36 protein-coding genes (1 of these 36 running past the window's edge) are annotated in these 57,671 nt (G+C 69.8%); 5 read left to right on the forward strand and 31 right to left on the reverse strand.

Annotated features, from left to right (window positions below; genetic code table 11):
* Nucleotides 1-73 precede the first annotated feature (73 nt).
* The 10 genes from BHU15_RS09135 to BHU15_RS09180 form a co-directional block, all read right to left on the reverse strand.
* A complete protein-coding gene (locus BHU15_RS09135) occupies nucleotides 74-601 on the reverse strand; it encodes a DUF8830 family protein (RefSeq protein WP_079128026.1) in 528 nt (175 codons plus the stop codon).
* Between the two features lie 145 nt (nucleotides 602-746).
* On the reverse strand, nucleotides 747-1,874 hold the full coding sequence (gene proB, locus BHU15_RS09140; protein ID WP_078494355.1) for a glutamate 5-kinase: 1,128 nt from the start codon (nucleotides 1,872-1,874) through the stop codon (nucleotides 747-749).
* A gap of 230 nt (nucleotides 1,875-2,104) precedes the next feature.
* Complete coding sequence (locus BHU15_RS09145; protein WP_255293071.1) at nucleotides 2,105-4,246, reverse strand: CDP-glycerol glycerophosphotransferase family protein; 2,142 nt, start codon at nucleotides 4,244-4,246, stop codon at nucleotides 2,105-2,107.
* Between the two features lie 141 nt (nucleotides 4,247-4,387).
* A complete protein-coding gene (locus BHU15_RS09150; protein WP_069626731.1) occupies nucleotides 4,388-5,890 on the reverse strand; it encodes a bifunctional cytidylyltransferase/SDR family oxidoreductase in 1,503 nt (500 codons plus the stop codon).
* A gap of 306 nt (nucleotides 5,891-6,196) precedes the next feature.
* Nucleotides 6,197-8,233 carry a glycosyltransferase family 4 protein gene (locus BHU15_RS09155; protein ID WP_069626732.1) on the reverse strand — a complete coding sequence of 679 codons (2,037 nt, stop codon included), beginning with the start codon at nucleotides 8,231-8,233 and terminating at the stop codon, nucleotides 6,197-6,199.
* Between the two features lie 416 nt (nucleotides 8,234-8,649).
* Nucleotides 8,650-10,086, reverse strand: a complete 1,437-nt coding sequence (obgE, locus tag BHU15_RS09160; protein WP_023541795.1) for a GTPase ObgE — start codon at nucleotides 10,084-10,086, stop codon at nucleotides 8,650-8,652.
* A gap of 135 nt (nucleotides 10,087-10,221) precedes the next feature.
* Nucleotides 10,222-10,479 (reverse strand): 50S ribosomal protein L27, encoded by a 258-nt coding sequence (gene rpmA, locus BHU15_RS09165; protein WP_023541794.1) that lies wholly within the window; start codon nucleotides 10,477-10,479, stop codon nucleotides 10,222-10,224.
* Nucleotides 10,480-10,493: 14 nt separating this feature from the next.
* Nucleotides 10,494-10,817 carry a 50S ribosomal protein L21 gene (gene rplU, locus BHU15_RS09170; protein WP_069626733.1) on the reverse strand — a complete coding sequence of 108 codons (324 nt, stop codon included), beginning with the start codon at nucleotides 10,815-10,817 and terminating at the stop codon, nucleotides 10,494-10,496.
* A 237-nt stretch (nucleotides 10,818-11,054) separates the two neighbouring features.
* Entirely contained in the window at nucleotides 11,055-11,537 is a 483-nt protein-coding gene (locus tag BHU15_RS39695; RefSeq protein ID WP_141726791.1) for a hypothetical protein, read from the reverse strand.
* A gap of 639 nt (nucleotides 11,538-12,176) precedes the next feature.
* Complete coding sequence (locus BHU15_RS09180) at nucleotides 12,177-18,518, reverse strand: RHS repeat domain-containing protein (RefSeq protein ID WP_303741184.1); 6,342 nt, start codon at nucleotides 18,516-18,518, stop codon at nucleotides 12,177-12,179.
* A 400-nt stretch (nucleotides 18,519-18,918) separates the two neighbouring features.
* On the opposite strand from BHU15_RS09180, the gene BHU15_RS41195 reads away from it, so the two are divergent.
* The 4 genes from BHU15_RS41195 to wecB all read left to right on the forward strand — a co-directional run bounded on the left by BHU15_RS41195 (nucleotide 18,919) and on the right by wecB (nucleotide 26,276).
* The gene (locus BHU15_RS41195; RefSeq protein ID WP_069626736.1) at nucleotides 18,919-23,214 is read left to right on the forward strand and encodes an FG-GAP-like repeat-containing protein; all 4,296 of its coding nucleotides are present in this window, start codon (nucleotides 18,919-18,921) and stop codon (nucleotides 23,212-23,214) included.
* A gap of 123 nt (nucleotides 23,215-23,337) precedes the next feature.
* The gene (locus tag BHU15_RS09190) at nucleotides 23,338-24,447 is read left to right on the forward strand and encodes an acyltransferase family protein (protein ID WP_069626737.1); all 1,110 of its coding nucleotides are present in this window, start codon (nucleotides 23,338-23,340) and stop codon (nucleotides 24,445-24,447) included.
* A 22-nt stretch (nucleotides 24,448-24,469) separates the two neighbouring features.
* A complete protein-coding gene (locus tag BHU15_RS09195; RefSeq protein WP_069626738.1) occupies nucleotides 24,470-25,084 on the forward strand; it encodes an acyltransferase in 615 nt (204 codons plus the stop codon).
* Nucleotides 25,085-25,154: 70 nt separating this feature from the next.
* Nucleotides 25,155-26,276 carry a non-hydrolyzing UDP-N-acetylglucosamine 2-epimerase gene (wecB, locus tag BHU15_RS09200; RefSeq protein WP_069626739.1) on the forward strand — a complete coding sequence of 374 codons (1,122 nt, stop codon included), beginning with the start codon at nucleotides 25,155-25,157 and terminating at the stop codon, nucleotides 26,274-26,276.
* 69 nt (nucleotides 26,277-26,345) lie between these two features.
* On the opposite strand, the gene BHU15_RS09205 is transcribed toward wecB, so the two are convergent.
* From BHU15_RS09205 to BHU15_RS09245, 9 genes are all read right to left on the reverse strand, one after another.
* Complete coding sequence (locus BHU15_RS09205) at nucleotides 26,346-27,899, reverse strand: glycosyltransferase family 4 protein (protein ID WP_079128027.1); 1,554 nt, start codon at nucleotides 27,897-27,899, stop codon at nucleotides 26,346-26,348.
* 24 nt (nucleotides 27,900-27,923) lie between these two features.
* Nucleotides 27,924-29,207: a nucleotide sugar dehydrogenase gene (locus BHU15_RS09210; protein ID WP_069626741.1), complete on the reverse strand. Its 1,284-nt coding sequence runs from the start codon at nucleotides 29,205-29,207 to the stop codon at nucleotides 27,924-27,926.
* Nucleotides 29,204-30,841: a glycosyltransferase family 2 protein gene (locus BHU15_RS09215; RefSeq protein ID WP_069626742.1), complete on the reverse strand. Its 1,638-nt coding sequence runs from the start codon at nucleotides 30,839-30,841 to the stop codon at nucleotides 29,204-29,206. Before BHU15_RS09215 ends, BHU15_RS09210 begins: the two co-directional genes overlap by 4 nt.
* Nucleotides 30,838-32,442 (reverse strand): glycosyltransferase family 4 protein, encoded by a 1,605-nt coding sequence (locus BHU15_RS09220; RefSeq protein ID WP_069626743.1) that lies wholly within the window; start codon nucleotides 32,440-32,442, stop codon nucleotides 30,838-30,840. The genes BHU15_RS09215 and BHU15_RS09220 overlap by 4 nt, the downstream gene beginning before the upstream one ends.
* Nucleotides 32,443-32,492: 50 nt before the next feature.
* Nucleotides 32,493-33,461, reverse strand: a complete 969-nt coding sequence (locus tag BHU15_RS09225; RefSeq protein ID WP_069626757.1) for a Gfo/Idh/MocA family protein — start codon at nucleotides 33,459-33,461, stop codon at nucleotides 32,493-32,495.
* 44 nt (nucleotides 33,462-33,505) lie between these two features.
* A complete protein-coding gene (locus BHU15_RS09230) occupies nucleotides 33,506-34,624 on the reverse strand; it encodes a DegT/DnrJ/EryC1/StrS family aminotransferase (protein WP_069626744.1) in 1,119 nt (372 codons plus the stop codon).
* A gap of 360 nt (nucleotides 34,625-34,984) precedes the next feature.
* The gene (locus tag BHU15_RS09235) at nucleotides 34,985-39,055 is read right to left on the reverse strand and encodes an Rne/Rng family ribonuclease (RefSeq protein WP_069626745.1); all 4,071 of its coding nucleotides are present in this window, start codon (nucleotides 39,053-39,055) and stop codon (nucleotides 34,985-34,987) included.
* Between the two features lie 232 nt (nucleotides 39,056-39,287).
* Nucleotides 39,288-40,070 (reverse strand): TIGR03936 family radical SAM-associated protein, encoded by a 783-nt coding sequence (locus BHU15_RS09240; RefSeq protein WP_069626746.1) that lies wholly within the window; start codon nucleotides 40,068-40,070, stop codon nucleotides 39,288-39,290.
* Nucleotides 40,071-40,201: 131 nt separating this feature from the next.
* Complete coding sequence (locus BHU15_RS09245) at nucleotides 40,202-41,347, reverse strand: hypothetical protein (protein WP_069626747.1); 1,146 nt, start codon at nucleotides 41,345-41,347, stop codon at nucleotides 40,202-40,204.
* Between the two features lie 350 nt (nucleotides 41,348-41,697).
* Here BHU15_RS09245 and BHU15_RS09250 point away from each other — a divergent pair, with 350 nt between their 5' ends.
* Nucleotides 41,698-42,672 carry an SGNH/GDSL hydrolase family protein gene (locus tag BHU15_RS09250; protein WP_171908341.1) on the forward strand — a complete coding sequence of 325 codons (975 nt, stop codon included), beginning with the start codon at nucleotides 41,698-41,700 and terminating at the stop codon, nucleotides 42,670-42,672.
* A gap of 306 nt (nucleotides 42,673-42,978) precedes the next feature.
* On the opposite strand, the gene BHU15_RS40045 is transcribed toward BHU15_RS09250, so the two are convergent.
* From BHU15_RS40045 to BHU15_RS09305, 12 genes are all read right to left on the reverse strand, one after another.
* Nucleotides 42,979-43,134, reverse strand: coding sequence for a hypothetical protein (locus tag BHU15_RS40045; protein ID WP_167756277.1), 156 nt, complete (start codon nucleotides 43,132-43,134; stop codon nucleotides 42,979-42,981).
* Between the two features lie 67 nt (nucleotides 43,135-43,201).
* Nucleotides 43,202-45,136 (reverse strand): TIGR03960 family B12-binding radical SAM protein, encoded by a 1,935-nt coding sequence (locus BHU15_RS09255; RefSeq protein WP_069626748.1) that lies wholly within the window; start codon nucleotides 45,134-45,136, stop codon nucleotides 43,202-43,204.
* A gap of 81 nt (nucleotides 45,137-45,217) precedes the next feature.
* Nucleotides 45,218-46,810 carry a CYTH and CHAD domain-containing protein gene (locus BHU15_RS09260; RefSeq protein WP_079128031.1) on the reverse strand — a complete coding sequence of 531 codons (1,593 nt, stop codon included), beginning with the start codon at nucleotides 46,808-46,810 and terminating at the stop codon, nucleotides 45,218-45,220.
* Between the two features lie 61 nt (nucleotides 46,811-46,871).
* On the reverse strand, nucleotides 46,872-48,071 hold the full coding sequence (gene rodA, locus BHU15_RS09265) for a rod shape-determining protein RodA (RefSeq protein ID WP_069626749.1): 1,200 nt from the start codon (nucleotides 48,069-48,071) through the stop codon (nucleotides 46,872-46,874).
* A 3-nt stretch (nucleotides 48,072-48,074) separates the two neighbouring features.
* A complete protein-coding gene (mrdA, locus tag BHU15_RS09270) occupies nucleotides 48,075-50,360 on the reverse strand; it encodes a penicillin-binding protein 2 (RefSeq protein ID WP_069626750.1) in 2,286 nt (761 codons plus the stop codon).
* Complete coding sequence (gene mreD / locus BHU15_RS09275; protein ID WP_069626751.1) at nucleotides 50,357-51,022, reverse strand: rod shape-determining protein MreD; 666 nt, start codon at nucleotides 51,020-51,022, stop codon at nucleotides 50,357-50,359. Before mreD ends, mrdA begins: the two co-directional genes overlap by 4 nt.
* An 11-nt stretch (nucleotides 51,023-51,033) precedes the next feature.
* Nucleotides 51,034-52,005 (reverse strand): rod shape-determining protein MreC, encoded by a 972-nt coding sequence (mreC, locus tag BHU15_RS09280; protein ID WP_069626752.1) that lies wholly within the window; start codon nucleotides 52,003-52,005, stop codon nucleotides 51,034-51,036.
* 249 nt (nucleotides 52,006-52,254) lie between these two features.
* Nucleotides 52,255-53,274, reverse strand: coding sequence for a rod shape-determining protein (locus tag BHU15_RS09285; RefSeq protein ID WP_031231655.1), 1,020 nt, complete (start codon nucleotides 53,272-53,274; stop codon nucleotides 52,255-52,257).
* A gap of 285 nt (nucleotides 53,275-53,559) precedes the next feature.
* Nucleotides 53,560-53,970, reverse strand: a complete 411-nt coding sequence (ndk, locus tag BHU15_RS09290; protein WP_023541729.1) for a nucleoside-diphosphate kinase — start codon at nucleotides 53,968-53,970, stop codon at nucleotides 53,560-53,562.
* 129 nt (nucleotides 53,971-54,099) lie between these two features.
* Complete coding sequence (locus BHU15_RS09295; RefSeq protein ID WP_023541728.1) at nucleotides 54,100-54,462, reverse strand: DUF4233 domain-containing protein; 363 nt, start codon at nucleotides 54,460-54,462, stop codon at nucleotides 54,100-54,102.
* Between the two features lie 5 nt (nucleotides 54,463-54,467).
* A complete protein-coding gene (folC, locus tag BHU15_RS09300; protein WP_069626753.1) occupies nucleotides 54,468-55,982 on the reverse strand; it encodes a bifunctional tetrahydrofolate synthase/dihydrofolate synthase in 1,515 nt (504 codons plus the stop codon).
* Nucleotides 55,983-56,039: 57 nt separating this feature from the next.
* A protein-coding gene (locus BHU15_RS09305; protein WP_069626754.1) for a valine--tRNA ligase crosses the window boundary here: on the reverse strand, nucleotides 56,040-57,671 show its 3' portion. Its footprint extends 990 nt past the window's final position; the window shows 1,632 of its 2,622 coding nt (coding positions 991-2,622); its start codon lies beyond the right edge, outside the window; it ends in the stop codon at nucleotides 56,040-56,042.

Here is a 57,671-nt window from a genome sequence, read left to right on the forward strand (position 1 = left end):
GTACTCCGAGACGGCCACGCCCTTCACCGTGTAAGGCGTGATGCAAGGCGTGGCCCCGGACCCCGTCCGGCCGTCAGAACGGGTGGACGCCCACCGGCGCGGCCGGCGGCGGGCCGTAGCCCTCCGCGATGCGCAGGTGGTAGGTCTCCCTGTCGATGACCTCCAGGCCGACGATCTCCCACGGCGGGAGCTTGGCGCTCGACCGGTGCTCGCCCCAGAGCCGCAGCGCGACGGCCGCCGCGTCGTGCAGGTCCCGGGCCTCTTCCCAGTAGCGGATCTCGGCGTGATCGTTCGCGTACCTGCTGGTCAGCAGGAACGGATGGTCGTGGGCGAGCTGTTCGAGGCCCCGTCTGACCTCGGTGAGCGGCGCCTCGGAACCCGACACGCTGAGCGTGATGTGCCACAGCTTCGACACCGCGCGGTCCCCGCCGCGCGACTGTGTCCTGCGGGACGTGCCCTGATCCGGCACGTCCTCGAAGTCGTCGAAGTCCGGCCCGGCTTCGACGCTGGTCAGCGTCCGCTCTTCCCCCGCGGCCCTCCGGGCGTGCAAGGTGCCTCCTCCTGACCCGAGGGACCCCGCCCCCGGGCGCGTTCGTCTCACCGGCGGCCTCCTGTTGGTGCGTCGTCGTACTGCTACCCCGCCTCGTACCCCTGAGACAAAGTTGACCAGTCCGGGAGGGGGCATGGGGTGCTTTCGGTAAAGGTCCCTTCCAAAAAACCGGACTTTCAGCCGTTTCAGGGGAAGGTCAAGGATGCAGGATGACCAGATCGTCCCTGTGTACGACCTCCCTCTCGTACGCGGGCCCGAGATCCCGCGCCAGATCCCGGGTGGACCGGCCGAGGAGCTGGGGGATCTCCTTGGCGTCGAAGTTGACCAGACCACGGGCCACGGCCCGGCCTTCGGTGTCGCGCAGTTCGACCGGGTCACCGGCACTGAACTCGCCTTCCACAGCGGCGATTCCGGCCGGCAGCAGCGAGGTGCGGCGCTCCACGACGGCCCGTACGGCGCCGTCGTCGAGGGTCAGGGCGCCCTGCGGGGTGGACGCGTGGGCGAGCCAGAGGAGCCGGTCGGCCGAGCGGCGCCCGGTTCGGCCGAAGTACGTACCCGTGTCGCGCCCGGACAGCGCGTCGCCCGCGCGGCCGGCCGACGTCAGTACGACGGGGATGCCGGCGGCGGCGGCGATCCGGGCGGCCTCGACCTTGGTGACCATGCCGCCGGTACCGAGCCCGGCCTTCCCCGCGCTGCCCATGGAGACGCCGACGAGGTCGTCGGGGCCGTCGACGCGGGCGATGCGTGAGCTGCCCGGTTTGGCGGGGTCACCGTCGTACAGGCCGTCGACGTCCGAGAGCAGGACGAGCAGGTCGGCGCGGACGAGATGGGCCACGAGCGCGGCGAGCCGGTCGTTGTCGCCGAAGCGGATCTCCTCGGTGGCGACGGTGTCGTTCTCGTTGACGACGGGGACGGTGCCCATGGTCAGCAACTGGTCGAGCGTGCGGTAGGCGTTGCGGTAGTGGGAGCGGCGGCTGGTGTCGTCGGTGGTGAGCAGGACCTGCCCGACGCGGAGCCCGTACCGCGAGAAGGACGAGGCGTAGCGGGCGACGAGCAGCCCCTGCCCGACGCTGGCCGCCGCCTGCTGGCGGGCGAGGTCGCGGGGCCGGCGGGCGAGTCCGAGCGGCGCGAGACCGGCGGCGATGGCGCCGCTGGAGACGAGCACGATCTCCTTCTCCCCGCCGCCGCGGGCCTTGGCGAGTACGTCGACGAGCGCGTCGACCCGGTCGGCGTCGAGCCCCCCGGCGGCGGTGGTGAGCGAGGACGAGCCCACCTTGACGACGATCCTGCGGGCTTCCGTTACGTACTGCCTTGCCACTGTCACGGCCCGAATGTATGCCAGCGGGCCGTGCCTGCGCGCGTACGTTTCACGCGCTGGACAGGGCGGGAGCGGGCGTTCGGGCGGTGTGGGGCCCCGATCGCCGGGCGAGTGCGCGCGTACGCCCAGGGCCGTCGCGCGGGGCCGCCGGCGACCCGCGCGACGGCCGGACGTGGCGGCGGCCCGGACCGCCCCGGCATGAGGCGGTCCGGGCCGTACGGCCCGGCGTTCGGGGCTCAGCGTGCGACCGGCGCCTCGGCGCCGTTCGGCTCCGACGAGGTCGGACGCGGCTCCGCCTCGGGGTCCGGGGCCGGCTCGCGTTCCGGGTCCGTGCCCGGCTGTTCCTGGGCGCTCAGACGCTGTGCGACCCCCGCGTTGCGGGCCACTGCCTTGGCGCCCAGCGCCGTCACCGCCGCGTTGAACTGCTCGATCGACGTCGGCTCGTCCGGGCCGAGCAGATACGTCTTCAGCTCGCGCCGCGCCGACGCCAGCCGGTCCGTCGCCGGGTCGGCGACCGCCCGCAGCAACTCGTCCAGTTCGGCGGCGCTGTTGGACAGCACGACGGCGGCCCGTACGGCGGTGTTCTGCCGCTTGAACTCCTCGACGCCCAGCTGCGCCGAGTCCGTCACCGCGTACGGCTTGCCGCTCGCGATGAAGTCCGACACCACGCTGGAGATGTCCGAAACCATTCCGTCGGACTGGTTGAAGCAGTCGTACAGCTTGGGCTCCGCGCCCGTCACGACCTTGTGCTCCCACCAGCCGAAGGTGCGCCAGTACGCGTCGTTCCACTCGGCCCGCAGCGCCTTCGCGCGATCCAGGCGCTCCGGGTCGGCGAGCGAGACGCGCGACTCCTCCGACTCGTCGCCGCCGGAGCGGCCGGGGGACGTGAGCGCGGCCAGCCGCTCCTCGATCCGGGTCAACTCGGCGCGCGCGGCGCTCTGTCCGGCCGCCGCCTCGGCGCTCTCCTTCGCCCAGCGGGGCTCCGCGGCGCGTGCCACGTTCGCCGCGGTCACCATCGCCGTGATCCGGTCGTGGACGGCCTTGGCCTTCTTGTCGCGGATCCCGGTGAAGGGGTGCGGCTTGTAGATGACCCGGACCGGCTTCTCGGCCTTCAGCAGCCGCTTGACGATGTTCTCGCCGGCCAGCAGGAGCGAGGTGTTGCCGGGGTTGTCGTCCCAGCCCTCCCAGGTGGGCGCGTACAGGATCGTCGGTACGGGGTGCCCCGGCGCGCCCGAGCCGGTCTTGATCGGCGCGAGCTGCGGGCGGCCCACCTCGACGATGTCGTCGTCGCGTACGCCGACGTCGGCCAGCGCGTAGCGGTCGCGGCCGGCCCGGCCGGCCGTCCACACCTCGTCGTACACCTTCGAGAACGGGTTGACGCTGGCGATCTTGTCGCTGTCGCCGTGGCCGATGAAGACGTGCTTCATGGTCGGTACGCGCAGCAGGTGGATGTTCTTGCCGACGTTCGCCGCGTAGAGCGCGACCTGGACCGACGACAGGTCGAGGTTCATCAGGTGGGTGCCGCCGGGGACGCAGAGCACCGGCAGCCACGTCGGGGCGAGTTGGGTCATGATGGCGCGCTCGCGCAGGATGACCAGCGGCCGGCCCTCGGACTGCTCCAGGGTCTCCAGCCACATGTTGACCTGGTACGCGGACTCCTTGGAGCCGGAGAAGTACAGGACCACCGAAGGCTGGTACTCGCGCAGCCAGTTGTCGACGGCGCCGAGGACGGCGGGCGGCGTCGGTACGCGGCGGCTGCGGCGCAGGTAGGGCACGAGCAGCAGGATGTAGATCACGCCGAGTACGAGGGTGAGGCCGAGTCCCGCGTAGCCGTACCAGTCGGTGCCGGTCTGGGCGGCGGCCAGCAGACCGGCCATCGCGAACACGTCGAGGTGGAGCATCTTCTCGGCGGAGCGGTTGACCAGGTAGTTCGGCGGGGCGTCCGGGATGCGCAGCGCGTGCAGGTCCACGTTGCGGGCGACGACCGGCATGCCGCGGCGCAGCCGGATCAGCGTCGCGAGCGCGCCCTGCGGCGCCTGGATGCCGTAGAAGAGCAGGAAACCGGCGACCGCCGCGTAGAACAGGGGCTGTTCGGCCAGATCCATCCGGGCCAGCAGCAGCACGAGCAGCAACTGGCGTACCAGGAAGCGGATCGACAGACCGGCCCTGACCTTGTTGAGCCGGTTGATCAGATAGCTGCCGCGCTGATGCAGGAATCGGTCGGCGCCGTAGGTCACGGCGCAGGCCGCCGCGAAGAACCAGAGGTTCGGGATCAGCGCTGCGAGCATGACGCAGGGGTATCCCAGCCCCAGCAGGGCTGCGGCGGCCAGCTCGGCTCGGCTGCCCACGCGGGCCAGGCGGATGGCGGTCGAAATCACGAAGAACCTGCTCCAGGAGAGGGTGCCGGTTAATTCACGGTTGGCGGGAATTGTGAAGCCGTGGCTTCACGCACACGGGCCTCTGCAATTCACCGAATAGGTGAACGCAAAGGCCCGTGAATGCAAACTTGTCGAGAATTATTACACATCTTCCTGACGGTCAAGAACCGAGGCGAGTGCCTGCTCGAATCCGGAGCCCGCGGCAGAGGCTTCCCGCGTCGGATCCTGCTGCCTCACGTCGATCACATGACCGGTCAGTTCGGAGAGAAGAACGTCGAGCGAGGTACGGGCCACGGCCTCGGAGGAGAGCAGCGAGCCGGCGGGCTCGACGCCGAAGGCCTTGGTACGCATCGGGGTCGCGGTGCGTTCCGGGTTGACGCAATTCACCCGGATGCCTTCCCCGGCCCATTCGTCGGAGAGGGCCTGGGTGAGATTCACCATGGCCGCCTTGGTCGACGAATAGAGGCTGTATTCGGCGCGACCGCGCGTGTAGCTGCTGGAGGTGTAGAGGAGCAGCTGACCCTTGGTCTCGGCCAGATACTTGTACGAGGCGCGGGCGATCTGGACGGGCGCCAGGTAATTGACGTTCAGTGCTTCCTGAATCGTCGTGTTGTCCGTCTCGGCGAGTTTGCCGATACGCAGGACGCCCGCCGTGTTGATCACGTAGTCGATGCGGCCTGTCGCCGAGTACGCCTTCGACAGCGCGTCGTCCACGTGCTCGGGGTTCTCGACGTGGGTGCCGGTGGTGGAGCGTCCCAGCGCGTACACCTTCGCGCCGTACTGCTCGGCGAGCGCGGCGATGTCGGCGCCGATGCCGTACGAACCGCCGAACACCACCAGCGTCTTGCCGGACAGCAGTTCACGGTAGGCCGCCTCGTCCGCCTGCACGGGGGCGGCGGTGGAGGCGAGTTGGAAGAGCTTGTCGGCGATGAAGACGTCGACGGGCTGCGTCACCTTCATGTTGTACTCGTCGCCCGCCACGACGTAGATCGGCACGTCGGGCAGGTAGCGCAGGACCACCGAACAGTCGTCGGTGGCCTGGAAGTTGGGGTCGCCCGCCGCGATCTCGTACGCCTTGCGGATCGTGGACAGCTTGAACGCCTGGGGCGTCTGGCCGCGCCGCAGCCGGGAGCGGTCCGGGACCTCGGTGATGAACTCGCCGTCACCGCCGTGGGTGCGGGTCACGATGATGGTGTCGGCGGAGGGGATGGCGACGTCGACGGCCTCGTAGCGGTCGAGCGCGTCGACACAGTCCTTGATGACGCGCTGTGACAGAAGCGGACGGACGGCGTCATGGAACAGGACGTTGCGGTCCTCACCGTCGGCCAGTCCCTCGCCCAGTGCAGAAATGGCGCGCTCGGTGGTCTCGTTGCGGGTCTGGCCGCCCTCGATGACCTTGGTCACCTTGGTGAGCCCGGCCTTGGCGACGATCCGCTCGACGTCGGGCACGAAACCCGGTGCCATCAGCACGATCACGTCGTCGATCGAGTCGGACTGCTCGAAGATCGACAGCGTGTGCTCGATGACAGCCTTGCCCGCGATCTTCAGCAGCTGCTTGGGGATCGACAGGCCCACGCGCTGGCCGGTACCACCGGCGAGCACGACTGCCGTGGTACGGGGATGGGCTGCATGCGGCACAGACACAGAACGACCTACCTTGCGACGAGTGGGGGACGCTGTGATGGTCGCACTCTCCGTGACCGTCTCGCAAGGCGGACGCCCGCTGCCCCACACCTACAGGAAACCATCTGTTCACCCTCTGGCCAGCCACATTGGGTCGGCATCCGGCCAAGTGCGGCGTGACCGACTCCACATCGGCACACCGCCCAGGCATATACCTCCACCGGACCTCTACTTCGCGTCCGCTATTTCCCGGCCGCGACATAAGCGCCGCGTAAGGGAAATCCCCTGCTTGTCGGGGGTGTCCGCGCCCACAGAGGCGTTGCGAAGCTATTTCAGCGGTGCGTCCGCCACGTTGACGATCAGGTCGTTGGTGCCCATGTACATGATCCGTACCCGCACCCACTGGGCCGGCCGGCTCCTGAGTTTACGGGCCACTCTGCGCAACGGTCCCCAGGGCCTGGTCTTACGCACCTCCGTGACCGGGTACTCGTAGATCGGCCGCTTCTCGACGACGTCGTCGAGCACCCGTGCGACCTTCACCGGCGCGGCGTCCGGGGCGTACTTGAGCAGCAGGTCCCACGACTCCGACCTGGCGATCTGGCGCCCGGCGGGTCCCGCGGCGGGGAAGGTGAAGCGGAATCCGCGCTCCCCCAGCCGGCTGCCCGCGTACGTCAACTCCTCGGCGGGCTTGCCCCGTCGGCGGACCACCAGCGAGGGCTCCTGGGCCATCGCGGCGGCACCGAACAGCTCGCCCGCGACGGTGATGCGCTTGCCTTCGACGCGGATGTCACCGGCCTCCGCGTGGACGGGCCGGAGCCAGGAGCGGAGCGAGAGGTACTTGTGGGGCCGGGACGCGTACGGCACCAGATTGTGGACGGGCTCGCCGTGGCGCGCGCGTTCGCAAGCGCTCATCGCGCCGCGCTGGTCGATGGAGCGGGCGGCGATCCGTACCCGCCGTCCGGATTCCGGGAGTTCGGCGAAGCACTCCCAGATGCCCTCGGCGAACGCCTCGCGCGCCGAAATCGTGACCGTGCCGTTGCCGGAGAGCGGGAAAACGTGCTCCTCCGTACGGACGTCGGCGCGTACGCACACCAGTTTCAGCCCCTCGTGGACGACCGCCGCGGCCTGCGGGGCGACGAGCGAGAAGGTCAGCGCGCCGTCGGAGTCCACCACACAGTCGGCGACGGGTGCGAAATCACCCACGGCCGCGCGCTGGGCGGCGACCGTCCGCAGCTCGCCGAAGAGTTCCTCGTACCTCTTGGCGACCTGGCCGGGGTCGAAGCGTGAGGCGTTGCGCACGGCCGCCTCGCTCATCCGCCGGCGGCGCGGCTCGTCGTCGATGAGCCCGATCAGCGCGTCGGCGACCGCGTCGGGGTCCGAGACCGGCACCAGCAGGCCGTCCACGCCGTCCTTGAGGATCTCCCGGGGGCCGTAGTCGCAGTCGCTGCTGACGACGGGCAGGCCGCAGCGCATGGCCTCCACGAGGGTCATGCCGAAGGACTCGTGGCGCGAGGTGGACGCGGCGATGGCGCCCTTCGCCCACTCCGGCTCGATCGGCGAGACCGAGCCCATCAGCCGCACGCTGTTGTAGAGGCCGAGCCGGTCGATCTGCCGGCGCAGGTTCTCCTTCTCCGGGCCGCCGCCGTAGATCCGCAGGTCCCATTCCGGGCGCGCGGCGACGACCTTGGCGAAGGCGTCGACGAGCACGCTGTACTGCTTCTCGGCGGACAGCCGGCCGGCGGCGACGATCGTCGTGCCCGAGCCGGTGGACGGCTGGATCGACGGCTCGGGGACGCTGTTGGAGATGGCGAGCACCCGGGTCGCGGGCAGCGGCATGTGCGCGCGGTAGACGGCGGCGTCGCCCTCGGAGACGGTGACGTAGGCGTCGAGCGCGTCGATGTGCTGGTACATCTCGTTGCGCAGCGCGGGCTTGTGGTGGTTGTACGTCATGTGCTCCTGGCCGATGAGCACGGCGCTCGGCGGGGCGAACTGGGCGACGTACGCGGCGAGTCCGGGTCTGGTCCCGATGACGACGTCGGCGTCCGAGTCCGCGTAGTGGTCCCTGACGCGCTCGTCGGTCAGCTTGCTGTACTCGCGGTAGCGGGCCTCGTGCCGGGGGAAGTACTCGGCGGGCTGGAGATGGAGCGGGTGCTCCTTCTCGTACGCCGGGGACTCCTTCCAGGTGTGCATGAGGGGTACGAGCGTGATGCGCGGGTCGATGTCGAAGGCCGCGAGGGGCCGGTGTTTGAAGACGGAGACGATCTCCACCTCGTGCTGATCGGCGAACTCCTCCGCGAGGTTCAAGGTGGTGCGGATGGTGCCGCCGATGCCATAGATGGTGTGGATCAGGAAGGAGATCTTCATCAACGCTCCGTTCGGGGTGCGGGATCCTGGGCGGTCATTCCCAAGTCCTCTTGCGTTCCGGACGGGTTCACGCGGCCGTTGCTGGCCGCCCCCCACATGACGAGACAGGCGAGGGCGGCCGACGGTTGTGCGAGCACTTGAAGAGAAACCGCATGACCCATTATTCCGCCCATATCGCTCAATGCCCGTCGTTGTCTTTCGGCCATGCGGCGCGTCGTGCGAGGCGCGCACGACGAAGGCCGTGGTCCGCTCCCTCTGGAGCGGACCACGGCCTGGTCGACCGACGTCACTACGTCATGTATTCGATTGGTCACCGCTCGAATTCGACGGCTACGACCCCGAACTTGAACCGAACGGAAGTCGGACCCGGCCCGGTCGGGGCCCTGCACAGCCCCGACCGCACCGCGGGCGAATCGCTAGAACGGCTTGAATTCGTCGTACTCCTTGTCCGCGTCGTCCCGCTCCGCGTCCCGGTCCTTGCGCCGGATCGCGGCCGGGCGCGGCGTCTCCAGTCGGTGGTCCTCGCCGCGCCGGCCGAGCATCTCGGCGCCGGCCAGCACCGTCGGCTCCCAGTCGAAGACGACCGCGTCGTCCTCGGGGCCGATCGCGACGCCGTCACCGGCGCGGGCGCCGGCCTTCATGAGTTCGCCCTCGACACCGAGCCTGCTGAGCCGGTCCGCGAGATAGCCGACCGCCTCGTCGTTGTTGAAGTCGGTCTGCCTGACCCAGCGTTCGGGCTTCTCGCCGCGTACGCGGTACAGACCGTCCTCCTCCAGCGTGACGGTGAAGCCGGAGTCGTCGACCGCCTTCGGCCGGATGACGACCCGGGTGGCCTCCTCCACGGGCTTCGCCGCGCGCTGGGCGGCGATGATCTCGGCGAGCGCGAAGGACAGCTCCTTGAGGCCGGTACGGGCCACGGCGGACACCTCGTACACCTTCAGGCCGCGCGCCTCGAGCTCGGGCCGGATCATCTCGGCGAGGTCCAGGCCGTCCGGGATGTCGATCTTGTTGAGGACCGCGATCCGCGGGCGGTCGTCGAGACCCCCGTACTGCTTCAGCTCCTCCTCGATCATGTCGAGGTCGGAGATGGGGTCACGGTCGGACTCCAGCGTGGCGGTGTCCAGGATGTGTACGAGGACCGAGCAGCGCTCCACATGGCGCAGGAACTCCAGGCCCAGGCCACGGCCCTGGCTGGCGCCCGGGATCAGGCCGGGGACGTCCGCGATGGTGTAGACGGTCGAACCCGCGGTGACGACGCCGAGGTTGGGGACGAGCGTGGTGAACGGGTAGTCGGCGATCTTCGGCTTGGCGGCGGAGAGCACGGAGATCAGCGACGACTTGCCGGCGCTCGGGTAGCCGACGAGCGCGACGTCGGCGACGGTCTTGAGCTCCAGGACGATGTCGCCGGAGCGGCCGGGCTCGCCGAGGAGCGCGAAGCCGGGGGCCTTGCGGCGGGCGGAGGCGAGAGCGGCGTTGCCGAGCCCGCCGCGACCGCCGTCGGCGGCGACGTAGGTGGTGCCCTGGCCGACGAGGTCGGCGAGGACGTTGCCCTTCTTGTCGAGGATGACGGTGCCGTCGGGGACGGGCAGGACGAGGTCCTGGCCGTCCTTGCCGGAACGGTTGCCGCCCTCGCCGGGCTTGCCGTTGGTGGCCTTGCGGTGCGGCGAGTGGTGGTATTCGAGCAGCGTCGTCACCGACTGGTCGACGACCAGGACGACGTCTCCGCCACGGCCGCCGGTGCCGCCGTCGGGGCCGCCCAGCGGCTTGAACTTCTCACGGTGGACGGAGGCGCAGCCGTGGCCTCCGTTACCCGCGGCGACATGCAGCTCGACGCGGTCCACGAAGGTGGTCATGGTGGTGCCTCCAGTACATACGGAAAGTCTTGCTTCAGAGGGTTGAACAAGCGAAGGGCGGACCCGCTTCCCGTACGGGAAGTGAGGTCCGCCCTCGCGTGAAACCGATCGGAGATCGCTCTACGGGTACCGAATTTACTCGGCGACCGGAACGATGTTCACGACGTTACGGCCACGGCTCTTGCCGAACTCGACCGCCCCGGGGGCGAGCGCGAACAGCGTGTCGTCGCCACCACGGCCCACACCCGAACCGGGGTGGAAGTGGGTGCCACGCTGGCGGACGAGGATCTCACCGGCGAGCACGACCTGACCGCCGAAGCGCTTCACGCCGAGTCGCTGAGCGTTCGAGTCGCGCCCGTTACGGGTGGACGATGCGCCCTTCTTGTGTGCCATGTCTCCTCAGTCCCTTACTTCTTCGCCGCGGCGGGAATAGCGGTGACCTTGATCGCCGTGTACTGCTGGCGGTGGCCCTGGCGACGGCGGTAGCCGGTCTTGTTCTTGTAGCGAAGGATGTCGATCTTCGCGCCCTTGTGGTGGTCCACGACCTCGGCGACGACCTTGATGCCGTCCAGGACCCACGGGTCGCTGGTCACGGCGTCGCCGTCGACCACGAGCAGGGTCGAGAGCTCGACCGTGTCGCCAACCTTGGCAGTGGGAATCTTGTCAACCTCAACGATGTCGTCAACAGCAACCTTGTGCTGACGACCACCGCTGCGCACGATGGCGTACACGCGGATCTCACTCTCGCTCGGAACGGAAACCCCTGAAGCCAGCCGCCGCATCCGGACGGGACGAACGGCCTCCGCCGACGGCGTCGAGGACAGCCACCGGCAGGTGAGGTGCTCAGGAGTTGGCGCGCACAAAAACACGCCGAGGGTCAACAGTACGGGGCGGCTGTACGGGGGGTCAAACCAGGTCGGCGCCCGCCGCGAGCAGGGCCGAGGGCGCCTCTCGGCCGGCCATGACCTTCAGCCCACCACGACGTTCGGCGGGGGGCCGTCTTTGCGCACCGGGTTGGAGCAGTCGAAGAGAACTCGATTCGATTTCTTGTCGAAATAGAATCGCCCCTCATAAAGGGCACCCGTGGCCTCTTCGTTGAACGCTTGGCTTTCCACCCACTCGGCGCCCTCGGGAAGCAATTCCGAGATCTCGGCGGGGATCTCATCGGGAGCCGTGACGAAAAACTCCCCACGGCGCTCCCGCAGGAGATTCCTGACAACTTGGGCGTCGGCCCCGGCCAGAACACCTACGAGCCGCTCGTCCGTGGGCCCCGGCACTCTTCCATCCACCTCGGGGGGTGCGATGAGACACCACGAGGTGGATGCGATCTCCCCAAAGCTCGTCAGCGTGCGGGCGATGGGATCCGCCGCACGCTCAACTATGCAGACGAATTCCCCTCGTTCGGCGGCGTCCGGCCCTTCCGCTCCGCAAGAAGGCAGAACGACAGCCATGAACAGAGCACCACCCAGTGCCCGTACGGGCAACATACGCAAGCCCCGCCTTCCTCCTCATCGAACATTCCTCGCGTCAGCGGAGCTGCGATACCACCACTGCCAGAGCTCCGGTGACCACCGCCACAAGCAGCGAAATTATTCGAACCGCGACATGCCCGGCCGTCGCCCAGCGAGGCGCTGGGTATTCAGTTGCACTTTTGCCCGCACGTTCAGTCTTTATGGAAGTCCACACTCTTGTCAGCCATGTCGGGGTCACTGAGATGAAGGACAAGATCACCCGAGCCCTTGTACGCGTAGAATCCGCTCTCCGTAGCACCTTCGGCGCCGCAGGATCCGGCCGGAAACGTCAGCGAGACCCACGGACTCCCCCCACCATGGGGAGATCTCACACGCCACGTTCCGGTGAGAGTCGCTTCCCCGACCCCCTCAGTGAAGACTTCCTCACAAGTCACACCGGAGAGTTCCACCGTTCCGTCCTGCGAGAACACGGCAAGACCACCACCGACCCCACGCCATGTCCCGGTGACCGCCCCCTGATCCAGCTTTCTCGAATCATCGTCGCCTTCAGATTCCACGCAACCCGAAAGAGCGAAAAGGAGAGCGCCGAGACCAGTAAGGCAGATCCGGCGACGCATCCTAACGGAGAGCAATCGACTCACTCCATGAAACTCTGATGTCCGTGGGGCGCTGCCCGTTCGGAAATACTCCGAGTATCGAATCAAAGATCAACCGCAATTGACTGTTCGATTTTCCGCTCTTGTATCCTTCCCCGGTAGGGCTCCTCATTCCCGATTCGCGAGTCATTGTATTTTTGACAGTGAATTGCACCTTGCCGCTCTTCCCATCCTTTGCGACAGAGGTCAACTTCGCCGTTAGCGAGTAGGACCCGAGGACGGCAGCGGACTGGTTGAAGCTGCGTCCGCCGTCCCCTTCGCGAGTGAGCTTCCCCCCGGTCGCCATGCCATAGAAATCCTCCACCATCTGGGCGTACTTCCCAATTGCGCCCAGATCGGAAAGCTTGCGATCGTATCTGGTGGATTCGCCGACCTTCATCCCCTTCATATCTTCGCCCAACAACCCTCTCACATGGTCGAGCCATCGCTGCCGTTTCACCTCCTCGGTAAACTCATCACCCTCACTGAATGCCCACGTGTCAGGCGCGTTTCCCATCATCCAAGACGCGAGGACGTTATAGGAATCAATCGTTCCCGCGTAGGTCTGCACTCCCTGCCGGTACGAACTCTTGTGGAGTTGGCAGAGAGCGTTACAGCTGAGCCCTCCGGAACCTCCGGTTCCACCGCTCCCACCTGCGGAGCTACCACCGCTGCACCCACCACACCCACTTGAACTCCCGTGTGAGCCATTTCCATTGGAGTCACTCGGGATCCACGTCTCCCACTCGGGCTCCTCCGGAGTTCCCACATTGCACGGGCCGGATCCACCGCAGGCCCCTTCGGGCCGAAGCCCGGTGGGGTCGCTCAACGACACCGGGTTGTTGTTGGCGTACGTGTAGCCGTGCGTCTGTTGGGGGTCCGACAGGTCGAGGATCGGGTCCACGCTGATGAAGCGGCCGATCGACGGGTCGTACTCGCGGGCGCCCAGGTGCGTCAGGTCCGTCGACTTGTCGATCGTGCCGCCCACGAAGCCCTTGTCGCCCGCCCAGTTCGTGGGCTGCGTGCCGCGTGGGGCGCCGAAGATCGTTGATTTGCGGCGGGTGATCGACTGGGTCGCGTCCGCCGTGATCTGGGTGGTCGCCGTGCCGTGGTGGTCGCTGAGCAGGAACGTCAGCTTGCCCGCCGTGCGCATCGCGATCGTCTCGTCGCCCGCCGTGTAGTAGCGCGTGCCCGTGACCTTGCCGGTCTTGTCCAGGTGGAGTTCGTTGCCGCCGGGGAGGTAGAGCGTGGTGCCCGTGCTGTCGCGGCGGATCAGGCGGGAGCCCGCCGTGTCGTAGACGTACGACGTGGTGTCCGTGACCTTGGTGACCGAGCCCAGGTGGCCCTCGTCGTCCCACACGAACGTCTGCTTGTCCGCGTTGCCGATCTTGCGGGTCTCCGTGTTGCCCGCCGCGTCGTACGTGTACGTCTCCGTGCGCGGCGCCGTGCCCGTCTGGGTCACCGACGGGAGGTTGTGCTTGCCCGTCGGGGGCGCGGCGTAGGTGCGGAGGGTGTCGGTGGTCGGGCCCGAGGCGGTCTTGTGCTGGGTCTCCGTCTTGCGGTTGCCCACCGCGTCGTACACGTACGTGCTCCAGTACGCGTCCGGGCCGCCGACCACCGAGGCGGACGGGGCCGACGCGCACGTCGTGCCCGTGTTCGTCCATGCCTCGGTGATGCGGCGCAGCGCGTCCAGGGCGAAGCACTGCGTGTCCGTCGTGCGCGTCGCGTCCTGGCCGTACGCCGTCGCGATCTGCTTGATGTTGCCCGCCGGGTCGTACTTGTACGCCGTGTCCTCGACGCGCTGCGGCGCCACCTCGCGGTCGATGTAGCTGCGCTTCAGCTCGCTCGTGTGGTCGTCGTACTCGCTCGCGACCGACACAGACTGGGCGAACGCGCCCATCTTCTGGATGGTCGGACGTCCGTAGTGGTCGTACGTACTGTCCGAGACCAGCATGTCCGCCCCCGCGCCCACCGTGTCCAACTGGCCGTGGACCGGCGTATAGGTGTTGGCGACCCGCTCCGCCGGCAGTCCGCCCATCGCGGGCTGCTCGGTGCGCGCGACCTGCCCGCTGATGGGGTTGTAGCCGGTGATCCACTTGTACGTGCCAGCGAGCGCGCCCTCGTTCGCCGGGATCGTCGTCTGCGTGAGGATCGGCTGGTAGAAGGCGTCGTACGAGGTGATCGCGGTCTCGTACGCGTTGACGCCGACGTGGCGCGTGGTCTTCGCGGCCTGGCCCTTGCCCCGGCTCGCGGTGTCGTACGTCCACGTCGCCAGCGTGGTCGTGCCCTTCTTGAGCGCGGTCTGCCGGCCGAGGTCGTCGTAGTCGGTGTGCAGCGTGATGCCGCGCGCGTCGCGGGTGTCCGTCGCGCGGTCGCCCTTGTCGTACGTCGTGGTCGAACTGCCCTTGTCCGGATCGCTGTTGGTGGTCTGGCGGCCCCGGATGTCGTAGCCGTACGTCCACTTGGCGCCGGACGGGTCCGTGACCTCCGCGAGGCGGCCCTTCTTGTCGTGGCTGTAGGCGGTGGTCTGCGAGGTGGTGCGCCCGGCGTCCGTGTACTGCTTCAGCTCCGTCGTACGGCCCAGCGCGTCGACGACCGTCGTGGTCGCGGTGGCGCCCTCCGGCGGCACGACCGTGGTGGTGTCGCCCGTGTACGACGTCGTGGTGCGCTTGGTCTCGTCCGTGAACTTCTTGGAGATGACGGCGGTCGGGCGTCCCGCGCCGTCGAACAGCGTCTCCGTGTGCGCCGGGTACTTCGTCTCCTGGCCGGTGACCAGGACGGGCTCCGCGGGACCGTCCGCGTAGTACGTCCCCGACGAGCGGTCCGCGAGACCGCGCGTGTCGTGGAAGCTCTCGGTGATCAGCCGACCCGAGCGGTCCGGCGACTCCGCCTGCGTCTGTCTCGGGCGCAGCAGTCCGTCGTAGAAGGCGTAGCTGGTCGCGTACTTGGCGTCGTGGGTGAGGTTGGTGGTGGTGACGACGTTGACGTTGTCGCGGCGGATCAGGTACGCGAACGAGTAGCTCGGAGAGTCGGGGTTGGTGGCAGCCGGGCGGTTGGGCAGCCAGGTCTTGGTGACGCGCCCGAGCGGGTCGTAGACGCTGGTGGTGACGCGGTCGTTGGCGTCGGTGACCGTCAGGGCCTGGGCGCGCAGCGGGTCCAGTGTGGTGGTGACGGTGTGGCCGAGCGCGTTCGTGACGGCGACGCCGGTGGGCACCTCACCGGTGGCGGGCGTGTGGACGGTGCTGGTGATCTTGCCGTACGCGTCGGCCTCCGCCAGCTGGCGGCCGTAACTGTCGAAGCACAGCTCGTCCTTCGCCGTCCCGCAGACGCTGGGGGTCGAGGACACGGTGTCGTATCCGTCGCCCTTGCCGTTGATCCGCTCCGTCCTGGTGAGATTGCCCTTCGTGGGGGCGGCGCCCAGCGCGAGGGAGTCGTAGTACGTGCGGACGTCGTCGATCACGTCGTCCGGGCGGCTGACGGCCGCTCCGCAGGCGGCGGCCACGGTCTCCGAGCGCGACACCTTGTCCAGCACCCTGGTGGTGGTGTTGCGCGCGTACGTCGTGGTGGTGCACTGCTCGTCGCCGCTCTTGGCCGTGTCACCGAGCGTCGAGACGCTGGTGACCATGCCGTACGCGTCGAAGTCGCGGGTGGTGCGTGTGGTGCGGGTGCCGCCCGCGACGGTGGTCCGGGTCTCCTCCGCCTCCGTCCCGGAGAGGTACGCCTCCAGGTCCGGCAGCCCGGTGCGGGCACGGGTGGCGGTCTTCGCCGAGCGCCACGGGGTGTAGGACACCGCGCTGACGAGCGCACCGCCGTCGCCGTTGTAGGTGGCGCTCTCGCGCTGCACCCCCGCGAACTGCTCCCGGTCGGTGACAGCGGTGCCCGCGGAGTTCTTCACCTCGGCGCCGTCGATGCCGCGGAAGTAGCGCGTCTCGCTCAGGAGCCGGGTGTCGGCGCCGGCGCCCTTGCGGGTCTGCACCCGCTCGTAACCGCGCGAGAGGGAGTACGTGCGGTCGGCGGCCTTGGTGAACTCGTCGGTGCTCTTAACCCATTCGGCGCCGCCGAGGTAGTCGTACTCGGTGACGGTGTCCGGTGTCGATGCCAGGTTGTCGCCCTCGGAGACCCGCTGCACGACGTAGGAGTTGAACCAGTCCTGCTTGGCGGTGTCGCCTTCGAAGGCCCACTTGACCGGGTAGCAGCGGGTGCTGTTGGAGTCGTCGGTCGGCGGCAGGCTGGTGGCGGTGCAGTCGGGGTCCCGGTAGTCGACGGCGATCGTGCCGCCGGACTCGGTGGTGATCTGGTAGATCCGCAGCCGGATGAACGGGGCGAGGCCGTCGCCGAGCTTGTCGACGCGGTTGGGCTTCTGCTGGCCGGCGAACGTCACCGGGGGCAGCGCGCTGCTGCCGCCCGCCTTGCCGGTACGGGTCAGGGACTCCAGCCACATCGGGGTGGAGATGCCGTCACCGGCGGCGGGGAAACCCTGCTTGAGCGACCAGGAGTCGACGTCCTTGTACGCACCGCCCGTCAGCACCTTGGTGGTGATGGAGGTCAGGCGCTTCTTGGACCAGAAGGTGGGCGAGTACTGGTCCTTGCACTCGGCGTCGTCCTTGCAGTGCTGGTCGAACGGCACGTCGGGCCAGTTCTTGGCGTGCGCCGCGTCGAACGTTCCGCAGTCGGCGAGACACCGCTCCTCCACACCGAAGTGGACCTGGCCCGCGGCCTTCGCCGAGAAGAGGCTGCCGGCGCGCAGTCCGTAGTCGATGCGGTCGAGGTAGCCGGCGCGCAGATAGCTGGTGGCGGTTGACTTGCCGGTGGTCTCGGAGACGTTGCGGCCGTAGTTGTTCTGCTCGGTCTTCCAGTGGTACGTCATCGCGTTGCCGCGTACGTCGACGACGTAGTCGAGCTGCCAGCGGTACGCCTGCTGGCACCAGGCGGACGCGAAGGAGGCGTCGTAGCAGGGCTCGCCGCTCTGGTTGCCGAACACGGGTGTGGTGAGTACGGAGTTGGTGAGCGGGTCGTCGGCGGCGGCGCCGTTGTCGCTCCAGCCGGGCAGCTTGTTCAGACCGAAGAAGTACTGGGTGCCGTCGGTGGTGGTGATCTTCCAGTGCTCGCCGGAGCCGCCCTCGCCCTTGGCGCCGGCGGTGCCCTTGTCGGCGTTGTCGGCGCCGGTGAGCTTCTCGACCTTCTCGCCCGCGTCCTGCGCCGGGTGCCAGCCCTTCTCGCTGTCGTGGACGAGTTCGGTGGACTTGCCGCCGAGGTTGAGGACGGCGTTGTCGTTGTACCAGCAGAGGTCGCCGACCTTGGTGGTGTTGGTGCCGTCGGTCTTGTCGTCGTTGCACGCCTTGTAGCGGCGCTCGATGTAGCCGGGCTCGTACGACCAGCCGTCGCCGATCCACGAGGGCTGGTTGTTCGACGCCGCCGTACGGCCGTCCACCGTCTGGGAGTTGTAGCCGAGGCCGACGGACGGCTGGAGGCCGCCGGGGACGGCGGGTACGCCGATGGGGTACGACCAGTTGAAGGAGCCGGTCGATCCGCCGGCGCTCCAGGTGCCGGACGGCTGGAGCGAGGTGGCCTTGTAGTCGCCGGAGGGGCCCGCGGCTTCGGCGGCGGCGGCGAGAACGGTGGCGCCGGCGCGGGCGACGTCGACGGTGGCCGTGAGGCGGCCGGACGCGGTGTCGTTGTCCGTGGCGAGCGGCTTGCCCGTGCGGCAGGCGGCTCTCTGAGGGGTCGTCAGCGCGCAGGCGGGCAGCTCGGTCAGCCGCAGCCGGGAGGCCCAGTCACCGCCGTACGCGCCGCGGAAGGACGAGTAGTCGACGGCGACGCGCGCCTTGCCGGTCCCGGCTTCGGCACCGTCGGCGCCGTCGGCGCGGGCGACACTGAGCAGCAGGCCGTCGACGCCCGCGGCGTCGGTGGCGGCCCGGCCCGCGACGGCGACCTTCACCTTGGCGAGCTTGGCCGGCTTGGCCGGCTTGCCCGCGGCAGGGGCGACCGATACGGGAAGCGAACCCGCCGCGCGTGCGGCGCCCTTGGCGGACGCCGACGCGGACGCGGCCCCCGACGCCGACGCCCCGCTCAGGTCGACGGTCGCCGACCCGGCCTCGGGCCACTCGACCTTCGGCGACTTCCAGGGGTTCGACGCGGCGGCGTCGGCGCGCTTGGCGCCGCCGATTCCGGCCTTCGTCACGGGGACAGCGGGCGGCTGCTTCGCGGCGGAGAGCGCCGCGCCGGAATTCGGCTCCGCCACCACCGCCGGGGCCGCGGACAGCATTCCGGCCATCACCGAGGTGGCCAGTACGACCACCCATCCCCGCATGCCGAAACGGCTCACGCCCCACCCCTTGCGTATTGTCAGTAAAGCCCGACGGACAGTAACAGTGCGGGTAAAGGTGGTGTCAACAGCTTCTTCACAAGTCGCCTGCGGCGTAAAGCTGTTGTTTTCCTGACATTAACCACTCACTGTTGCCTGCATCACTCTCCGCAGCCCAATCAGGCCGAGGCGGAACGGAGTCACACATCCCCTCTGTCCAATTTGCAGGAAAATCGCGGCACTTGATCATCTTGCAGATGTAAAGGCCGCGTGACGAACGAGGATTACGCCGCGTCGCTATAGAGTCACCGCGCGGAAACGCCAGAACAGAGGGGAAGGTGTCGTGCGTACGACAAGATCCAGCTCAAGAAAGAGATATTGGCCGAAACACGTTCTATCCATACTGCTCGCCGGAGCCGTCGTGGCCCCGGCCGTGACAGCGGTGCCCGCGGCGGCCGCCCCGCCGTCCGCAGCGGCGGCCGCGGCCGCCGACCCCGTCGCCGACGGCTCGACGAGCGAAGAGGACTACGCGCTCCAACAGGCCCAAGCCACCGGCCAGCCCTACGAGTTGATCTCGGCGCGCACCGAGTCGTCCGACACCTGGGCGCAGCCCGACGGCTCGTTCTCGGTGAAGCGCTACGGCACGCCGATACGGATGCTGAGGAACGGCGCCTGGATCGCGACCGATCCGACGCTCGCCCCGGCCTCCGATGGCCGGATCGCACCAAAGGCGTCCACCGTGGCGGTGACGTTCTCGGGCGGTGGATCCGGCGCGCTGCTCACCGGCGTCAAGGACGGCCGCACCCTGTCGCTGACCTGGCCGAAGCCGCTGCCCACGCCCACCCTGGACGGCAATGTCGCCACGTACTCCGAGGTACTGCCCGGCGTCGACCTCCAGCTCAAGGCCGAGGTCGAGGGCTTCTCACAGCTGTTGGTCGTCAAGACGGCAACGGCCGCGACCAACCCCGAACTCGCCTCGCTGAAGTACAAGTTGGACACGGTCGGGCTGAGCGTGTCGACCGACACGGAGACCGGCAGCGTCACCGCGGTCAACCCGGCCGGTGAGACGGTCTTCACCAGCCCGTCACCGCTGATGTGGGACTCCACGTCGATCAGCTCGGACGACCCCCAGGCGGCGGGCCGTACGGCCAAGGCACAGGCCGCGGCCGAAGAGGAGACTCCCGGCGATCTCTTCGAGCCGGCTCCCGGCGCGAAGGACGCGCAGATGCCCACGACCGTCAGCGGCGACACCCTGGAGATCAAGCCCGACCAGGCGCTGCTGACCGGCGCGAACACCGCGTACCCCGTCTACATCGACCCGTCGTGGGCCTGGGGCAAGCGGCAGAACTGGACCCGGGTCTACAAGAAGTATCCGAACACCTCCTTCTGGAACACCAAGGAAGTGGTGCGGGTCGGGTACGAGGCGGAGACCAACGGTCTCTCCCGCTCCTTCTTCCAGCTCGACACCAGCAACATCAAGGGCGCCCAGGTCAAGTCGTCGACCTTCCGGATCAGGAACACCTGGTCGTGGTCGTGCCAGGACCGGCCCGTCGACCTGTACCACGTCGGGCCCATCTCCTCCAAGACCACCTGGAACAAGCAGCCCGCGCAGTACGACAAGCTCTACACCGTCGACGACTCCAAGGGCTGGAGCAAGGACTGCGCGGCCGGGAACCTGGAGTTCGACGCCACGGACAAGGTCCGTGAGGCCGCCTCCAAGAAGTGGTCCAGCGTCAACTTCGGTCTGTACGCCTCGAACGAGAGCGATACGTTCGGCTGGAAGAAGTTCGACGCGAAGACCGCGGTGCTGGAGACGAAGTACAACAACCCGCCCAGGACACCGACGGGGCTGGGCACCAACCCCAAGACCTCCTGCGCGAACGGCGGTCTGATCGGCAACACCCGGGTCAGTCTGTACGCGAAGTACGACGACAAGGACGCCGGCAATCTCACCGCCGAGTTCCAGGTCTTCAAGTCCGGTTCGAGCACCGCGGTGGTGAACAAGTCGATCCCGGCGGCGAAGAACAAGATCTCCACGCTGGTCGTGCCCGACGTCGACCTGCCGACCGGCAGCTACACCTGGAAGACCCGCACCAAGGACCAGGACGGCGCGTACTCCGGCTGGTCGGCCACCTGCAAGTTCACCCTGGACCGTACGCGGCCGAGCAAGCCCCCGGTGATCAGCTCGGTGGGCAATCAGTTCCCGCCCGGTGAGAACGGCTGGCCGGCCGTCACCGGCAAGGCGCGCGAGGCGGGCAAGTTCACCTTCGCGGCCAACGGGGTCACCGACGTGGCCCAGTACAGCTGGTACACGGACTACAACCCCGAGGTGCGCGACGCGAAGCCCGGCGTCCCCGTCACGGTCAAGCCGCCCGGCTACGGACCGCACTTCCTCTACGCGTTCAGCGTCGACAAGGCGGGCAACCGGTCCGACACCGCCACCTACGTCTACTACGCGACGCGCTCCGAGGAGCGCGACGGACCGGGCGACCTGAACGGCGACGCCAACCGCGACATCTGGAGCATCGACTCCAACGGCACGCTGCTGACGTACGCGGGCCAGGGCGACGGCAGCTTCTCCGCCGCCACCAACGGCGGCGGCAAGTCCTTCGCGGGCAGCCAGGTCGACTCGCGCGGCGACTGGGGCCAGGACGGCTACAACGACCTGGTCTCGCTGGAGTACGACGACGTCGACAAGAAGCAGAAGCTCTGGACGTACCCGAACGACGGCGCCGGTGTCATCGGCGAGGACTACAAGGAACTGAGCGTCGCCTGCCCCGTCAAGGACCCCGACCTCGGCTGCGACTACGGCGAGGAGTGGACCGGCGACGACCACTGGCACAACGCGGAGCAGGTCGTGGCCGCCGGTGACATCAACGGCGACACCCAGCCCGATCTGCTGGTCAAGCAGGGCAAGCAGCTGTGGGCGTACTACGGCAACCGCGCCACGTACTCCCTCGACGTCTCCCGCGAGCCGGTCCTGGTCGGCAACGGCGACTGGGACAAGTTCACGGTCATCGCCCCCGGCGACCTCAACGGCGACCAGATCGCCGACCTGTGGCTGCGTGAGAACGCCAACGGCACCATCTGGCGCTCGTACGGCAAGAAGGGCCCGGACGGCCTGCTCGACCCCACGACCTGGGGCAACAGCGCGGGCCGCGTGAAGATCGGCACCGGCTACACCACCGCGGCGTACCCCGCCGTGGGCTCCGTCGGCGATGTCACGGGCGACGGCAAGCCAGACCTGTGGGCCCGCAAGACGGACAACACGATGCTGGGCTGGCCGGGAAAGACCCCGGCGGCCGACAACGTCTCCTTCGGCGCCTCGTTCGTCATCGACGGCATCACGGGCGGCTCCCGCATCCCGGCGGGCACGACCCTGACCGGCGGCCAGTCCTTCACGTCCCGCTCGGCCAAGCTCACGATGGGCGACGACGGCAACCTCGTCATCACCTCCAACGCGGGCAAGACGCTGTGGGAGTCGAAGACGTCGGGCAATGTCGGCGCCAAGGCGATCATGCAGACCGGCGGCAACCTGGTGGTCTACAAGTCGGACGGCAGCACGGTCCTCTGGCAGTCCGGAACGACGGCCCCGGAGGGCTTCGCCCTGCTCCAGGACCGCGGCAACCTGGTGATCTACAACGTGAAGGGCCAGTCGCTGTGGAGCAGCGGCACGGCGATCAGGCACGACTACAACACGGACGGTCGCAGTGACATCGCGTCCTGGTACGACTACGCGGACGGTCATGACGCGATCCATGGCTTCCGGACGAACTCGGACGGCTCGTTCAATGCCCCGGTCACCGCGTGGACGAGAAGCGCCGGCGGCTGGGACTGGAGCCAGATGAAGACGATGACCGGCGACTTCAACGGTGACGGCACAGACGATGTGGCCGCCGCCTATCAGTACGACGACGGGATCAAGCTCTGGACCTGGATCGGCAAGGGCAACGGCACGTTCAACGAGCCGTTCAGCTCCTGGGGCGGCGCGTGGACCCTGGACCGGATGACGCTGCACACCGGGGACTTCAACGGCGACGGGCGCGACGACCTCGGGGTCTGGTACCGGTACACCGACAGCACGAAGCTGTGGACCTTCACCGCGGACTCGGCCGGCAAGTTCAATCATCCTTTCAGCTCGTGGTCCACGACGTCCTGGGCCCTCGGCCGAGCCAAATTCACCACCGGCGATTTCAACGGTGACGGCCGGGACGATCTCGGCGTGCTGTACGACTACGACGACCAGAGCGTCAAACTGTGGACGTTCCTGACCTCGCCCTCCGGCGGCTTCAACCATCCCGTAGAGGCGTGGGGCAGCACCGCCTACGGGGACTGGGCCCGCACGGAACTCTTCTCGGGCGATTTCAACGGCGACGGCCGCGACGATTTCGCGACCTGGTACGACTTCGCCGACGGTCATGACATCGTGCACGCCTTCGCCGGCACCGCCAATGGCACGGTGAAATCCCCCTCGGTCCTCTGGGAAGCGGCGGCGGGCCGTTTCTGGCTCACGGAGATGAAGCTCGTGGCCGGGGATTACGACGGCGACGGGCAGGACGACCTGGCGGCCATGTACCGGTACAACGACGATTCGACCGTCAAATTGTGGACGTGGATCACCGCACCCTCCGGCGCGTTCGCCGAACCGGCGGCGAGCTGGCAGTCGCCACCCGGCAATTGGTACACGCGGTCCGAGATATTCGGCAGATATCTCTGAGCCGTTAAGCCGTTGAATTGACCGGCTGAGACGACGCCTTTCCACGTCTGCCCCGGCGCCCCCGAGCGCCGGGGCAGACGTGCGTCGCCGGCTGATCGACAAGACACCCTCTAGGGTGTCGTGATGGTCTCATCGGTCTCCCAGCAGCGCCCCGAAGCCTCTCCCACCAGTGCCGGCTCGGGCGCCGTGGAGCGGGATCCGTTCTTCGACAACGCGAAGTACCTGGCCATCGTCCTGGTCGCCGTCGGGCACTCCTGGGAGCCGCTGCCGGACAGTGGGCGGGTGGTCGAGGCCCTTTACACCTTCGTCTACGCGTTCCACATGCCGGTCTTCATCGTGATCGCGGGCTACTTCTCGCGCGGCTTCGACCTGAGCCCCAAGCGGGTGTGGCGGCTGTTCACCGGGGTCCTCGTGCCGTACGCGACCTTCGAGGTCGCGTACACGCTCTTCCACCGCGCGGTCGAGGATCCCGGATTCCCGCTGACGCCCACGGACCCGTACTGGATCCTCTGGTTCCTGCCCGCCCTGTTCCTGTGGCGGATCACCACGCCGTTCTGGCAGCTGGTCCGGTGGCCGGTCCCCCTCGCGCTCGCCGTCGCCGCGCTCGCGTCGATGTCGACGGGGGTCGGGGACGACCTCCAGCTGATGCGGGTCCTTCAGTTCCTGCCGTTCTTCGTCCTGGGGCTACGGCTGCGCCCCGAGCACTTCGCTTATCTGCGCCGTGCCTGGGTACGGGTCGCGGCGCTGCCCGTCCTGCTGGCCGCCCTGCTGGTGGCGTACTGGTCGGTCCCGCGCGTGAGCACCTCGTGGCTCTTCAGGAGCTACAGCGCCCGGGAGCTGGAGGAGCCGGTCTGGACCGGCGCGGCGATGACCCTGCTGATGTTCGCCGCCGCGCTGGTCCTCGGGGCGTGTTTCCTGGCGTGGGTGCCGCGCCGCAGGCTGTGGATGACCGCGCTGGGCGCCGGGACGCTCTACGGGTATCTGCTGCACGGCTTCCTCATTCGCGGCGCACGGTATCTCGGTGGCTACGAGGACCCCTTCTTCGAGACCCAGGCGGGCCGGATCGCGGTGACCCTGGCCGCCGCGCTGCTGGTGACGGCGCTGTGCACGCCTCCGGTACGCCGGGCTTTGCGGTACGTGGTGGAGCCCCGGATGGGGTGGGCGCTGCGGGCGGGCGGCGGAACCGGGCCCGGGTCCCCGACGTATGCTCAACCGTCGGAAAAGAACTCGTAAGAGAACTCGGAGAGGCAGCCGCGTGAACTACAGGGTCCAGCCCACCGCCCAGGTCGACGAGACCGCGGTGGTCGGTGACGGCAGCAGCGTCTGGGAGCTCGCGCAGATCCGGGAGAACGCGCGTCTCGGGGAGAACTGCGTCGTCGGGCGGGGTGCCTATGTCGGGACCGGGGTCCGTATCGGGGACAACGTCAAGATCCAGAACTACGCGCTGGTGTACGAGCCCGCCGAGCTGGCCGACGGGGTCTTCATCGGGCCCGCCGTCGTCCTCACCAACGATCTCAATCCCCGCTCCGTGGACCCCGACGGCAAGCTGAAGCGCGGCTCCGACTGGGAGGCCGTCGGCGTGAAGATCGCGGAAGGCGCCTCGCTGGGCGCCCGGTCGGTCTGCGTGGCGCCCGTACGGATCGGCCGCTGGGCGATGGTCGCCGCCGGCGCCGTGGTCACCCAGGACGTACCGGACTTCGGGCTGGTCGTGGGCGTGCCGGCCCGCCGGATCGGCTGGGTCGGGCGCGCGGGTGTGAAGCTCGTCGCGCGGGACGGGGAGCCCGGCGTGTGGGAGTGCCCCAGGACCGGCGCGCTGCACGACGAGAAGGTGGGCGTCCTCACCGAGCGCGACGCGCCCGCCGCCCGCTGAACCGCACGAACCCGCACAGACCGTCACACACCAGACCGCCACCGTCCGTGGCCTTGCAGAAGAGTGTTCGATGAAAGTCATCAGCATCGTCGGTGCCCGTCCACAGCTGGTCAAACTCGCGCCCATCGCCGCGGCGTTCGCGCGGACCGAGCACCAGCACGTCATCGTCCACACCGGACAGCACTACGACGCCGACCTCTCGGACGTCTTCTTCTCCGGCCTCGGGATACCCGACCCCGACGTCCACCTGGGCGTCGGGTCCGGCAGCCACGGTGCCCAGACCGGGGCCGTGCTCTCCGCCCTCGACCCGGTCCTGGAAGCCGAACAGCCCGACTGGGTACTGGTCTACGGCGACACCAACTCCACGATCGCCGGCGCGCTCTCCGCGGTGAAGCAGCACCTGAAGGTCGCCCATCTGGAGGCGGGCCTGCGGTCGTTCAACCGCCGGATGCCCGAGGAGCACAACCGCGTCCTCACCGACCACTGCGCCGATCTGCTGCTGGCCCCCACCGCCGAGGCCATGCGCCATCTCGCCAACGAGGGCCTCGCCGAGCGCTCGCGGCTGGCCGGCGACGTGATGGTCGACATCTGCCTGCGGATCCGCGACGCCGTGCTCGCCGGTGAGCACCCGGCCCCGGCGCTGCCGGAGGGCATCGATCCCGGCGCGCCGTTCCTGCTCGCCACCCTGCACCGCCCGGACAACACCGACGACCCCGACAGGCTCGCCGCGATCATCAAGGCGCTGGGTGAACTGCCGTTGCCCGTCGCGCTGTTGGCGCATCCCCGGCTGGTCGCCAAGGCGCAGCTGCACGGCATCGAGCTGAACCAGGGTTCGGTACGCGTGGGCCGGCCGCTGCCGTACGCGGGTCTCGTCGCCGGCGTCCTCGCCTCGGCCGGTGTGGTCACCGACTCGGGCGGCCTCCAGAAGGAGGCGTACCTCCTGGACCGGGTCTGCACCACGATCCGCCCCGAGACGGAGTGGGTCGAGACCCTGGAGGACGGCTGGAACCACCTGGTCCCGGACCCGCACGAGCTGTCCCCGGAGAAGTGGGCGGAGCTGGCCGTACGGTCGGCCCCGACGGCCCCGCACGGCGCCCCGTACGGCGAGGGAACGGCCGCGCGCCGCGTCGTCGAGCTCATGGAACAGGCCACTGAGCCGACGGCCATTCCTGCCCAGGCCGCGCACGTCTGACGAGTCGTTGTACGAGTGAGGGCCCACCCGCGGCGCGGGTGGGCTTTCACTCGTACAGCATCGGCAGCGTCAGCCGAGATGCTTCAACAGCCGCTCGTACAGCGCCACATACTTCTCCGCCTGCGCTTCCCAGCTCCACTCGTCGAGCATGCCGGGCAGCTCGTACGGCGCGGTGTAGCGGTCCCGGTCGCTCAGCACCGCCCCCACCGCCCGCGCCAGGTCCTTGCCGTCCTCGGACCGGAAGACCTCGCCGTTGCCGACGCGGTTCACCTCGTCCGCCATGGCCTTCACGTCGCTGACCACGACGGGCAGCCGCGCCTGCATGAACTCGAAGAACTTGGTGCTCAGGGCGACTTCGTGGTTCACCGGCCCCTTGCGCAGCGGATGGATGCCCACGTCCGCCGTCGACAGGAACCGCACGAGCACGTCGTACGGCACGTACGGCATGAAGTGCACCCGGTCCGTCGCGCCGATGCTCTCCGCGAGTTCGCGCAGCGAGCGTACGTACTCGCCCTCCAGGTTGTTGATCATGAAGGCGGCGTGCACGTCGTCCGTGTACGCCAGAGACTCCACGATCGTGTGCAGACAGCGCTGCGGCGCCGCCCCGCCGCAGTACACGGCCAGCGGTGTGCCGGGCCCGAGCCCGCACGCCTCGCGTACGTCCCTGGCGCCGCCCTCCGTGGTCCAGTCCGAGGACGTCTCCTCGCCGGGCACCAGCTTCGGCGGCGCGTTGAGCGTGACGACCGGCAGCTCCTTGAGACCGTGCGAGGTCTGGAGCATCTCCGCCAGCGCCGGCGACACGGTGACCACCGCGTCGACGTAGGGGATGTGCTCGCGCTCGTAGGCGACCTGCGAGGCGAGCCACTTCTTCGACGGGTTGGCCTGCGCGAGTCCGGGCACGAACTCGTGCGCGTCGTACACGACCCGTACGTCACGGCCCGCCGCACGGGCCCGTACGCCGGCACGCGCCGCGACACCGATCATGCGGTAGTCGTGGGCGTGTATCAGATCGGGCTGCAGCTCCTCGATCTTGTCGCGGTAGCTCAACTCGTAGCGCAGCGGCAGCGGATCGAGCCGCCGCCAGGCCCTGTCCCCCATCGTGGCGCCCCAGAAGGCCATCTCCAGACCTTCGAGCGTGCCGTTCTTGTCGCCCCAGGCAGCGGCGGCGGCCTTCGTCTGACGGGTCCTGGCCCGGATGGTGGTGCGCCGGACCTTGCCCGCCAACCGAGCGGCGATGAGCGGCAGTTGCTTGCTGCTGGACGGCTGCGCGATTCCGGTGCGGGCCGCGGCGCCCGCGCCCCGCACCTCCAGCTCGGCCCAGTCGACCTTGATACGGCGGTTCTTGAGCACCGCCTTGTCCTGGCTGTCGTACGCCAGCGGGTAGCGGACGCCCGTCACCCGGCGGCGCAGCGACTTGCGCGGCGGCAGCCGGCGCAGCGTCAGCCGGTGGATCTGGGCCTCACCGAGCTGGTAGGTGTCGGGACCGGTCGCCGGCGCGCGGCCTATGAGATGGACCTCCCACCCCGCGTCCGCCATCGACCGGGCGTGCTTCTGGACCCGTGAGTCGCCGTCGATGGTGTTGTCGACGAGCATCACGACTCGTCCGGGGCGACGCTCTGGCATGTCTCTCGTTCCTCTGCTCACCGCTCAGCCGCCGATGACGACGCGGCGTACGCCGCGCCAGGCGTCCGGGTCGGTGGTACGGCGGCCGTCGACGAGCACCGTGACGTCGGGCAGGTCGGCCGGCTTCAGGTCGCGGTACTCGGCGTGGTCCGCCTGGAGCACGGCGGCCGTCACCTGCTGGCCCTCGTGCGGCGGCAGGCCGTGCGCGGTCAGTTCCTCGGCCGTGTACATCGGGTCGGAGACGTACGGCACGGCGCCGCGCGCCCGCAGCGCCTCGACGGTCGGGAAGACGCCGGAGAACGCCGTCTCCTTGACGCCGCCGCGGTAGGCCGCGCCGAGCACGAGCACGCCCACGCCGGTCAGGTCGCCGTAGGCGGCGGCCAGCAGGTCCACCGCGTACTCGGGCATGGCCGCGTTCGCCTCACGCGCCGAGCGCACGACGGTGGCCGCCGGGTCGTTCCACAGATACATCCGCGGGTAGATCGGGATGCAGTGGCCGCCGACGGCGATGCCGGGCTGGTGGATGTGGCTGTACGGCTGGCTGTTGCAGGCCTCGATGACCTTCTTGATGTCGATGTCGTTCTGGTCGGCGAAGCGCGCGAACTGGTTGGCCAGGCCGATGTTGACGTCGCGGTACGTGGTCTCGGCGAGCTTCGCCAGCTCGGAGGCCTCGGCGGTGCCGAGGTCCCACACGCCGTTCGGGCGCGGCAGGTCCTCGCGTACGTCGAAGTCGAGGACGGCCTCGTAGAAGTCGACACCGTGCTTGGCCGACGCCTCGTCGATGCCGCCGACGAGCTTGGGGTAGCGCCGCAGATCGGCGAACACCCGCCCGGTCAGGACGCGTTCGGGCGAGAAGACGAGGTGGAACTCCTCGCCGGGGGTGAGACCCGAGCCCTCCTGGAGCATCGGCGCCCAGCGGGTGCGGGTGGTGCCGACGGGCAGGGTGGTCTCGTAGCTGACCAGGGTGCCGGGCTTCAGGCCCTGGGCGATGGCCTTCGTCGCGGAGTCCATCCAGCCGAAGTCGGGCACGCCTTCGGCGTCCACGAACAGCGGGACGACGACCACGACGGCGTCGGACTGCGCGACGGCGGCGGCGGTGTCGGTGGTGGCCGTGAGCAGCCCGGCGTCGACGCATCGCTTGAGCTTGACGTCGAGGTCGTGCTCGCCGGGGAAGGGCTCCGTACCGGCGTTGACCAGCTCGACGACCTTCTCGTTGACGTCGGCGCCGATGACGCGGTGGCCCTTGGCGGCGAACTGCACGGCGAGCGGCAGACCGATCTTGCCGAGCGCGACTACACAGATATTCATCGGATTACTTTCCTCTTGAACCGGGGCAGCAGGCTTCGTACCCGCGCGCGGAAGGATGCTGTCGGCTCCCACAGCGGGGCCGTGGTGATCACCAGTCGCCCCTTGGGATTCACATTGGCCGAGGCCCGGTGGGGGACGGTGTCGCCCCAGCGCCGGGCGAGCGGCATCGGCAGACCGCGGGTACGGACCGGGATCTCGTAGGTGGAGCCGGCGACGTCCACGTAGACGCGGACACCGGCCTTGATACGGGCCGCCGCGAGCGGGATCCGGGCGGTCAGGATCGTGCCGCCCCCACCGTCGGGCTCCGGTGCGCGGGTGAACTCCCCCACCGGATCCGGGAGTTCGTCACCGGCGGGCAGCCGGCGGGCCGCCGCCTTGTCCGCGCTCTTGGGCATCGCGGTCCGGGCCAGCCGGATCACGGCGGAGCCGGTCTGCCCGCTGACACCGATCCGTACGGTGAACACCGCGAAGAGCGTGTCACCGTGCCGTTCCCAGCCCGCGGAGAGCAGCCGGGTGCCGGCGGCGAGCCGGCCGGGGACCGCTTCCCCCACCAACTCGTAACTGCGGTCGGGCAGTTGACCGGCCGGGTCGCGCAGACCGGGGTACGTCGCGAAGGCCCGCCCGGCTTCGAGCAGGAACGGCGGCGCGCCGTGCTCGGCCTCGTCGGCGATGGCCTTGCTGAGTTCGGCCACGGCGCCACGCTGGGCCAGCAGTATCCGTACCCGGCGTTTGACGTCGAGCGAGTCGCGCAGCTCGTCCGTCAGGTACTCGTCGGCGAGTTCGGCGATGCCCTTGCACAGCTCGCGCTGCGTGACGGGGTCGAGCGGCAGGAAGTCGTCCTGGATGAGCTTGGCCAGCTCCCAGGTGAAGTGACGCTTGAACACGGCGTCGCGGCGCGGGCCCGCCTCGATCAGACCGGCCGTGTGCCGCATGATGCGGGTGGTGCAGTGCAGCCTGGCCAGATGGTCGGCCCGGTAGGTGATGTTGCTCGCGTCGCCGCGCTTGACCGCGTAGTAGTACGTGTAGTCGCCGAGGACGGCGATCCGCTCGGCCCGCACGCAGGCCTCGATGGTGAACGGCTGGTCGCTGCCGACGGGCAGGTCCTCGGGGAAGCGGAGCTTGTACTTCTCGACCAGCTCACGCCGGAAGAGTTTGGTGTTGGCCAGGGCGAACGGCAGGTCGGAGCCGTACAGACTCACGTCGGAGTCGTTCTTCTTGTACATCGCCTGGCGGACGTACCGGCCGTTGGTGCCGACCATCTTGCCGACCACCACGTCCGACCCGTGCTCGTCGGCGTAGGCGACCATGCGCTCCAGCGCCTCTTCGCCGAGGTAGTCGTCGGAGCCGACGAAGTAGACGAAACGGCCGGTGGCGATCTCCAGGGCGCGGTTGCTCGGAGCCGCCGGGCCGCCGCTGTTCTCCTGGTGGATGACCCTGACCGTGTCCGGGTACTCCTTCGCGAACCGGTCGAGTTCGGCGCCGCTGTCGTCGGTCGAGCCGTCGTCGACGGCCACGACCTCGAGCCGCTCCAGGCCGATGGTCTGGTTGACGAGCGAGTTCAGGCACTCGGTCAGATAGGGCATCGTGTTGTACACGGCCACCACGACCGTGACATCGGGAGTGGTCGTCGTCATCGTCTGACCTCCGGCTTCTTCCGGTCCCCGATGAGCGTCGAGTACAGCCCGTCGAGCACTTCGGCCTGCGCCTCCCACGTCCACCCCTCCAGCAGCCCCGGCTTCTCGTACGCCGCCCGGTACGGCTCCGGGTCCGCCAGGACCTGCTTGATCGCGCGGGCCAGGTCGTCGGTGTCCTCGGCCGTGAAGACCTCGCCCTGCCCCGTGGCGCGGGTGACCTCGGACATCGTCCGCACGTCGCTCACCACCAGCGGCAGCCGCGCGTGCGAGTACTCGAAGAACTTCGTGATCAGCGCGATCTCGTGGTTCGGCCAGTGGTGGATCGGGATGCACCCCGCGTCCGCCGCCGACAGGAAGCGCACCACCTGCCGGTGCGGTACGTACGGCACGGTGTGCAGCCGGTCGCCCGCGCCCAGTTCCGCGGCGCGCGCCAGCAGCGTCTCCATGTACGCGGACGTGGGGTTGGGCACCACGAACGCGATGTGGACGCCGTCGAGCTTCGGCAGCGTCTCGACCAGGTCACCGAGGCCGCGCTGGGGGCCCGGTGAGCCGCTGTAGACGATCAGCGGCACGTCGGGGCCCACGCCGCACAGCTCGCGCAGGTCCGGTACGGCCTCCGGCTCGCCGTCGGCGTCCAGCGCGACGCGCGCGTCCGCCTCCCCCGGCCGGTCCGGCGCGTTCAGCACGACCGTCGGCCGCTCGGTCAGCCCGTGCCGCTCGATCAGCAGGTCGGACAGCCCCTCCGAGACCGTGACGACCGCGTCGGCGTACGGCGCGTACTCGCTCTCGTGCGCCGTGTTGCCCGGGATCCAGTGGGCGTTGTCCTCCCACGGGCGCACCCCGGGCAGGAACTCGTGCGCGTCCCAGACCAGTTTCACCGACCGTCCGGCGGCCCTGGCCCGGACCGTGGCCCGCGCGCCGACGCCCAGCATGCGGAAGTCGTTGGCGTGGATGAGATCCGGCTTCAGTGCGTCGATCTCCGGGCCGTACGTCAACTCGTAGTCCCACAGGGCGGGTTCGAGCCTGCGCCAGGCGCGCCTGCCCTTGACCGCCGTCCAGGACGCGGTGAACAGCCGGTCCAGCGGACCACGCAGCCGGCGGCCCGCCTGCTGGGCGTCCTTGCTGTGCCGGGACCGGAGCCCGACCCAGCGCTGCACGATGTTCGACACGGGACCGGCGACCCGCAGGCGTACGCCCTCGACCTGGCGGAACAGCGGGGTGCCGACGGCCTCCGGCGCCACCTTGAGCGCGGCGCGGCGCGTCGCGACGTCCGCGCGCCACGCCTTGGCCCACTGCCGCCGGTACGCGGCGAGCGGGCCGGGCGGGTAGGCGAGCGGGCGGCGCAGCAAGGAGCGGTGGCGTTCGGCGTGGCGCTTGGCGAGCGGCGCCTTCAGCGGCAGCAGCCGTACCTCCGCGTCCCCGAGCATCCAGCTGCGGCCCTTGCCGCTGCGGACCAGCCCGAGCAGGGTGACGTCCCAGCCGGCCGCGGCGGCCGACTCGGCCGCCTTCTGTACCCGCGAGTCGCCGTCGACCTTGTTGTCGACGAGCATGACGATGCGCCCCTTGCCGGCCGACCTGCCACCGACACTCTGCGTATCCATCAACTGCCTTTCTGAACCGGTCACTTGACGAAGCTGGTGCGGACGGGACCTCAGCCGGGGACGGACTCCGTCGCGAGCTGGACGGTCGTGCTGCTCGCGGCGGACTCCAGCAGGGACGCCGCCACCTCGACCGTGCGAAGGCCCTGCCGCAGCGTGCAGATGTCGTGCGACTCGCCGAGTACGGCGTCGCGGAACAGCTCGTGCTCCACCAGCAGCGGCTCGCGCTTGGGGATGGCGTAGCGGATCATGTCGCCCTCGGCCACACCGCGGAACGCGCGTAGCGCCTCCCACTCGGTCGTCACCGCCGCGTTGGAGTAGAAGGTCAGGTCGGCGGTGAGCGTGTCGGCGATGAAGCAGCCGCGCTCGCCGGTGACCGAGGTGAAGCGCTCCTTGAGCGGGCTCAGCCAGTTGACCAGGTGGTTGACCATCGTGCCGTCGGAGAGCCGGCCCACGGCGGAGACCATGTCCTCGTGCGGCCGGCCGCTCTTGGACACCGTGTGGGCGGAGATCGAGGTGTACGTCTGGCCGGTCACCCAGCCGGTCAGGTCGATGTCGTGGGTGGCGAGGTCCTTGACCACGCCGACATCGGCGATGCGGTGCGGGAACGGTCCCTGACGGCGCGTCACCACCTGGTACACGTCGCCGAGTTCACCGGCTTCCAGCCGGGCGCGCAGGCTGCGCAGCGCCGGGTTGCAGCGCTCGATGTGGCCGACGCCGGCGACGAGGTTCCGCGATTCGAAGGCCTCGACGAGGCGGCGGGCGCCCTCGACGGTGTCGGCCAGCGGCTTCTCGATGAGCGCGCCGACCCCGGCCTCGGCGAGCTGGAGGCCGACCTCCTCGTGCAGGGCGGTCGGGCAGGCGACAACGGCGTAGTCGATGCCGCGTGCCAGCAGTTCCTCGACGGTGTCGAGGACGGGCGCGCCCTGCGCCAGTCCGTTCTTGTCGCCGAGCGGGTCGACGACCCCGACGAGCGTGACGCCGTCGAGGCCGGCCAGTACGCGGGCGTGGTGACGCCCCATCGAGCCCAGGCCGATCAGACCGGCGCGCAGTCCCGCGGTGGTGGTCACAGGTTCTCTCCCAGCTCGTTCACGGCGGAGACGATTCGCTCCAGGTCGGACTCGGACAGCGAGGGGTGCACGGGCAGCGAGACGACCTCGGCGGCGGCCCGCTCGGTCTCCGGCAGCTCCCAGTTGCGTCCGGCCTTCTGGTCCGGCTCCCAGAACGGCCGCAGCCGGTGGATGGGGGTCGGGTAGTACACGGCGTTGCCGACGCCCGCCTCGGTGAGCTTCGCCATCGCGGCGTCGCGGTCCCCGGTGATCCGGACGGTGTACTGGTGGTAGACGTGGTACGCGCCGTCGGCGACCGGGGGTGTCACCACGCCGGGCGCGGTGATGTTCTCGGTGAGGTACGCGGCGTTGGCGCGGCGCTGCTCGGTCCAGCCGCCGAGCTTGCTGAGCTGTACGCGGCCGACGGCGGCGGCCACGTCGGTGAGGCGCATGTTGGCGCCGACGATCTCGTTCGCGTACCGCTGCTCCATGCCCTGGTTCCGCAGCAGGCGCAGGGTGCGGGCGACCTCGGCGTCACCGGTGGAGATCATGCCGCCTTCGAGCGAGTGCATGTTCTTCGTCGGGTAGAAGCTGAAGGTGCCGCCGGAGCCGAAGGCGCCGACCGGTGTGCCGTGCAGCGACGCGGCGTGCGCCTGGCAGGCGTCCTCCACGACGGCGAGCTTGTGCTTGTCGGCGATGGGCATCAGCTTGTCCATCGAGGCCGGGTTGCCGTACAGGTGGACCGGCATGATCGCGGCGGTGCGCGGGGTGATCGCGGCCTCGACGGCGGCCGGGTCCAGGCCGAAGTTGCCGGGCTCGATGTCGGCGAAGACGACGTCGGCGCCGACCAGCCGTACCGCGTTGGCGGAGGCGGCGAACGAGAACGACGGCACGATGACCTCGTCGCCCGGGCCGATACCGAGGGCGAGCAGCAGCAGGTGGAGCGCCGACGTGCCGGAGTTCACGGCCACGCAGTGGCGGCCGGCGACGAGCTCGGCGAAGCCTTCTTCGAAGGCGGCCACCTCGGGGCCCTGGACGACCCGGCCGGTGCGCAGTACGCGGACGGCGGCCTCGATCTCTTCTTCCCCGATGACCGGGCGGGCAGCGGGGATGGGCTGCACTTCACTGCTCGACATGGACGTCGTCCTCCTTGAAACACCGCGAAAGCTCTCTGTGGCAGAGGCCAGGAGTGCAGCGGGCGTCTCACGAGGCCGCGTGTACCCATACGGCGCGATGGCCGACGCCCTGCCGAGGAATTGGGACCGCTGTCCCTGTACGGGCCGGTCACCGACCGCAGGTTCCGGGCGGGGACTGTCGACGGCTGGGACCGCCAGTCACATTATCAGGGATTTCCGGCGGAATTTCGGCGCTGTTAACCGCCAATCGCATCAATCCCGAAACAAAGAGGCCCGTACCTGCCACTGGATTCCCAGAGACAGGTACGGGCCGTTCAACCGCCGATCAATCGGCGATCACCAAACGTTCAACTCGATCACTCAGCCATCGGTGGACACCGACACCGCCGGAGCGGTCTGCTGCTCGGCCGCAGAGGTCTTCTTGGCCGCGGACTTCGTGGTCGTCTTCTTCGCGGTGGCCTTCTTGGCGGTGGTCTTCTTGGCCGCCGTCTTCTTCGTGGCCGCCTTCTTGGCCGCGGCCTTCTTGGCGGTCTTTCGAGCCGCCTTCTTGGCCGGAGCTGAAGACTCCGCATTACTGTCGTCGCCGGACTCGCCGGACTCGCCGGACTCCGCGGACTCACCGGACTCGGTGGAGTCACCGGCGTGTCCCGCCGATTCCGCCGATTGGGCGGACTCCGCGGAATCCACCACCAGCACGGCCGCTTCCCCGGCGCCCGCCGGCGAACCGGCCGGAGCCGACGCCTTACGGGTCGCCCTGCGGCGCGCCCTCGGCGGCGTCGCCTCGGACGTCTCCGCGACCGGCGTGTCGGCGACGGGCGTGTCGGCGGCAGGCTCGGGCTGTACCGGCTCCGCCTCCGGCTGCTGCTCGACGACGACCTCGGCCGTCTCCTCGGCCCCGCCCGTCTTCGGCGAACCGGCCGGAGCCGTCGCCTTACGGGTGGCCCGGCGGCGGGTACGGCCCTGCGGAGCGGCCTCCGCCACCTCGGCGTCCGGCTCGGTCACCGGCGCGGACGAGGCGACCGGGGCGGGCGCCTGGGCCTGCTCGGCCGCCGCGGGCTCGGCCGACCTCGGCGAACCGGCCGGAGCCGACGCCTTGCGCGACGCCCGGCGGCGCGAACGCCCGCCACGCGCGGCCGTCTCGGCCTCCGCGACACTGCTGTACAGCTCCTCGTCGGGCACGAACTCCGGCGCGGGCAGCGCCACCGGGGCCGCGGCCTCCGCCGCCACCTCGGCCTCGGACTCGGATTCCGACTGCGACTCCGCGTCCGTCAGGACATCGGCGGCCGTCTCGTGCTCGTGGTCCGCGCCGGACCCGCCACGGCGCTTCTTCGCGCGCTTGCCGGTACCGCCGGCGTTGCCACCGCCGCCACCGGAGCCGGTCGGCTGCTCCATGTGCACGATCACGCCACGCCCGTTGCAGTGGACGCAGGTCTCGGAGAACGACTCCAGCAGACCCTGGCCCACCCGCTTACGGGTCATCTGGACCAGGCCCAGCGAGGTGACTTCGGCGACCTGATGCTTCGTACGGTCCCGGCCCAGGCACTCCAGCAGCCGCCGCAGCACCAGGTCCCGGTTCGATTCGAGGACCATGTCGATGAAGTCGATGACGACGATGCCGCCGAGGTCGCGCAGCCGCAGCTGACGCACGATCTCCTCGGCCGCCTCCAGGTTGTTCCTGGTGACGGTCTCTTCGAGGTTGCCGCCCTGACCGGTGAACTTCCCGGTGTTGACGTCGACCACGATCATGGCCTCGGTCTTGTCGATGACCAGCGAGCCGCCGCTCGGCAGCCAGACCTTGCGGTCCAGCGCCTTCATCAGCTGCTCGTCGATCCGGTACGACGCGAAGACATCGACCTCGCTCGTCCAGCGGTTCAGCCGGTCGGACAGGTCGGGCGCCACGTGCGCCACGTAGCCGTGGATGGTCTGCCACGCCTCGTCACCGCTGACGATGACCTTCGTGAAGTCCTCGTTGAAGATGTCGCGCACGACCCGGACGGTCATGTCGGGCTCACCGTAGAGAAGGGTCGGGGCGTTGCCGCTCTTCGCCTTCTTCTTGATGTCCTCCCACTGCGACTGGAGGCGCTCGACGTCGCGGCGCAGCTCGTCCTCGCTCGCGCCCTCGGCGGCCGTACGGACGATGACGCCCGCGTCCTCGGGGACGATCTTCTTCAGGATGGTCTTCAGCCGCGCCCGCTCGGTGTCGGGGAGCTTGCGGCTGATGCCGGTCATCGAGCCCTCGGGGACGTACACGAGGTAACGGCCGGGGAGCGAGACCTGGCTGGTCAGACGCGCGCCCTTGTGACCGATCGGGTCCTTCGTCACCTGGACGAGGACCGACTGGCCGGACTTGAGCGCGGTCTCGATACGGCGCGGGCCGCCCGACATGCCGAGCGCCTCGAAGTTGACCTCACCGGCGTACAGGACGGCGTTGCGCCCCTTGCCGATGTCGACGAACGCGGCCTCCATGGACGGCAGTACGTTCTGCACCTTGCCCAGGTAGACGTTGCCGACGTAGCTGGTGGCCTGCTCCTTGTTGACGTAGTGCTCGACGAGCACGTTGTCCTCGAGGACGCCGATCTGGGTGCGCTCGCCGCTCTGCCGGACGACCATCACACGCTCGACCGCCTCGCGGCGCGCGAGGAACTCCGCCTCGGTGATGATCGGCACGCGGCGGCGGCCCTGCTCACGGCCTTCGCGGCGGCGCTGCTTCTTCGCTTCGAGCCGGGTCGAGCCCTTGATGGACTGGACCTCGTCCACGCCGGTGCCGGGCTCGGTGTCCTTCGCACGGCGCTCGCGCGGCTCGCGGACCTTGACGACCGTACGCTCCGGGTCGTCCACGCCGTTGTTCTCGGTGTCGGAGCCACCGTCACCGCTGCGACGGCGCCTGCGGCGGCGCCGACGGCTGCTGCTGCTCCCGCCGCCCGACTGGCCGGCGGCTTCGTCGTCGTCCTGCTCGTCGGAGTCGGCGGCGTCCGTGTCGGACCCGTCCTCGTCGTCGGTGTCGGCGGCGTGCTTCTTGCCGCGGTCCTGGCTCCGCTCGTCCGACGCGTCGTCGGTGTGCTCGTCCGACTGCTCGTCGCTCTCGGCGGACTCGCCACGGCGACGGCGACGGCCGCCCCTGCGGCGGCGCCGCGACGGACGGTCGAACTCGTCGGAGTCCTCGGCGTCGGAGTCGGACTCGTCGCTCTCGGCGGACTGCTCGGTGTCGGGCTCTTCGTCGGCGTCCCGCGCGGCGGGGGCCTGCGCGGGCTCGGCCGCCTCGGCGGGCTCACCACGGCGGCGGCGCCGGCGGCGGCCCGCGGGCTCGGGAGCGGGCGCGGCGACGGGCTCGGCCGTCGTCTCGTCCTCGATGTCGAGATCGTCCTCGTCCTCGACACCACCGGCGGCGGCCATCGCGGCGGCCGACTCGGGCGTCTGGAACATCGGTTCGGCGAAGACGGGCGCCTGGAAGACGGCCACGGCGGGCCGGGTGGCGCGCCGGCGCGAGCGCTCGGGCGCCTCGGTCTCCTTGTCCTTCGCGGCGGCCGGCGCCGAGCCGTTGCGCTGCTCGGCCTTCCTGGCCTTGGGCTCGGGGGCCGTCCGCTCCTCGGCCTCGGGGGTGGGCTCGGGCGAGCCACCGCCCCTGCGGCGGCTCCGGCCACGGGTGGCGGCCTTCTCGGCGGCCTCGACCTGCGCCTCGTCGGCGGTGATCTGCGTGACGGTGTTCGCGGGCAGCGTCTCGCCCTGCGCCGGTGTCTCGGTGTCGTCGTCCGCCTGGGCCGTGCTGGTGGCCGGCGCGGTGACCTTACGGGTCGCCCGGCGCCGCGCACGCGGCGGCGCGGCCTCGTCGGCGACGGGCTCGGCGACCGTCTCGGGGGCGGTCTCGACGACCGGCTCCGGCACGCTCTCGGCGGGCGCGGCGACCTTACGCGTCGCCCGACGGCGGGCACGCGGCGGCGCGGCCTCGTCGGCGACAGCGGCGGATTCGGCGGCCGGCTCGGCGACCGCGACGGCCTCGGGGGCCGCGGGCTCGACCACGGGGGCGATCACCGGCTCGGCGACCGTCTCGGCGGGCGCGGCGACCTTACGGGTCGCCCGGCGCCGGGCACGCGGCGGCGCGGCCTCGTCGGCCGTGGGCTCGGCGAGGGTCTCCGGGGCGGCGGCCTCGGGTGCGGGGTCGGCCACGATCTCCACGGGAGCGGTGGCCTTACGGGTGGCCCGGCGGCGGGCACGCGGCGGCGCGGCCTCGTCGGCGGCAGCGGCGGCGGGCTCGGAGGTCTCCTCCGGCACGCTCGCCGTGACCTTCGCCCCCTCGGCGGCCTCGGCCGCCGCGGACGGCGGCCCCGCCGGACGCGACGCGGCGCGGCGCCTGCGGCGCGGCGGCAGCGTGTCGCTGGGGCTGTTCAGTTCTTCTTCGGTCTCCCGGTTCGTACCGGGTTCGTTCTGGGACATGCGGGCGGTTCTCCCGTCACGCTCCCGGGCGCCACGCCTTCATCCGGTCCGGCCACGGCCGCGCTGAGGCGCGAATGCCGCCGTCCGGGGCGCGGGCGCCGCACAGGAGCTGTTATGTCTGGGTCGCCGGTTCCGTACGCGTTCGCGTACGGCCTGGCGAAAGTCTTCGTGGTCAGCGCGCCGCCCGACCCAGGTGGCTCCCGAGTCAAAGAGCTGCGCCACAACAACCGTCCTAGGCGGAAACCGCACCTTCCGGCGCCTTCGCGGCGGCGGGTCCGGCGGCCGTGGACAGGCCTGCCGTGACTGCCTCGCGGTCGGGCGCGAGCGGGTCGGTCACCGTTCCGGACTCCTCGTCGAAGAGCCCCTGCGCCAGCCTGGTCACCGCTGCGGGGACCGGCGGCGCCAGGTCGGCCACAGCTCGGAGACCGGAAAGGACGTCGTCGGGTCGAACGGCGGGTGTCACGTGCCGAACAACCAGCCGCAGTATCGCACAGCGCTCGGCCCCCGGCCTATCGGCCTGTGGACGAAGCGCCCGCAGGTCGACGACGGCGGCCCGTGCGTCGAAGGTGCGCAGGCCGTTCTTCGCGCGCCGTTCGACCTCCACGACCTCGGCGGCCAGGAAGGCGGTCACGGCGCGCTCGGCCTCTTCGTGCTCCACCCCGTCGAGCCGCAGCTCCCATTCGGAGGCGGTCAGCCGGTCGGCGAGTCCCGAGGTACGGGCCTCGACGGCGTCGATGATGTCGAGCCCGGTGGGCAGCGACTCGTCGAGCAGCTCACGCAGGGTGGCGGGGTCGCGCGGCGCCGCGAGTGCGATCTCCAGATATTCGGCCTCGCTGCCCGTGCCGGTGGGTGCGGCATTGGCGTAGCTGACCTTCGGGTGCGGGGTGAAGCCCGCCGAGTACGCCATGGGGACGTCGGCGCGGCGCAGGGCCCGCTCAAAGGCTCGCTGGAAATCACGGTGGCTGGTGAACCGGAGGCGGCCACGCTTCGTGTAGCGCAGTCGGATGCGCTGCACCGCCGGCGCGGGCGGTGGGCCTTCGGGCTGTCGCTTGCCCAGTGGTTCTTCTCCTCGGTGCGGGGTGCGCGCGGTGGCGCACACCCTCTCAGCGCGCGGCCGACCGGGCGGTCGGCCCCGGAAAACCCGGCTCACACCTGCTTGCGCAGGGAGATCTCGGGTGCGGGTACCGCGCCGGGGACGGTTGTTGTACCTCCCAGCGTACGCGCCCCGTCGAGCGGCGCCTTCACAGGCTCGGCTGTGCGGGGCGGACCGGCCAGGGCGCGCCAGGCGTCGCGGCGGACCTGGCGGACCGTTTCCCCCGCGGAGCGCAGCGCGTTCCCGACCGCCCGGCCGGTCTCGACGGCCGCCTTCCTGGCCGGGGCCCACACGTGGTCGCGCACCGCGTGCCCGACGGGCGTGCAGACGGCGCGGTAGAACCAGCTCACGGGCTGCCCGACCAGGATCCAGGCCAGCCATTTCAGTGCCCGGCCGATCGCGCGGGAGATCTGTCCGGCGATCCGCCAGGCGACGCCGACCGCGTCGGCGATCTCGCGGCCGACGGGGGCGAGGACCGCGCGGTGGAGCCACCGGAGCGGGGTGACGAGCAGGGTGACGAGGAGCCATACGAGCCCGGCCCAGAGGCCGACGGCGGTCAGGGCGACGCCCTTGGCGATCCCGGTGAGGAGCCAGGCGATGCCGTGGCCGACCGGGGTGAGGACGCTCCGGTAGAGCCACACCACCGGCACCACGAGCCCGTAGTGCACCACGGGCACCAGCACGTACCGCCACAGAGCCACCCACGGCCAGACGAACAGCACCTTGCCCAGGAACATCAGCACGGCGCCCAGGACATGCCCGGTCGGCGTGAGCAACGTCTCGTACAGCCAGGAGCAGAGGATGCCGATGCCGCGCCCGACGGGGGCGAGGACGTTCTCGTACAGCCACACCGCCGGCACCACGAACCCGTACCGCGCCACGGGCACCAGCACGTACCGCCACAGAGCCACCCACGGCCAGACGAACAGCGCCCTGCCGAGGAACCACCCGACCGGGGCGAGCACCGACTCGTACAGCCAGGAGCAGGCCAGGGCGATGCCCCGGCCGACCGGCCGCAGTACGGAGCGGTGCAGCGCCCGCGCCCCGGCGGCGAGCAGGTCCCACACGAGCCGTACGGGGACGACGAGTACGAGGACGACGACCCGGACCGGGATCCGGATGGCCGTGGTGAGACAGCCCTCACCGGGCTCGTAGTGCTGGGGTGCCGGCCGTGGGACCGGCGTCTTGTCCAGATCCATGCCCCGAAGGACGCGCCCGGCGCCCGTCCGGCTCCCGCATCGGCACGTGCCAGGACGTTCGTGCCCGATTCGAGACCGGAAGAGGCCCGGTCCATGATCGGGAACAGGACAGCGGCCGGGAGCGGGGCGCCGGGCCGGGACCTTCGCTGTTGATCAAACGCCCCACTCGCGTCGCCCAAATACCGCGCCGCGCCGGTCAGAAGTCGCACGCGAATCGTCAGCGCACCGAAGCAAACCGCCCGAAAGAGCCTTCTCGCGATCATCGATGACTGTCTGTATTGGATCTAGTGCGATGAGTCACGACCCCTATACGGTCGTAGCGGCATCAACGCCGCAGACATGGAGGATTCGTGACCCCTTTCCGTAAGCGCCTGACACTGCTGGGCTCGACCGCCGCGCTGGTCGCGGGAGCCCTCGTGCCGACGCAGCTCGCCGGTGCGGCCCCGGCGTCCGCGGCGGCGGCGTACGAGTGGGTGGCCCTCGGCGACTCGTACACCGCCGGTGTGATCCCGGCCGCGGGCGACACCTTCGAAGTCCCCCGTGACGGCTGCGAGCGCACCGACCGGTCCTACCCGCAGGTCGTCGACCGCGACCTCGGCTCGCTCATCGAGCTGACCAACGTCAGCTGCGGCGCTGCCACGATCGAGGACATCACCTTCAGGGCCCAGGAGCCGATCGGCCGTCATCTGCCGCCCTTCTCCGAGGACCCGGACTACCCGTTCCCGCCGGTGCCGCCCCAGTCCGAGGCCGTCACCAGCGGCACCGACGTGGTCACGGTCGGCGTGGGCGGCAACACCCTCGGCTTCGCCGAGATGCTCTTCACCTGTCTGCAGCTGGGCTCGGAGAGCGGCGGCGTGGGCACGCCGTGCCGCGACGCACTCGCCGCCGGCGTCCCCGAGCGGCTGACCAAAGTGAGCAAGGAGTACGGCGAGATGCTCGCCGTACTCCACAAGAAGGCCCCGCACGCCAAGGTCCTGACCGTCGGCTACCCCACGGTCATCCCCGAGGACACGGCCAAGTGCCGGTACAACGACTGGGAGCAGTTCGCCTCGATCACCCCGGGCGACCTGGACTGGCTCCGCGGGGACGTGCTGGAGCCCCTGAACAAGGTCATCGAGAAGTCGTCCGGCGCCCACGAGGCGTCGTTCGTCGACCTCCACGACTCGTCGCGGAACCACAGCGTCTGTGACTCCGGAAAGTGGGTGGAGGGCGTCTTCACCCAGTTCCCGACCGAGGTGGCCTTCGTCCACCCCAACGCCAGGGGCCACCAGAACGCCGCCGACCACGTCACGTCGGCACTGCTGAACGCGATCAGCCCCAACTGATCCCGCGGCAAGCCGCCTCCGGCCCGACAGCCGGAGGCGGCGCGGACGTGACCTGGACCGTGGTGGTGTTGTTCGAGGCGTCGCAGTCCGCGTTGCCGCGCCCACCTGGGCGGACTGCGGCGTGGCCGTCACGGTGGTGCTCGACGGGGCGGCCAAGGGGGGCGAGGCCATGCCCAGGACGGCGGCCAGCGCCGTGGCGCTTCACGCTATGGCGATCCTTTTCGCCCTCCGGGAAGGCGATGTCCATGAGTAGCCTGGTTGGATCAGCAGACCGCAGCAGCGACTCCCCGCTCCCCTGACCCGGTGTCAGATGCCGGGAGCGGCGACCCGTGTGTAGGCCGGCCCGGAGGCGGTGCCGCCCGCCGTCGTGACCGCACCCGCGGGGCCCGCGGGTGCGGTCACGGTGATCTGGATGGCCGACACCACGGTGAAAGAGGTGGCGTCGGTGCCCCCGAACCGCACGGAGGGCGGCAGCCCACCCCGGCGCCACGCCTCCCGAAAGGAGTGAGCGGATCTCTCTCCGCGCGGCTCAGGAGCCGTTCTTGACCGTCAGCGGCAGCAGCTTCTTGCCCGTCGGGCCGATCTGGATGTCCAGGTCGAGCTGAGGACACACGCCGCAATCGAAGCACGGTGTCCAGCGGCAGTCCTCGACCTCCGTCTCGTCCAGCGCGTCCTGCCAGTCCTCCCAGAGCCAGTCCTTGTCGAGACCGGAGTCCAGGTGGTCCCAGGGCAGGACCTCCTCGTAGGTGCGCTCGCGCGTGGTGTACCAGTCGACGTCCAGGCCGACCTCCGGGAGCGTCTTCGCGGCGGCGCTCATCCAGCGGTCGTAGCTGAAGTGCTCCCGCCAGCCGTCGAACCGGCCGCCGTCCTCGTACACCGCGCGGATCACCGCGCCCACGCGGCGGTCGCCGCGCGAGAGCAGGCCCTCGACGATGCCGGGCTTGCCGTCGTGGTAGCGGAAGCCGATCGAGCGGCCGTACTTCTTGTCGGCGCGGATCTTGTCGCGGAGCTTCAGCAGCCGCTCGTCCGTCTCCTCGACGCTCAGCTGCGGTGCCCACTGGAACGGGGTGTGCGGCTTGGGTACGAAGCCGCCGATCGAGACGGTGCAGCGGATGTCGTTCTGGCCGGAGACCTTGCGGCCCTCGGCGATGACCTTGACCGCCATGTCGCCGATCTGCAGGACGTCCTCGTCGGTCTCCGTCGGCAGCCCGCACATGAAGTAGAGCTTCACCTGGCGCCAGCCGTTGCCGTACGCGGTGGAGACCGTACGGATCAGGTCCTCCTCCGAGACCATCTTGTTGATGACCTTGCGCAGCCGCTCGGAGCCGCCCTCGGGGGCGAAGGTGAGGCCCGAGCGGCGGCCGTTGCGGGTGAGTTCGTTGGCGAGGTCGACGTTGAAGGCGTCGACGCGGGTGGAGGGGAGGGAGAGGCCGATCTTCTCCTCCTCGTACCGGTCCGCGAGGCCCTTGGCGACGTCGGCGATCTCGCTGTGATCGGCGGAGGACAGCGACAGCAGGCCGACCTCCTCGAAGCCGGTGGCCTTCAGCCCCTTCTCGACCATCTCGCCGATGCCGGTGATGCTGCGCTCCCGGACGGGCCGGGTGATCATGCCTGCCTGGCAGAAGCGGCAGCCGCGCGTGCAGCCCCGGAAGATCTCGACGGACATGCGCTCGTGCACCGTCTCGGCGAGCGGCACCAGCGGCTGCTTCGGGTACGGCCACTCGTCCAGGTCCATGACGGTGTGCTTGGAGACCCGCCACGGGACGCCGGACCGGTTGGGGACCGTACGGGCGATACGGCCGTCCGGGAGGTACTCGACGTCGTAGAAGCCGGGCACGTACACCCCGCCGGTCTTCGACAGGCGCAGCAGCAGCTCCTCGCGGCCACCGGGGCGCCCCTCGGCCTTCCAGGCCCGGACGATCTCGGTGATCGTCAGGACGGCCTGCTCGCCGTCGCCGATGACGGCGCAGTCGATGAACTCGGCGATCGGCTCGGGGTTGAACGCCGCGTGGCCGCCCGCGAGCACGATCGGGTGGTCGACGGTGCGGTCCGCCGCGTTGAGCGGGATGCCGGCCAGGTCGAGCGCCGTGAGCATGTTCGTGTAGCCCAGCTCGGTGGAGAAGGACAGCCCGAAGACGTCGAAGGCCGAGACAGGGCGGTGCGCGTCCACCGTGAACTGCGGGACCTTGTGTTCGCGCATCAGCTCTTCGAGGTCCGGCCAGACGCTGTAGGTGCGCTCCGCGAGCACACCCTCGCGTTCGTTGAGTACCTCGTACAGGATCATGACGCCCTGGTTGGGCAGCCCGACCTCGTACGCGTCGGGGTACATCAGCGCCCAGCGGACGTCGCACGCGTCCCAGTCCTTGACGGTGGAGTTGAGTTCACCGCCGACGTATTGGATCGGCTTCTGCACATGCGGGAGCAGAGCTTCGAGCTGTGGGAAGACCGATTCGACAGCAGACATCACGGCGACTTTCGTGGGCTGACAGGGTGACCATCCAGGCTACCCCGACCGCCGGCCGCCCCTCGCCGCCCGGAAGCGGGGTCAGGGGCCGCCCAGCGCCGCCCGCAGCTTCGGATCGGCCGACTTCCGCCAGACGCGCGGCAGTTCGCGCTCCCGGTCCGCCGCCCGCGCCTCCTCCTCGCCGTACAGCAGTCCCCAGGTGAAGGCGGACTCACCGGCGGCGTGGGCCTTGATGGCGAGGTCGCGCAGCGCGTCGCGCGCCACCACGCTGTCCTGGTGGTCGCCGAGCACGCTCTGGACGGCCTTCATCCGCTTCGAGAAGCGCTTCGCGGGCTTCCCGAGGGCGGGCACGGCCGCGTCGGCCGCGTAACGGGCCCGCTTGGCGGCCTTACGGGCGTCGTGCAGCGCCAGGTCGCGCTCCTCCCCCGGCGCGAGCGTCAGGGCGTGCTCGACCCGGCCGGCCAGGCGCTCGTAGTCCTTGACGATCGCGCGGGGCAGCGCCTTGGCCGGTTTGCGGCCGGCGCCGTCCAGCAGCGGCGGATCGGCGAGCAGTGCCTCCATCGAGTCCAGCAGCCGCAGATAGCGCGCGCTGTCGAGGACGGCGAGGGTCCCGGCGCGTGCGTCGGTGCGGCCGTCGGCGTCCCAGATCCGCAGCCGGGCGTGGACCGGGCCGAGCAGCAGGGTGGTGTCGTGGGCGCCGACGCGCTCGGTGAGCCGCTCGGCGAGGACCTCGTGGTCCCGGTCGATGCCCAGCTCCCCGGCGAGCCACTGCAGCTCCGCGCCGATGGGCCTGCTGGCGTCGCGGTCGAGCACCTTCTTGTACGTACGGAACGCGGACCGCATCCGGCGGGTGGCGACACGCAGCTGGTGCACCGAGTCGGGCAGATCACGGCGGACGGCGGCGTCGTACGAGACGATCGCGCCGGCCTGTTCGCGCAGATAGGCGAGCACATGGTCGCCCGCGGTGACCGGGCCGCGCTCCGGGGTCTTCGCGGCCTTGTGGGACGTCGTGGCGGGCGCCGTCTCGGCGAGGGCCCTGGCGAGCTTGGACGCGGCGGAGGCCGGGCGTACGCCCGCCTTGCGGAGCACCTTCTCGACGGCGTCGAGCAGCGCGGGGTCGCCGTCGTCGGCCAGCTCGACCTCGATCTCGGTCCAGTCGGCGGTCCGCGCCCCGGCCCCGCTCCCGCTCCCGGCGAGCAGCCGTTCGGCGTGGACGGTGTCCAGGGCCACCTCGGCGAGCGTCCGCCCGGCCTTGTCGACCAGCAGGGTGGTGGCGCGGGAGGTCCGCAGCCGGACGACGGGGGTCAGCCGGGTACCGCGTACCCGTGAGCGCACCAGCGCCGCGAGTTCGTCGGGGAGGGTGTCGGAGAGCGGCGCCTGGATCTCGTCGCGTACGCCGTCACCGACGGGGAACTTGAGGTGCCAGCCCTCGTCGGCGCCGCCGGTGCGGCGGCGGAGCGTGAGCGAGTCGGCGGTCAGCCGCAGGTCGGACGTGTCGTGGTAGACGGCGTCCAGCTCGGTGACGCCGCCCGCCGTGACGGCCGAGACGGCGCGGACCTTGGTGAGGTCCGGCAGGAGAGCGCGCCCGGCACCGGGCGGCGATCCCCCGTCGCCGCCCGCAGGCCGCACCGGGAGTTCGTACTTGCGTTCGATCTCGCGCTTTGTGTCCGCCATCTTCACAAACGTAGTCGCAGGGGCCGCCGAGTGGCAGCCCCCGCGACGCCGAACGGGCGGATCAGGCCGACATCGGCTTCTGCACCCTGATCGACTGGAGCAGCCCCACCGCGATCCAGACCGCGAACATCGACGTGCCCCCGTAGCTCACGAACGGCAGCGGCAGCCCCGCCACCGGCATGATCCCGAGCGTCATCCCGACGTTCTCGAAGGACTGGAACGCGAACCAGGCGATGATCCCGGCCGCCACGATCGTCCCGTACAGCTCCGTCGTCTCCCGGGCGATCCGGCAGGCGCGCCACAGCACCACACCGAGCAGCAGCAGGATCAGCCCGGCGCCGAGGAAGCCCAGCTCCTCGCCCGCGACGGTGAAGACGAAGTCGGTCTGCTGCTCGGGCACGAACTGGCCGGTGGTCTGCGAGCCCTTGAACAGCCCGGTGCCGGTGAGCCCGCCCGAACCGATCGCGATCCGCGCCTGGTTGGTGTTGTAGCCGACGCCCGCCGGGTCCAGCTCCGGGTTGGCGAAGGCGGCGAAGCGGTTGATCTGGTACTCGTCGAGCACCCCGAGCGCCGCGACCGCGACGGCGCCCACGACACCGGCGCCGACGAGCCCGAAGATCCACCGGTTGGACGCCCCGGAGGAGAGCAGGACGCCGAGCACGATCACCGCCATGACCATCACCGAACCGAGGTCCGGCATCATCATGACGATCATGATCGGGACGACCGCCAGGCCCAGGGACTTGGCGACCGTCCGGTGGTCCGGATGGACCTGATCACCCGCGTCGACTCTGGCCGCGAGCATCATCGCCATGCCCAGGATGATCGTGATCTTCACGAACTCCGAGGGCTGGAGGGTGAAGCCGCCGCCGAGCACGATCCAGGCGTGCGCGCCGTTGATGGTGGCGCCGAGCGGGGTGAGGACCAGCAGCACGAGGACGACGGAGACGCCATAGAGCACCGGCACCGCGCCGCGCAGGGTGCGGTGGCCGAGCCAGATCGTGCCGATCATCAGGGCGAACCCGATACCGGTGTTCAGTATGTGGCGGAAGAAGAAGTGGTACGGGTCGCCGGTGTTGAGATCCGTACGGTTGCGGGTCGCCGACCAGACGAGCACCGACCCGACCGCCGACAGCGCGAGCGCCGAGAACATCAGCGGCCAGTCCAGCCTGCGCGCCAGCGAGTCGCGGGCCGCGAGGGTGGCCCACAGCCCGCGCTCGGGACCGTATCCGGAGACGGAGAAGCCGCTCGTGCCGGCCATCGTTCAGTCCCTCCGCGCGGGTGGGCCCGCGAGCTGCTCGTTGGCGTTCGGTGCCTGACCGGGATCCGCGGGGGCCTGTCCGGCGTCCTCGGGCGCGGTGCTCGCCGCGCCGGGGTCCTGGGGCACCTGCCCGGTGTTGTCCCCGGCCGGCGCGATCTCGTTGCCGTCCAGGGGCTTCTTGTCCGGTACGAACGGCTTGACCTCGGGCGCGTCGATCGTGCCGTCGGGCTGGATCTTGGGAAGTCCCGTGCGCGGCTTGGGCAGCAGGGCCTTCTTGAGGTTCTGCCCGCCCTTCGCGTCGAGGCCGTACATCGCCTCGTAGATCTTGCGCACCGCGGGACCGGAGGCCCCGGAGCCCGTACCACCCTGGGAGATCGTCATGACGATCGTGTAGTCCTCGGTGTACGAGGCGAACCACGACGTCGTCTGCTTGCCGTAGACCTCGGCCGTACCCGTCTTGGCGTGCATCGGGATCTTGTCCTGCGGCCAGCCGCCGAACCGCCAGGCGGCCGAACCGGTGGTGGCCACTCCCGCGAGGGCCTTGTCCAGCTGGTCGCGCAGCTTGCGGTCGATCGGCAGCTTGCCGTGCGACTTCGGCTTGATCTCCTGGACGCTCTTGCCGTCGGGGCTGACGATGGCCTTGCCGACACTCGGGTCGTACATCGTGCCGCCGTTGGCGATCGCGGCGTAGATGGTGGCCATCTGGATCGGGGTGACGAGGGTGTCGCCCTGGCCGATCGAGTAGTTGACCGCGTCACCGGCGCGCATCCGGTTGCCTTCGAGGCAGCCCTCGTACGCCAGTTGCTCGACGTAGTCGCCGCCCTTCTTGCCCTGCTTGCACCAGCCGGCCTTGTTGGCCTCCCAGAAGTCCTGCTTCCACTGGCGGTCCGGGATCCGGCCCGCGGTCTCGTTGGGGAGGTCGATGCCGGTCTCCTTGGCGAGGCCGAACTCCTTGGCGGTCTTGTAGAAGTAGTCGTTGGCGCCCTTCTTGGGCTTGTTGCCGCCGTCCTTCTGCCACTCCTTGTGCGCGAGCCCGTAGAACACGGTGTCGCAGGAGACCTCCAGGGCGCGGCCGAGGTCGATGCTGCCGTAGCCCTGGGACTCGAAGTTCTTGAAGACCTGGTTGCCGATGGAGTACGAACTGGGGCACGGGTAGCTGCCGTTGAAGTCGTATCCGGCCTTGACCGCCGCCGTCGACGAGATGACCTTGAAGATCGAGCCGGGGGCGGCCTGCGACTGGATTCCCCGGTTCAGCAGCGGGAAGTTGGACTTCTTGCTGGTGAGCTTGGCGTAGTCCTTCGCGGAGATCCCGCCGACCCAGGCGTTGGGGTCGTACGTCGGCTGGGAGGCCATCGACACGACGCGGCCGGTCTTGGACTCCAGGACCACCACGGCGCCGGCGTCGGCCTTGTAGTTCTGGTTGGTGTTGCGGTCCATCTCCTTGCGCGCGGCCTTCATCGCCTCGCTCAGCTCGAACTCGGCGACGGCCTGCACCCGCGCGTCGATGGACGTGACGATGTTGGAGCCCGGCTCGGCCTGGTCGCTCTTGGCCTGGCCGATGACCCGGCCGAGGTTGTCGACCTCGTAGCGGGTGACGCCCGCGTCGCCGCGCAGGTACTTGTCGTACGTGCGCTCAAGCCCGGACCGGCCGACCTGGTCGGAGCGCAGGAACGGCGAGTCGGTGTCCTGCGCCTTGGTGATCTCCTCGTCGGTGACCGGCGACAGATAGCCGAGCACCTGCGCGGTGTTGGCCTTGGCGGGCCCGGCGTAGCGGCGTACGGCGGTCGGCTCGGCGGTGATGCCGGGGAAGTCCTCGGCGCGCTCCCGGATCTGGAGCGCCTGCTGGGTGGTGGCCTCGTCGGTGACGGGGATCGGCTGGTAGGGCGAGCCGTTCCAGCAGGGCTGCGGGGTCTCGTTGTCGCAGAGCCTGACCTTGTCGCCGACCTCCTTCGGCGTCATGCCGAGGACTCCGGCGAGCCGGATGAGGACGGCTTTGCCGCTGTCCTTCATCTTCATCAGTTCGGTGCGGCTGGCGGAGACGACGAGCCGGGTCTCGTTGTCGGCGAGCGGCACGCCCTGCGAGTCGAGGATCGAGCCGCGCACGGCGGGCTGGACGACCTGCTGTACGTGGTTGTTCTTGGCCTCGTCCGTGTACTCCGCGCCGTTGCGGACCTGGAGGTACCAGAGCCGGCCGCCGAGGGTGAGCAGGAGCGAGAAGACGAGGACCTGGATGACGACGAGCCGGATCTGGACCCTGGGTGTCCGTCCGGTCTCCGGAATGTTGCTCACAGTCGTTTGACCCCCTTGATCCGTCCGGCACGCGCCGCGCGGGAGCGGGCCGTCTTGAGCCGCAGCCCGGAGCGCTGTTTCCCGATCTTCAGTCCGGTGCCCGCGGCCAGCCAGCCGGAGGCGACGTCGCTGCCGCCGCTGGACTTCTCGGCGAGCGGGTCGTTCTCGGCGCGTCTGGCCAGCGCCATGATGAGCGGCACGGTGAACGGGGCGAGCAGCAGGTCGTAGATGGCGGCGGTGACGACCAGGTTGGTCAGGCCGACATGGCGGGCGGCGGTGTCACCGACGAGGGCGCCGACGCCCGCGTACAGCAGGGTCGTGGTGACGGCCGCGCCGACCACCACGACCATCGGGCCGAGCGCGGTGCGCAGTTGGCCGCTGTCGGGCTTGGCGAGTCCGGCGAGATAGCCGATCAGACAGAGCACCAGCGCGTAGCGCCCGGCGGCGTGGTCGGCGGGCGGGGCGAGGTCGGCGAGGAGTCCGGCGCCGAAGCCGATGAGCGCGCCGCTGGTGTGTCCGTAGACCAGGGCGAGCGCGACGACGACGAGGAGCAGCAGATCGGGTACAGCTCCGGGGAGTTGGAGCCGGGCGAGTACGGACACCTGGACGACCAGCGCGACGACGACCAGGGTGACGGAGAGCAGCGTCCGGTTGAAGCGCATGGGGATCAGCTCTACTCCTGCTCGTTGACCTGGCCGTCGGCCGGGCCGTCGGCGGCGGGGTCCTGGCCGCCGGGCGACGGGGTGGCCGTGACGGTGACGGTCGGGGTGGGCTTGGGCTTGGCGGGCTTCTTCGGCAGCACCATGTCGCGCGGGTCGTCGCGGGGTGCCTGGACGACGATGCCGACGATGTCGAGCTTGGTGTAGCCGACGTACGGGCGGACGAAGATGTCACGGGTGAGGTCGCCGCCGGCGGGGTCGACGCGTACGACCTGACCGACCGGCACTCCGGGGACGAACGGCCGGTCCTTGCTGGAGCCGAAGGTGACCAGCCGGTCGCCGGGCTTCACCTTGGCCTTGCCGTTGAGAAGTTGGACGTTGAACGGCTGGTCGCCCTGGCCGGTGGCGAAGCCCAGTTCGTTGGAGTTCTCCATCCGGGTGCCGACGGTGAAGTCCGGGTCGTTGGCGAGCAGTACGGTCGCGGTGCTCGGTCCCACGGTGGTGACGCGGCCGACGAGCCCGTCGCCGTTCAGTACGGTCATGTCGCGCTTGAGGCCGTCGTCGGCGCCCGCGTCGATGGTCACGGTCCAGGAGAAGCCCTGGGCCGCTCCTATGGCGATGACCTCGGCGGCCTTGATGCCGTACTGGCCGGCGCCGGCGGTCTTGAGGAGCTTGTCCAGCTCGTTCACGCGGCTGCGGTTGCGTTCGTCGCTGCCGAGCCGCCGTTTGAGCGCCGCGTTCTCCTGCTCCAGGGCAGTGACGCGGTCGTGCCGCTGACCGGAGTCGCGTACGGCTCCGATGGCGTTGCCGACCGGGTCGACGGCGCTCGAGACGCCTTTCTGTACGGGTCCGAAGACCGTGGCCGCGGCCTGTCGGGCACCGTCGACGGGTGACGCCTCTCCCCCGCGGATATCCACCGTGATCAGTGCGAACGCGATGGCGATCAGCAGCACCAGGAGCAGCCGGCTCTCTCGTGTGTCCCTCACGTGCGGCGGCCGTGCCTTCCTCGTTGGAATGCCTCGTCGGAAATTTTCGTGCGAATCGCGGTAATCACCCGGAAGGGATTCGTCTCAATTGGCAGTTCGGCTTGGTCTTGTCTGTATATCAACGATCCAACGGCGCGGACGTCAGCGTTCATATGGGGTGTCCCCCGGGCCTGTTGGGCCCGGGGGATATTCGCTCTTTTCCTGATCTGCGCGGATCGGCCGGCGGGCGGACCGGTCAGCGGCAGACGGTCATCTGCGCGGCGAGGCGTCCAGCACCTGCTGAAGCGCTTCGAACTCCTCGACGCACTTGCCGGAGCCGAGAGCCACCGAATCCAGCGGGTCCTCGGCGATGTGGATGGGCATTCCGGTCTCACGGCGCAGCCGCTCGTCGAGGCCGCGCAGCAGGGCGCCGCCGCCGGTGAGGACGATGCCGCGGTCCATCACGTCGCCGGACAGCTCCGGCGGGCACTTGTCGAGCGTGGTCTTCACCGCGTCCACGATGGCGTTGACCGGCTCCTCGATGGCCTTGCGGACCTCAGCGGCCGAGATGACGACCGTCTTGGGCAGCCCCGACACCAGGTCGCGACCGCGGATCTCGGTGTGCTCGTCCTTGTCGAGGTCGTAGGCCGAACCGATGGTGATCTTGATCTGTTCGGCGGTGCGCTCACCGAGGAGGAGCGAGTACTCCTTCTTGATGTGCTGGATGATCGCGTTGTCCAGTTCGTCACCGGCGACCCGGATCGACTGGGCGGTGACGATGCCGCCGAGCGAGATCACCGCGACCTCGGTGGTCCCGCCGCCGATGTCCACGACCATGTTGCCGGTCGCCTCGTGGACGGGAAGTCCCGAGCCGATGGCGGCGGCCATGGGCTCCTCGATGATGTGCACCTGACGGGCGCCCGCCTGTGTGGACGCCTCGATGACGGCGCGTCGCTCGACTCCCGTGATGCCCGAGGGCACACAGACGACGACCCTGGGACGGGCCAGGTAGCGGCGCTTGTGGATCTTGAGAATGAAGTAGCGCAACATGCGTTCGGTGATCTCGAAGTCGGCGATCACGCCGTCCTTCAGCGGCCGGACGGCAACGATGTTGCCCGGTGTCCGGCCGATCATCTTCTTCGCTTCGGCGCCGACCGCGAGGATGCCGCCCGTGTTGGTGTTGATGGCGACGACGGACGGCTCGTTGAGCACGATCCCTCGACCCCTGACGTACACCAGCGTGTTGGCGGTCCCGAGGTCGACAGCCATGTCACGGCCGATGAACGACATCTTGTTCCCCATGAGGATGCGTCTGGCCTTCCCAAATCGAGCGTTGACGGCTTTTCAGGATGGCGAGGTGGATGCTGTGGCTTGGAGGCTTCCATCGTAGTGCCGCCCCTGCTGACGCGGCGCGGTAGATCCACCCCTGATAGAGGTGACGATGTGTCGCAGCCATGCGTTCCCGATCTGGCCCCGCATATGCCGGGAGTGGCCGAATTCCGTCGGTCGCCACGGGCGCACTCGGCGCTGTATGGCTGACGTATGGTCAGGAAAGCCCAGGATAAGGGGTGTCTTTCAGTGTTCGGGAAAGAAAAGTTTCAGTTCCCGAATGGCGGACTCCTCGGAGTCCGAAGCGTGGATGAGGTTCTCGCGGACGATCGTTCCGAAGTCCCCCCGAATGGACCCCGGCGCTGCGGCGATCGGGTCAGTGGGACCCGCCAGGGCGCGTACGCCCTCGATGACCCGCTCGCCCTCGACGACGAGCGCGACGACCGGGCCCGACGCCATGAACTCGATGAGCGGCTCGTAGAACGGCCGGCCCTTGTGCTCGCCGTAGTGCTGCTCCAGCGTGCTCCCGTCGAGCGTGCGCAGCTCCAGTGCGGTGATGCTCCAGCCGGCCTTGCGCTCGATACGGCCGATGATCTCTCCCACCAAAGCGCGGCGGACGGCGTCCGGCTTGAGGAGGACGAGAGTGCGCTGGGTCATGGTGTGCGGCTCCTTGCGGGCATTCGCTGCGGGCAAACGGGTGAAGGTGGTGTGAGGCTACAGGTGCGCACGGGGCGCGCCGTACCCGGTCCGGATACGGCGGCTGATGGGACCGGTCTGCAAACCGGACTAGGTGCCCGGCTCCGCGGACGGCTGGGTGGCGGACTGGGCGGCCCAGCGTGCCTTCGCCTCGTCGATCTTGCGTCCGTAGTGGATGGACGCCCACCACAGCGCGCCGAAGAGCACACCCAGGAAGAACATCACCGGCACCACGAACCCGCCCGCGACCAGGGCGATCTGGAACGCCCAGCCGAGCTGGATCCCGCCCGGCCTGGTGATCATCCCGCACAGGAGCAGGGACAGCAGCATCGCGATGCCGCAGACCGTCCACACGACTCCCACCGACACGTCGTCGGACTTCATGGCGACGAGCCCGGCGAAGCCGATCACGAAGAACTCACTGATCAGCGTGGACGCGCAGAGCGTACGCATGCGACTCAGCCCCTTCCCAGAAGCAGCCGGGCCTCGCCGACCGTGATCACCGAACCGGTCACCAGCACCCCGGCGCCCGCGTACTCGTCGTCCTCCTCGGCGAGCGTGATCGCCGCCTCCAGCGCGTCGTCGAGCCGCGGCTCGACCTGTACGCGGTCGTCGCCGAACACCTCGACGGCCACGGTCGCCAGCTCGTCCGCGCTCATCGCCCGGTCGCTGGAGTTCTGCGTGACGACGACCTCCGCCAGGACCGGCTCCAGGGCTTCGAGGAACCCGCGGGAGTCCTTTCCGGCGCTCGCGCCCACCACCCCGATCAGTCTGCTGAAGCCGAACGACTCACCGACCGCCGCCGCCGCGGCCCGCGCGCCGGCCGGGTTGTGCGCCGCGTCCAGGACGACCGTCGGGGAGCGGCGTACGACCTCCAGTCGGCCCGGCGAGACCACGGAGGCGAACGCGGCGCGCACCGTGTCCATGTCCATCACCCGGCTCTGCTCCGCGCCGACCCCGAAGAACGCCTCCACCGCCGCCAGCGCCACCACCGCGTTGTGCGCCTGGTGGGCGCCGTGCAGCGGGAGGAAGATCTGCTCGTACTCGCCGCCGAGGCCGCGCAGCGTCAGCATCTGGCCGCCGACCGCGACCTCGCGGGCGACGATGCCGAACTCCATGCCCTCGCGCGCCACCGTCGCGTCCACGTCGACGGCCTTCTTCAGCATCACCTGCGACGCGTCCACCGGCTGCTGCGCCAGGACGACCGTCGCGCCCTGCTTGATGATCCCGGACTTCTCCACGGCGATCTCGCCCGGTGTGGAGCCGAGCCGGTCGGTGTGGTCCAGGTCGATGGGGGTGATGACGGCGACCGTGCCGTCGATGACGTTCGTCGCGTCCCAGCTGCCGCCCATGCCGACCTCGACCACCGCCGCGTCAACGGGGGCGTCCGCGAACGCCGCGTACGCCATGCCGGTCAGCACCTCGAAGAACGAGAGCCGGTACTCCTGCGCGGCGTCCACCATGTCGACGTACGGCTTGATGTCCTCGTACGCCTCGATGAACCGCTCCGGCGCGATCGGTTCGCCGTCGAGGCTGATCCGCTCGGTGAGCGACGAGACGTGCGGGCTGGTGTAGCGGCCGGTACGCAGGTCGAAGGCGCCGAGCAGCGCCTCGATCATGCGGGCGGTGGACGTCTTGCCGTTGGTGCCGGTGATGTGGATCGACGGATACGCCCGCTGCGGGTCGCCGAGCACGTCCATCAGCGCCTCGATGCGCGTCACCGACGGTTCGAGCTTGGTCTCGCCCCAGCGGCCGGCCAGCTCCTGCTCGACGGCGCGCAGCGCCTTGTCGACCTCGGGGTCGGCGGGCCGGGCCGGGACGCCGTCCCCCTGCGGACGACCCGCCTGGGCGCGCAGCGTGCGGCTCCCGGCCTCGATCACGGCGAGGTCGGGGTCGCGGGTGGTCTCGGCGCGGACGATGTCGTCGAAATCGTCGCCGGGCTGGTCTGGCCGGTCGGGCTGGTGCTCGCTCACGGGACCAGTCTACGGAGCGGGTACGACACCGATGCCGCCCCGCCCCGTCGACCGGTGTCAGCCCTCCGGGAGAGCCGCGAGCTGCGCCGTGAGCCGCTCGATGTCCGCCTCCGCCTTGGCCAGTCGGCCACGGATCTTGTCGACCACGTTGTCCGGGGCCTTCGCGAGGAACGCCTCGTTGCCGAGCTTCGCCGTGGCCTGCTGCTTCTCCTTCTCGGCCGCGTCCCGGTCCTTCGTCAGCCGCTTGCGCTCCGCCGGGACGTCGATCGTGCCGGACAGGTCCAGCGCGACCGTGGCGCCCGCGACGGGCAGGGTCGCGGTCGCCTGGAAGGCGTCGCCCTCCTCCTGGAGACGCAGCAGCTGGCGGATCGCCGTCTCGTGCGCGGCGAGCGGCGTCGCGGACAGGTCGAGCCGGCCGGGGACCTTCTGGCCCGGCTGGAGCCCCTGGTCGGCGCGGAAGCGGCGGACCTCGGTGACGACCTGCTGGAGGTGCTCGATCTCCCGCTCGGCTGCCTGGTCGCGGAAGCCGGAGTCGGCCGGCCAGTCGGCGACGACGACCGACTCCTTGCCGGTGAGCGTGGTCCACAGCGTCTCGGTGACGAAGGGCACGATCGGGTGCAGGAGCCGCAGGGTGACGTCCAGGACCTCGCCGAGGACGCGTCCCGAGACCTTGGCCTGCTCGCCGCCCGCGAAGAACGTCGTCTTGGACAGCTCGACGTACCAGTCGAAGACCTCGTCCCACGCGAAGTGGAACAGCGCGTCGCTGAGCTTCGCGAACTGGTAGTCCTCGTACAGGGCGTCGACCTGCGCGACGGTCTCGTTCAGCCGGGAGAGGATCCAGCGGTCCGTGGCGGACATCTCGGCGGCGTCCGGCAGCGGGCCCTCGACCGTCGCGCCGTTCATCATCGCGAAACGCGTCGCGTTCCAGATCTTGTTGGCGAAGTTGCGGGAGCCCTGGACCCAGTCCTCGCCGATGGGGACGTCGACGCCCGGGTTGGCGCCGCGCGCGAGCGTGAAACGGACCGCGTCGGAGCCGTACTTGTCCATCCACTCCAGCGGATCGACCGCGTTGCCGAAGGACTTCGACATCTTCTTGCCGAACTGGTCGCGGACCATGCCGTGCAGGGCGATGGTGTGGAACGGCGGGGTGCCGTCCATCGCGTACAGGCCGAACATCATCATCCGGGCGACCCAGAAGAAGAGGATGTCGTAGCCGGTGACCAGGACCGAGTTCGGATAGAACTTCTCCAGGCTCGGGGTCTGTTCGGGCCAGCCGAGCGTGGAGAACGGCCACAGGCCGGACGAGAACCAGGTGTCCAGGACGTCGGTGTCCTGGCTCCAGCCCTCACCCGTCGGCGGCTCGTCGTTCGGGCCGACGGCGACGGTCTCGCCGTTCGGGCCGTGCCAGACCGGGATCCGGTGTCCCCACCACAACTGCCGTGAGATGTTCCAGTCGTTGAGGTTGTCGATCCACGCGAAGTAGCGGGACTCCATCTCCTTGGGGTGGATCGTGACCCGGCCGTCGCGGACGGCGTCGCCGGCCGCCTTGGCGAGCGGGCCGACCTTGACCCACCACTGGAGCGACAGCCGCGGCTCGACGGTCGTCTTGCAGCGCGAGCAGTGGCCCACGGAGTGGACGTACGGCCGCTTCTCGGCGACGATCCGGCCCTCCGCGCGCAGCGCCGCGAC

Origin of the sequence: Streptomyces niveus (assembly GCF_001723055.1) — a bacterium.
Classification (GTDB): domain Bacteria; phylum Actinomycetota; class Actinomycetes; order Streptomycetales; family Streptomycetaceae; genus Streptomyces; species Streptomyces niveus.

Coding starts and splice junctions, on each gene's coding strand:
- BHU15_RS09155 (WP_069626732.1), bottom strand. CDS start 8,233: ATGAAGATCTCCTTCCTGATCCACACCATCTATGGCATCGGCGGCACC.
- obgE (WP_023541795.1), bottom strand. CDS start 10,086: ATGACCACCTTCGTGGACCGCGTCGAGCTGCATGTCGCCGCGGGTAAC.
- rpmA (WP_023541794.1), bottom strand. CDS start 10,479: ATGGCACACAAGAAGGGCGCATCGTCCACCCGTAACGGGCGCGACTCG.
- BHU15_RS39695 (WP_141726791.1), bottom strand. CDS start 11,537: ATGGCTGTCGTTCTGCCTTCTTGCGGAGCGGAAGGGCCGGACGCCGCC.
- BHU15_RS09190 (WP_069626737.1), top strand. CDS start 23,338: ATGGTCTCATCGGTCTCCCAGCAGCGCCCCGAAGCCTCTCCCACCAGT.
- wecB (WP_069626739.1), top strand. CDS start 25,155: ATGAAAGTCATCAGCATCGTCGGTGCCCGTCCACAGCTGGTCAAACTC.
- BHU15_RS09205 (WP_079128027.1), bottom strand. CDS start 27,899: ATGCCAGAGCGTCGCCCCGGACGAGTCGTGATGCTCGTCGACAACACC.
- BHU15_RS09210 (WP_069626741.1), bottom strand. CDS start 29,207: ATGAATATCTGTGTAGTCGCGCTCGGCAAGATCGGTCTGCCGCTCGCC.
- BHU15_RS09215 (WP_069626742.1), bottom strand. CDS start 30,841: ATGACGACGACCACTCCCGATGTCACGGTCGTGGTGGCCGTGTACAAC.
- BHU15_RS09220 (WP_069626743.1), bottom strand. CDS start 32,442: ATGGATACGCAGAGTGTCGGTGGCAGGTCGGCCGGCAAGGGGCGCATC.
- BHU15_RS09225 (WP_069626757.1), bottom strand. CDS start 33,461: ATGGGGCGTCACCACGCCCGCGTACTGGCCGGCCTCGACGGCGTCACG.
- BHU15_RS09230 (WP_069626744.1), bottom strand. CDS start 34,624: ATGTCGAGCAGTGAAGTGCAGCCCATCCCCGCTGCCCGCCCGGTCATC.
- BHU15_RS09235 (WP_069626745.1), bottom strand. CDS start 39,055: ATGTCCCAGAACGAACCCGGTACGAACCGGGAGACCGAAGAAGAACTG.
- BHU15_RS09245 (WP_069626747.1), bottom strand. CDS start 41,347: ATGGATCTGGACAAGACGCCGGTCCCACGGCCGGCACCCCAGCACTAC.
- BHU15_RS09255 (WP_069626748.1), bottom strand. CDS start 45,136: ATGTCTGCTGTCGAATCGGTCTTCCCACAGCTCGAAGCTCTGCTCCCG.
- BHU15_RS09260 (WP_079128031.1), bottom strand. CDS start 46,810: ATGGCGGACACAAAGCGCGAGATCGAACGCAAGTACGAACTCCCGGTG.
- rodA (WP_069626749.1), bottom strand. CDS start 48,071: ATGGCCGGCACGAGCGGCTTCTCCGTCTCCGGATACGGTCCCGAGCGC.
- mreD (WP_069626751.1), bottom strand. CDS start 51,022: ATGCGCTTCAACCGGACGCTGCTCTCCGTCACCCTGGTCGTCGTCGCG.
- BHU15_RS09285 (WP_031231655.1), bottom strand. CDS start 53,274: ATGTCGTTCATCGGCCGTGACATGGCTGTCGACCTCGGGACCGCCAAC.
- ndk (WP_023541729.1), bottom strand. CDS start 53,970: ATGACCCAGCGCACTCTCGTCCTCCTCAAGCCGGACGCCGTCCGCCGC.
- BHU15_RS09295 (WP_023541728.1), bottom strand. CDS start 54,462: ATGCGTACGCTCTGCGCGTCCACGCTGATCAGTGAGTTCTTCGTGATC.